The following is a 55994-nucleotide window of genomic DNA, read 5'->3' as shown; positions in this document are numbered from 1 at the left end:
TTTCGCTTCCAGCAACGTGGACTCCGCGCTCATGAATGACCTTCCGCTTCGGTGCCTAGATAGACGGCCTGCACATCCGGGTGTCCGCGCACCTCGTCCGCCGTGCCGCTCATCAGCACGCGCCCCTGCACCAGCACCGTGAGGCGGTCGGCCAGGCGGAACACCGCGTCCATGTCGTGCTCGATCAGCAGGATGGCCATCGATGCGCGCAGCGATTCGATCAGCGCCACCATGCGCGCCGATTCGTCCGGGCCCATGCCGGCCATCGGCTCGTCGAGCAGCAGCAGCTTGGGTTCGGCGGCGAGCGCCAGCGCCACGTCGAGCGCGCGCTGCGCACCGTGCGGCAAGGTGCCCGCGATGCGCTCGCGTTCGCCGCCCAGGCCCACGCGGTCGGCCAGCGCCACCGCGCGGTCGACGAGGTCGCGCTCCTTCGCGCGCGGCGCCATGAAGCGCAGGCTGCTGCCCGCATGGGCCTGCGCGGCGAGCATCAGGTTGTCGTGCACCGTTTCCTTGGGGAACACGCGCGTCACCTGGAAGCAGCGCGACATGCCCGCGGCCACGCGCTGGTGGTCCTTGAGCGCGGTGATGTCCCGCTCGTCGAGCAGCAGGCGGCCGGCGTCGGCCTTCAGCAGCCCGGTGATCAGGTTCACCAGCGTGGTCTTGCCCGCGCCGTTCGGTCCGATGAGCGCATGCACTTCGCCGCGCTCCACCGTGAGGTTCACATGGTCGGTCGCCAGCAGGCCGCCGAAGCGCTTGACCAACCCTTCGATTCTGAAAAGGCTCATGACTGGCTCCCTCGTCCCTCTGGGGAGAGGGGCCGGCGGCGCTTGTAGACGGCAGCCAGTCCCTTGGGCGCCCACAGCGCGACAGCGATCAGCAGCAAGCCCAGCGGCATGTGCCAGTGCTCGGTCTGCTGTTTCAGGAATTCCTCGAGCACCAGCCACACGACCGCGCCCACCGGCCCGCCCCAGCTGCGCCCCAGCCCGCCGATGACCACCATCACCAGCAGCGTGGCCGACTGCGTCCAGTGCATGGTCGCCGGGCTCACGAAGCCGTTGCCGCCCGCGAGCAGCGCGCCGGCCAGGCCCGCGATGGCACCCGCGATGGCAAAGGCCACCAGCTGCAGGCGAAACACCGGATAACCCAGCGCGCGCATGCGCGTCTCGTTGTCGCGGATGCCCATGATCGCGTGGCCGAAGCGAGACTGCGTCGCGCGGTGCAGCCACCACAGTGCCAGCGCCACGATGGCCAGCACCACCCAGTAGAAGTTCGACTCGTTGCCCAGGTCCAGCCCCGGCAGCAGCACGGGCCGGCTCATGAGCGTGTAGCCGTCGTCGCCGCCATAGCGGCGCAGCGACACCACCACGAAGTACAGCATCTGCGCGAAGGCCAGCGTGGTCATGATGAAGTACACGCCGCGCGTGCGCAGCGCCACCGTGCCGATCAGCGCGGCCACCAGCCCCGCGACCAGCGCGGCGGCCGGCCACAGGATCCAGCCCGACAGCACGCCCGCATCGCTGAGCGCCACCACCGTGTACGCACCCACGCCGATGAAACCCGCATGCCCCAGCGCCACCATGCCGCCGAAGCCGAGGATGAAGTTGAGGCTCGCGGCGGCGAGCGCCACGATGAGCACGCGACGCACGAAGCCGATGTAGAACTCGAGCCCGAACAGCGGTGCCACCAGCGGAAACGCCGCCAGCAGCACGAAGAGCAGCCCGAGGCCGATGTAGCGTGAGGATGAGAGAGAGGACTTCATGCGCGCGCCGAGAACAGGCCCGAGGGCCGGAAGATCAAGACCACCACCATCAGCGCGTACATCGCGACTTCGGCGAACAGCGGTCCGAGGTCGGCCGCCGTGGCCGGGGGCAGCGTGGCGCGCAGCAGCATCGGCACGAAGGCGCGCCCCACGGTGTCGACCACGCCCACGAGCAGTGCGGCCACGAAGGCCCCGCGCACCGAACCGATGCCGCCGATCACCAGCACCACCAGCGCCGGAATCAGGATGGCCTCGCCCATGCCGACCTGCACCGCGACGATGGGCCCCATCAGCGCGCCGGCCAGCGCGGCCAGTGCCGCACCGAGCAGGAACACGCCGTTGAAGATGCGGCCCACGCGCACGCCCATCAGCTCGGCCATCGGCCGGTCGGACGCGCCCGCGCGCACCCGCATGCCGATGCGCGTGTGATTCACCAGCAGGTAGAGCGCCAGCGCCACCAGCAGCCCGCCCACGAGGATGACCAGGCGGTACGAGGGGTAGGGCAGGCCGTCCATGAGTTCGATGGGGCCGGAGAGCGCGGCAGGCGTCGGCGCCATCACCGGCGAGGGGCCCCACACCATCTTGACGATGTCGTCGGCCACCAGGATCACGCCGAAGGTGGCGAGCACCTGTGCGAGATGGTCGCGCGTGTAGAGCCGGCGCATCAGCAGCACTTCGAGCAGCAGCGCCACCACCACCGTGACCGCCACCGCGATGACGATGGCCGCGGTGAACGAGCCGGTGCGCGTGTGCGCCTCGGCAGCCACATACGCGCCCGCCATGAACAGCGAGCCGTGCGCGAGGTTCAGCACGTCCATGATGCCGAACACCAGCGTGAGGCCCGCGGCCAGCAGGAACAGCATCAGCCCATAGCCAAGGCCATTGAGCAGCTGCTCGAGAACAAGAATTCCACTCATAGAAGAACCAACAGGTTTGCCCGCGTTTTCATTCAAGGAACACCGAGGAACCGGCTTCGCCGGGCCTCAGGTGTTGCCCCCGGTAGGGGGAAGGAGTAGCGGACACGAAGTGCCGCGAAGCCTGGGGGCGAGCTTTACTTCAGCGGGCACTTGTCGGCGTAGGAGTCGCCGTAGTTGGTCAGCACCGTGTTGATCAGCTTGTTCGTGACCTTGCCCTGCGCGTCCTTGCCGATCACGCGAAGGTAGAAGTTCTCGATGGGGTAGTGGTTGTTCGCGTACTTGAAGCTGCCGCGCGTGGAGGCGTAGTTGGCCTTCTTCAGTGCCGCCACCACGGCTTCGCGGTTCTGCGCGTTGCCGCCCGATTGCTTCACGGCCGCGTCCATGGCCAGGATGGCGTCATAGGCCTGCGCCGCGTACACCGACGGGTAGCGGCCGTTGTATTCCTTGCGGAAGGCGGCCACGAACTGCTTGTTGGCCGCGTTGTCCAGGTCGTGCGCCCAGTGCGAGGTGTTGAACAGGCCGAGCATCGGCTCGCCCACGGCACCGATTACGTCCTCGTCGGCCGAGAAGCCGCTGGTGACCAGCGTGATGTCCTTCGACAGGCCCGCGCCCACGAACTGCTTGATGAAGTTGATGCCCATCGCGCCGGGCAGGAAGAAGTAGATGGAGTCGGGCTTGGCCGCGCGCAGCTGCGCGAGTTCGGCGGCGTAGTCGATCTGGCCGAGCTTGGTGTAGAGCTCGTCGGCCACCTGGCCCTTGAACTGGCGCTTGAAGCCGCCCAGCGCGTCCTTGCCGGCGGGGTAGTTGGGGGCGATGAGCACGGTCTTCTTGAAGCCGCGGTCCTGTGCGAACTTGCCGGCGGCCTCGTGGAACTGGTCGTTCTGGTAGGCGGTGCCGAAGAAGAAGGCATTGCACTGCGCGCCCGCGAACTGGCTGGGGCCGGCGTTGGCCGAGAGGTACGGCACCTTGGCGGCGAACAGCGTCGGGCCCACGGCCAGCGCCACGTTGGAGCCGATGGGGCCGCTGAAGATGTCGATCTTGTCGCGCTGGATCATGCGGTCGACCAGCTGCTTGGCCTGGTCGGGGCTGCCGGCCATGTCGGCCTGCACGAACTCCACGTCCTGCCCGCCGAGCTTGCCGCCCAGCTGCTTGATGCCGAGCGCGAAGCCGTCGCGCGCCTCGGCGCCGAGTGCCGCGAATGGCCCTGAGATATCAAGGGCCAAGCCCACCTTGACCGGCGCGGCCATGGCCGAGATCGAGGTGCCGAGGGCTGCGCCGCACAGCAGCAGCGAGAGCAGGGTGCGCGGCAGCGCGGGCGACTTCGGGGACAGATGGCTCATGGATTCTCCGGCGAGGAAGGGGTGAAACGACGCATCGGCACCGCTCCCTGCGGCACCGTCAACATCGAACCGTTGATAGCTAAATACTTTAACCATAAACAATTCGGTGTCAACGGTGCTAGCACGAATGGTGCCAGTGGTTCATGTCACTTCCTGGTGCGCGGGCCCTGTTTTGCGGGGCCTCGCGGGGCGCCTCACCGGGTCAGCCGAACGGGTTGGCGGTGGCGAACCACAGGCCGATGCCCGTGGCGATGATGAAGGCGCCGTCGGTCACGCCCGCCACCAGGAAGAACTTGGTCTGCAGCGTGTCGACCAGCTCGGGCTGGCGCGCGGTGCTCTCCAAGAACTTCTGTCCGACCAGCCCGATGCCCAGGCACGAGCCGAGCGCCGCGATGCCGATCAGCAAGGCGACGGCGAGGGGAAGGATGTTGAAGCCGGTCATGGTGTTTTCTCCTGGGGGTTGGTGAATCGATGGAGGTACTTTTCCAGAGAGGGTGCGCACGGTCCATGACGTGAGAGGTCATGCGCAGGGCGCCGCGCGAACGAAAAAAGCCGGCCGTTTCAACGGCCGGCCTGTCGTGGAACACCGCGGAACCGGCTTCGCCGGGCCGCAGGTGTTGCCCCCGGTAGGGGGAAGGAGCAGCGACACGAAGTGCGCGAAGCCTGGGGGCGAGCCCAAGCTCGGCCTGGGGGCGAGCCCAAGCTCGGCCTGGGGGCGAGCCCAAGCTCGGCCTGGGGGCGAGCCCGGTCTACTGAATCTGCGCCCAGTTCTGGTTGTTGCCGCCGTTGCAGGTCCAGGTGATCAGCGCCGTGTCCTGCGTGGTCGAACTGTTCGGCACGTCGAGGCACGAACCCGAGGCCCGGTTCTTCAACGCGCCGCCGACCACGCTCCACTGCGCCGTGTTGCCCGCCGAGCAGGCCACCTGCACCACCGGTGCGTTGGTGGTGGCCGTGCCGTTCTGCGCCAGGCACAGCCCGCTGTGCTCGGCCACGAACTGCACGTAGCCGCCGATGAGCGGTGTCACCGTGAACTTCTCATGGCTCGCGTTGCCGCAGGGCCATTGCACCGCGGTGGTACCGCTGGCCGCCGCGCCGCCCTTGATGTTCACGCACATGCCGCTGAGCTCCGAACGCAGCTGCGCGACGAACGGCGGGGCCGTGTCCAGCGAGCGCACGTACTCGCGCAACGCCACCACGTCTGATGGCGGCAGGCTAGACGCATTGCCGTGCCCGCCGGCCAGCACGTCCTGCAGCGTGGCCGCCTGCCCGTTGTGGAAGAACGATGCGGCGTTCCAGGTGCCCGACAGCGTCGGTGTGTCGAAGCCCACGCCCGCCAGCGGCTGGTTGATGCCCTTGCCCGACGAGAGCTGGATGGTGCCCACGTCGTGCCGCAACCCGTCGCGCAGCGTGCCGCCGGTGTGGCAGGTGGCGCACTGCGCGGTGTTGAACACGGTCTGGCCGCGCACCGCCTCCACGCTCAGGCTGCCGTCCGACATGCGCGCGGGGCTGCGCAGGTACTTGTTCAGCGAGCCCAGGTAGGCCGCCAGGTCGTCCAGCTGCGCGTTCTTGCCGGCCTTGGGTGCGCCCAGCGGGTCGGAGGTGGCCGTGAAGTCGGCGTTGCTCAGGAAGCCGGTGCCGCCGAACTCGTTGCGGATGTCGTGCTCGAAGTCCTGCACCTCGTCGAAGTTGGCCGTCCAGTGCAGCTTGCCGTGGCTGGTGCCGCGCTTGCCCTGCAGGCTGATGGTGCGGCGCAGGCCCTCTCCGCGCTGGGTGAAGTCCCACACCATGCCGTCGTCGCCGCCGTCCGCGTGGCAGCTCGCGCAGGAGATGTAGTTGTCCTTGCTCATGCGCCGGTCGGAGGCGTTGTAGAACACCTGCTTGCCGCGCAGGGCCGCCGCGGCCATCGGCTCCGTGGCCACCGTCTGCACCGTCTGCAGGAAGGTCGGGGCATTGCTTTCGGACGTCAGCACCGTCGCCACGTCGTGCACCGTGACCGAGCGCGCGAGGAAGTTGTTGACGAACAGCCGCTTGCGCACCGCGTCCAGGTACAGCCCGTGCGGCGCGCTGCTCGCGTTGATCTCGCCGCGCACCGAGCGCGTGTAGCTGTCGACGATGGCCACGCGGTTGCCCTCCATCTGCGCCACGAACAGGTAGTCGCCCGCCGGGGAGAACAGCGCGGCGCGCGCGGGAGCGCGGTCGTCGAAGTCGATCTGCTCGTCGAACTTTTCCGTCGCCTGCTGCAGGTCGACCTGCGACAGGATGGAGCGCACCGTCTGGTCGTGCACGAGGTTCGTGCCGTCGCGGAATTTGCCGCGCACGATGTTGTCCTTCTTCGATGGCAGCACGGCGCGCGTGCCGTCGGGCGAAATGACCACCTGGCTCAGGTAGTTGGCCACGCCGCGCGCGCGGCTCTCGGTGTCCACCGTGGTGGTGTCCACCGGCAGCGCGATGGTGCCTATCGCGCTCAGGCTCTGCAGGTTCACCTTGTGCAGCTGGCCGCCGGTGAGCTTCGACTTGAAGCGCGTCACGTAGGCCACCTGCGAGTCGGCGCTCACCGCGATGCCGCGCACCTCGCCCTGCAGCGGCACGGTGCCGGTGGCGTTGCCGTTGGCGGGGTCGAAGCTCATCAGCGCCGACTTGCTCTCCAGCGTGAGCAGGCCCTTGGTACCGTCAGGCGTGAAGATCACGCCGTAAGGTCCGCTGCCGTAGCCCAGCGACACCGTGGCGGAAACGGCGCCGTCGGCCGCGTTCAGCGCCACCAGCTTGTCTTCGCCGTGCACCGACACCCAGATGCGGCCGTCGGGCCCCACGGCCAGCGTCTTCGGCTCGTCGCCCACGCGCGTCTCCCAGCGCTTGGCCAGGGTCTGCGCGTCGATGGCGGCGACCGTGCCGCTGTCGGGGTTGACCGAATACACCGAGTTGGCGTCGCCCGCGATGTTGGTGGTGTGCGTGGGCGCGCGCGCGGTGACCGGTGCGATCACCGTCACGTTGTACGTGTAGTAGCTTTCGCGGCCCGCCGTGTCGCGCACCGTCAGCGTCACCGTGTAGTGACCGGGGCTCGTGTAGGTGTAGGTGTAGCCCGGCTGGCTCGCAAAGGCCGTCTGCGTGCCGTTGCCGAAGTTCCAGCGGTACTGCGCGCCGTTGGCGCCCAGCGTGGCGGGGGCGAACACCAGCTGCCCGTTGACCACCTTCGGCCCGCCGCCGATGCCGGGGTCGCCGATGATGGCCTGGCTGCGCAGCGTGGCGACCTCGGCGTCGTTCAGCACGCGCCCGTACACGCGCACTTCCGCCAGCGTGCCCTTGAAGAGGGCCGCGTTGCCCTGGATCTGGCCCAGCACCTGGAACTTGTTCGACAGGCCCTTGTTGCCGGTGAGGCCTGCAGACGAGGTCTTCACGCCGTCGACGTACACCGTCTGCGCGCCCGAGGCCGCGTCGCGCGTCAGCACCACGTGGTGCCAGGCGCCGTCGTTCACCGCCGCGGCGGAGGTGGTGCCCGCCTCGTTGCCGACCGACAGCTTGATGCGCCCGCCGGTGTCCAGCCAGCCCCAGAACACGTCGTCCGTGCCGCTGACCTGGTCGCGCCCGAAGAGGCCGGGTGCGGTCCACGAATTCGCGGCGCCGGCCTGCGTGGTCTTCATGTAGAAGCTCAGCGAGGCGGTGCCGCCCAGCACGGTGGCCACCGTGTCGTTCTTCAGCGGCACGCCCGCGGTGCGGTTGGCGAAGTTCAGGCCGATGCTCTCGAAGGCGTCCCCCGAGACCGGCGTGCCGTTGTTGGCGCCGATCTGATCCGAGAGGTTGCCCGCCAGCGTCCAGTGGTGCATGAGGCTGATGTCGGTCGCGTTGCCGGTGTGGAACACCGAGGTGTAGTCCGCACCGATGGCGTTGCCCGCATAGTCCTTCACGCCGTTGGCCGGCAGGAACACCTCGTAGCTGGTGCCCGGCTGCAGCGGCTGCTCGGGGTGGAAGTTCACGATGCCCAGCTGCACGCTGTAGGTGCCCGCCAGCGTGTTGCCGCCCACCGGCCGCACGATGAAGGTGTTGGCGTTCACGCTCTCGGGGCGGATGTTGTCGGTCATGCCCAGGCCGATGCGCGAGGTCAGCGCCTGCTGCTTCGCGCCGTTGGCGGGCGAGACCTGTTTGACTTCAGGCTTGGTGGTGTCGGGATCGACCTGGTGCACGATGAAGCCGCTGCCCGAGCCGTGGTCGTTGCCCACGAAGACGAGGTTGCCGAACATCGCGACCTGTCCGTTGTCAGAGTGCGAGAAGTTCGGGTCGTCCTCGCGCAGGATGCTGCCGCGGCCCACCTCGACGTGGTTCAACGGATTGCTCACGTCCACCTTGTGGATGCGGGTCTGCGCGCCTTGAATGACGTAGTTGTCCTGCGTGGCGCAGTACAGCTGTTCGTCGATGACGAGCCGGTTGTCCTCGGGCACGAAGCGCGAGCGGTCGCTCAGGTCGTAGCTGTACATCTTGGCGCCGCTGTTGCGCGCGGAGGTGTGCAGGTTCCTGCCGTCGAAGCAGGTCGCGTAGTAGAACGGCGTGGTGCCCACGATGGCATCGAGCACCTTGGGGTTGAGCGGGTCGGAGATGTCCAGGCTGGCGAAACCGCCGTTGCTTTCCATCGCGGTCAGCACCATGTGGTTGCCCATCGTGAAGATCGGGCCGATGCGAAAGCCGCCGAGCTCGCCGGTGGGTACGGGGTTGGGCTTGCCCGTGCCGCGGTTCGCGACCACGGCATTCGCGGGGTCGCTCGCATCGACGATGAAGATGCCGCGGCCCGCCGAGGCCACGTACAGGTAGGGCGCCTGCCACCACAGTTGCCAGGCCACGTCTTCGTAGTCGCCGCCGTTGACGCCGGGCAGTGCCAGCTTCTTCACCTGCTTGATGTCGTTGATGTCGGTGAAGTCCCAGAACTCCACGCCGTTGATGCTGGGCAGCACCACGTACGTCTTGCCGCCGATCTTCGCGGTGCCGAAGGAATGGGTCTCGCGAAACTCCTTGGTGCGGGCCTCGGGCTCGTAGATCTTCTTGACGAGCTGGATCTGGCGCGGGTTCGACACGTCGTACAGCAGGAAGCCGCCCGGGCCGAGGCCGCTGTCCGGCGCGAAGGAGGTGAGGAAGTAGCCGTTGATCATGATGCCCGCGTTCATGCCGTAGTCCTTGCGGCCCGGGTACGTGGCCGGCACCTCGCGCGACTCGTAGGCGGCGCTGTGCGCGGGATCGAGCGGATGCGCGGCGCTCGTGATCATCGACACCGGCTTGAACAGTTCGGCCGAGGTGTAGGTGAGGTTGCCCAGGCCGGGCCCCTGCACCGGGAGCGGGTCGGCCACGGCCTGGGCCACCGCCGTGGCCATGTTGTTCAGGGTCGTCATCGGACTGACCCCGGTGATTGCCGCGTGCGTCAGCAGCGTGACGAATGGCAGCAGGAACGCCATCAAGTAATACCGGATTTTCATCGTCGCCTCCAGGTTGTTGGGTCACTCGCAAAAGTGCGCGCGCAGGGGCGCACCCGGCCGGCGGCGAGTCCGCCGCCGGCCGTCCAGCCTCTCCCTCTCCTCGTTGTCGACGGCGCTACGTCGTCACTTCACATTGCTTTTTTCTGCGCGCCGCCCGATTCGTAGATGTCCCATGCCTCCTTGGCGCTCGCGCCGCGGTGGATCATGGCCATCAATGCGTCCACCACCGCCGACGGGTTGGCATGCTGGTACACGTTGCGTCCGTACACCATGCCGACCGCGCCCTGGTCCATCAGCACGCGCGAGCGTGCGAACACCTGCTGCAGGTCTTCGCGTCCGCCGCCGCGCACGAGCACGGGGCAGCGCGCGGCCTGCACCACGCGGTGGAAATCGGCGGGGTCGGTGGTGGGGTCGGCCTTGACGATGTCGGCACCCATCTCGCGCGCCAGGCGCACGAGCGTGACGATCTTCTCGGCGTCGCCGTCGACCATGTAGCCGCCTTGCTCGCTGTGCGGGCGCATCACCAGCGGCTCGATCATCAGCGGCATGCCGTAGCGGTCGCAGTCGGCGCGCACGCGCGAAATGTTCTGCACGCACTGGCGGAACAGGTCGGGCTCGTTCGGCAGCATGAACAGGTTCACCACCACGCAGGCCGCGTCGCGCTGCACCGCGGGCAGCACCGGGTCGTGCTCGTTCTGCAGCAGCGCCCACATCACGCGGTGCGCGGTGGCGTTGTAGGGGTTGCCCATGTCGATGCGCTGCACCAGCGCGGGCTTGTCACGGCCCGGGCGGTCCTGCAGCAGGTCGGCCTGGCCGTGGTTGAGCTGCAGCGCGTCGGGGCGCGCGGCCACCAGCTTGTCGACGACGGCGGGCATGTCTTCCAGGCCGTTGAGGAACGAGGGCTCGTTGCACACGCCGTGGTCGAGCGCGATGTCCAGGCAGCGCCCGTTGGTCAGCAGCCGGTTCAGGCGTGCGGTCTTGTCCTTCGACATACGAAAAGGTCCTTGTGTGGGGGGTGTGAAGAAGATCAGGCCAGCGTGTGCAGGTACTTGCCCGCCGCCGCATCGATGAGTTGCAGCGCGTCGTCGCGCAGCGCGAGCGAGCCGGCGGCCGCGTTCTCCACGGCCTGCTTGCTCACGCGCGCGCCGCACAGCGCCACCTGCACGCTGCCGCGCGCCAGCGTCCACGCGATCATCAGTTGGCCGAACGAGCATTCGAGGTGCTTGCGCAGCGGCTCCAGCTCGTCGAAGAAGGCCTTGAGCCTGGCGCGGTTGTCCGCGCTGAAGCGCGGGTTGGTGGCGCGCTGGTCGTCGCCGGTGAACTGGCGCGCGGGGTCGATGGGGCCGGCGAGCAGGCCCAGCGCCAGCGACGAGTAGCCCAGCACCGCGACGTTGTGCTCGCTGCACAGCGGCACCAGCGTCTGCTCGATCTCGCGGTCGATCAGGCTGTAGCGCTCCTGCGCCGCATCGACCGGGCCGTAGCGCAGGTACTCGGCGAGCGTTTCGGGGCTCACGTTGCTCACGCCGATGGCGCGGATCTTTCCCTGCTTCTTGAGTTCGAGCAGCGCGTCCATGGTCTCGGCCACGGGCGTGGTGCTGTCCTGCCAGTGCGTGATGTACAGGTCGATGTAGTCGGTCTGCAGGCGCTTCAAGCTCTGCTCGCATTCGTGGAAGACCGATTCGCGCCCCAGGTAGCGGTACACCGGATGCCCGTCTTCTTCGAAGAAGTGCGTTCCCTTCTGCGTGTGCCACACCAGCCCGCACTTGGTGGCGATCACGGCCTCCTGGCGGCGGCCTTTCAAGGCCGTGCCGACGATGCTTTCCGAACGACCGAGCCCGTAGGCCGGTGCGGTGTCGATCAGCGTCACGCCCGCGTCCAGCGAGGCCTGGATGGCCAGCACGGCGGCCGCGTTGTCCCCGCCGCCCCACATCCAGCCGCCCATGGCCCAGGTGCCCAGGCCGATGGCCGAGCATTCGATGCCCGAGGGGCCCAGGGTGGTCTTCTTCATCGCTGCGTTGTTCATCGCTTGGTCTTTCTCGTGTTCATGAGGTGGTCGATGGTCACGGCCGCGAGCAGGATCAGGCCCTTGATCACGTCCTGCCAGTAAGGCGACACGTCCAGCAGGATGAGCGAGCTGGTCACCACCGACAGCAGCGCCAGGCCCAGCACGGCGCCCAGCACCGTGCCCGAGCCGCCCTTCAGGCTGGCCCCGCCGATGACGGCGGCGGCGATCACGTTGAGCTCCATGCCCACGCCGAAGGTGGGGGTGGCGGCGCCGAAGCGCGCCGTGTAGATCACGCCGGCCAGGCCCGCGCAGGCCGAGCACAGCACCGTGACCCAGAACTTCACATGGCCCACGCGAATGCCCGAGTACAGCGCCGCCTTCTCGTTGCTGCCCGTGTAGAACACGCGGCGCAACAGCGAGGCGCGGCGCAGCACGAAGTCGCTCACCACCACGATCGCCAGGAAGATCAGGATCACGGCCGGAATGCCGAACAGCGTGCCCTGGCCGATGAACTTGAACTCCGCCGGCAGCGAGAACAGCGACTGCGGCGTGCCCTGCGTGAGCGCCAGGCACAGGCCGCGCACGATCACCATGAACGCCAGCGAGGCGATGAAGTGGTTCAGCCCGATGCGCGTGACGCAGCCGCCGATCATCGCGCCGATGCCCGCGCTGGCCGCAATGGCGATCAGCCCCGCCGTCCACGGGTCGAACCCCATGAGGAAGAGCTTGCCCGTGACCACCATCGCGAAGCACACCACCGAGCCCACCGACAGGTCGATGCCGCCGACGATCAGCAGGATGGTCATGCCCACCACCACGATGCCCTCGATGGAGAAGGACAGCAGCATCGCGCGCACGTTGTCCCAGGTCAGGAAGTAGGGCGACGCGAAGCTCATGGCCACGCACAGCACCGCGATGATGAGCAGCAGGCCCATCTCGCGCATGCTGGTGAGCTTGTTGGCGGGCTTCAGGGGGTCGCCGCCTTGCTGTCGTGGCGCGAGGCCCGCGGGCGCCCCCGCGTCGAGTTGTGCCGGGTAGTTCATGCTGTTTCCTGTTCGCAAAGTCCGGAGGCCAGCCGCAGCAGCGCCTCTTCCGTCATGTCGTTGTCTTGCACCTCGCCGGCCAGCCGGCCGTCGCGGATCACCAGCGCGCGGTCGCACAGCCCGATGATCTCGGGCAGCTCCGAAGAGATCACCACCACGCCCACGCCCTGGTTCGCCAGCTCGCGCAGGATGTGATGGATCTCCGACTTGGCCCCCACGTCCACGCCGCGCGTGGGCTCGTCCATCAGCAGGACCGAGGGGTGCGTGGCCAGCAGCTTGGCGATGGCCACCTTCTGCTGGTTGCCGCCCGACAAGCTGGCCACGTCGATGTCCACGCCGTCGCTCTTGAGCTTGAGCTTGGCGCCCAGTTCCAGCGCCAGCTTGTGCTCGGCCGGGCGCTGCAGCAGGCCGAAGCGCGAGCTCACGCGCTTGAGCGCCATCGAGGCGATGTTCTGCGCAATGGGCAGGTCGAGGTACACGCCCGCCGCCTTGCGGTCTTCGCTGAGGTAGGCGATGCCTTCGCGCAGCGCGTCGCTGTACTTGCGGATCGTCAATGCCTTGCCGCGCAGGCGCACCGTGCCGCGCGTGGCCGTGCGCAGGCCGCACACGGTTTCGGCGAGTTCGCTGCGGCCCGCGCCCATGAGGCCCGCGATGCCGAGGATCTCGCCGCGCTTCAACGTGAACGAGATGCCGTGCACGCGCTCGCCGTCGGCGATGTCGCGCACTTCGAGCACCGGCTCGCCGTGGGTTGCATCGTCCTGCTTCGGCGGGTAGTAGTTGCCCAGGTCGCGCCCGACCATGCGGCGCACCAGGCCGTCCGCGTTCAGTTCGGCCAGCGGCCCGCTGTGCACGTTGCGCCCGTCGCGCAGCACCGTCACGCGCGAGCAGTGCGCAAAGATCTCGGCCATGCGGTGGCTGATGTAGATGATGCCGATGCCCTGGTCCTTCAGGTCGTGCAGCACCTTGAAGAGCGCGGCCGATTCGTTGTCGGTGAGCGCGGCGGTCGGCTCGTCGAGGATGAGCACCTTGCAGTCGAGCGTGAGCGCCTTGGCGATCTCGATGAGCTGCTGCGTGGAGATGCTCAGGTCCTTCACCAGGCAGGCGGGGTCCACGTCCTGGCCCAGCCGCTGCAGCACCCTGGCGGCGCGCTCGTTCAGGCTGGCGTAGTTCATCCACGCGTGCTTGCCGGCGTTGATTTCAGGCATGAAGATGTTCTCGGCCACGGTGGCGTCGGCGCACAGGGCGATCTCCTGGTGCACCAGGCCGATGCCCAGGCGCATGGCGTGCGCCGGGCCGTCGATGACCACCTGTTGCCCGTCGAGCGAGATCTCGCCTTCGTCGGGCCGGTGGATGCCGTCGATGATGTTCATCAGCGTGGACTTGCCCGCGCCGTTCTCGCCGCACAGCGCGTGGATCTCGCCGCGCTGCAGCGAGAAGTCCACCCCCGTGAGCGCGCGCGAAGCGCCGAAGCGCTTGCTGATGCCGCGCAGTTCGAGCAAGGCGCCCGTGGCGCTCATTGCGGTCTCCTGGCTCACTCGCCGATTCCCTTGGTGCCGCGGCGCGCGAGGTACTTGTCCCAGTAGAAGTCGTCGGCGTTGGCCTTGCTGACCACCGCCAGGCCGTTGTCCAGGAAGGGCACGGCCATCGGGTTGGTGCCGTTGCGCTTGGCGTCGTTCATCGGGTCGATGAGGCCCGGGTTCTTCGCCAGGAACAGCATCATCATGCCCATGTAGCCCTGCATGCCCTGGTTCGGGTTGATGGAGCCGAACACGTCGCCCGACTTGATCATGTCCAGGATCTTGGCGTTCACGTCGCAGCACATCACCTTGATGTTCTTCTTGCTCTCGACCTTGGCCTGCGCCGCGCCCAGCGCCGAGTTGGCTTCGGGCATGAACAGCGCGCCCAGGTTCGGGTTGGCCTGCGCCAGGCTCAGCACCGCCTGGTAGGCCTTGTTCGGGTCCTGGTTGCTGGCGGCGCGGCCGACCAGCTTCATGCCCGGGTGCTTGGTCTTCATGCGGTTCACGAAGGCGGCGATGCGGCGGTCGTGGTTGTCCTGGCCCGGGTTCTCCAGCACGGCGTATTCGCCCTTGCCGCCCATCGACGCGGCAATCGCGTCGGCGGCCTGCGTGCCTTCACGGTCGTTGTCCGAGGTGATGAACGAGGTGCGCTTGGAGTTGGGCGAGTCGGCCGCGAAGGTGACCACCGGAATGCCCATCGCCGCCGCGCGGTTGATGGGCTCGATGAACGGGTCGGGGTTCATCGGGTGCAGCAGGATGCCCGCGGGCTTGCGCGCCAGCTCCTGCTCGAAGGACGCGAGCTGCTTGTTCACGTCGTACTCGGGCGTGCCGGTGTAGCGGGTGCGAACGCCCAGCGTGCGGCCGAGCTGCTTCATCATTTCGTAGACCGGAAACCAGTACTCCACGCCCGACACCATCACGTTCATCACGTAGACGTCGCTGGCGTTGCCGCGCAAACCGGCGCCTGCCGCACCGGCTGCCGGGGCGGCGGCTTGCTGCTGCGCGAATGCGCTCGCACCGGCCAGGCCGATGCCGGCGGCCGCTGCGGACTTCAGGAAATTTCGCCTCATTTTTTGTCTCCTCGCGTTGGGTGGCTCAACTTGCGGTGCTGCCCTTTCGGGGCAGCGCTTTGATCCTCTGTGTCACGACAGTTGTTATGACAGGTAGAATGTAAGCGCAGCGAGTTTGAAGCGATAACTAGGGGAAACGCTACTGGCAACCCGCTTTTATTCCGCCGAAGCTGTTATGACATGAAGCCCAACATACTCATCGGCATCGACATGGGGTCGAGCAGCCTGAAAGCCCTGGCCCTCGAAGCCGGGAGCGGCCGGGCCGTCGCCCTGTCCCGAATGCAATTGCCGCACGACCGGCTGCCTGGCGGGGGATGCGAGGTGGCCGCCACGGCCATCCGCGCGGCCCTGACCCACGTGCTGCGCGACGTCGCCCACCAGCTCGGCGCCCGCGTGGCCGAGGTCCGCGCCATCGGCTGCACGGGCCACGGCGCGGGGCTCTACGCGCTCGACGCGAAGAACGAACTGGTGGGCGGCAGGGCGGTCGCCTCGACCGACCAGCGCGCCGACGCGCGTGCGCGTTCCCTGGCGGCGAGCCATGGCAAGGCGCTCTTCGCGGACGTCGGCTGCCAGCCGTGGCCGGGGCAACCGACCGTGATCGCGGCGGAGCTGCTCGGCACCGACGCCGTGCAGCGCGGCGCGGTGCGCCGGCTGCTGTTCGCCAAGGACTACCTCGGTTTTCTGCTGACAGGCGAAATTGCCACCGACGCGAGCGACGCGAGCACCGCGGGGCTGGTGGCCATCGCCACGGGCGGCTGGTCGCAGGCGGCCTTCGACGCATCCGGCATCGCCGACCTCGGGCCGCGTGCCTTCGGCCCGCTGGTGACCAGCGGCGAGGTCGTCGGCACGCTGCGGCCGGCCGAAGCCGCGCTGTGCGGCCTGCCGGCCGGCATTCCTGTCGCGATGGGCGCCATCGACCTGCTGGCCTCCATGACGGCCATCTGCGCCGAGGGAAGAGGGCGCGCGGTGTCGGTCTTCGGCACATGGTGCGTCAACGCGGTGATCGGGCCGGTGATCGAGCCCAAGCCCGATGTCGCGGCGGTCGTGAACTTCGGCCGCGCCGACAGGCGGCTCTACATGGAGAACAGCCCGTCCTCCATGGCCAACATCGCATGGCTGGCCGGCGTGCTGGGCCTGCCCGATGCGCGCGCGGTGGTCGACCTGGCGATGTCGGTGCCGCTGGGCGCCGGCGGCCTGCGCTTCCTGCCGTTCGTGAACGGCGGCGGGGGTGTGACGGCGGGCTTCGTGGGCCTCAAGAGCCATCACACGCGCGGCGACATGGCGCGTGCGGTGGTCGATGCGGTCGCCGCGCTGCATGCGCGCCACACCGCGCGCCTTGCGGCCTGCGGCCTGCCGGTGTCCGCATCGACCGTGCTCGGCGGCGGTGCGAGCGACACGCGGCTCGTGCGGCTGCTGGCCTCGTTCCTCGGCCGTCCGGTCGAACGCTGCGCCGACGACGAGACCGGCGCGCGCGGCGCGGCGCTCTACGCCGCCATGTCGCAAGGCATCGACCGCGCCGCGCAAGGCAGCGCCTTGCTCGCGCCCTGCGACACGGTCGAACCCGACGCCGCCCAGGCGCGCGCCCATGCCGACTTCAACGCCGGCTTCAACGAACTGATCGACACCATGTCCCCTGTGTTTTCCCACCTGGCCGGAGCCGCGCAATGAGCGCCTGGCAACTGCCCTTCGTGCGTCCGGCTGCCCTGGCCGACCGCCATTTCTCCACCGTGATCGTCGGCGCCGGCATCAACGGCGTGGGTGTGTTCCGCGACCTCTGCCTGCAGCGCGTGGACTGCCTCATCGTCGACAAGGGCGACTTCAGCGCGGGCGCCAGCAGCGCGCCGTCGCGCATGATCCACGGCGGCCTGCGCTACCTGGAGAACGGCAGCTTCTCGCTGGTGGCCGAGGCCACGCGCGAGCGCAACCTGCTGCTGCGCAACGCGCCGCACCTGGTGCAGCCGCTGAAGACGGTGGTGCCGCTGTCGAGCTTCTTCGGCGGCCTCATGAGCAGCGCGCTCAAGTTCTTCGGCCGCACGCCGCCGCAGCGCACGCGCGGCCTGCTGGCCGTGGCCGCGGGCCTGCGGCTGTACGACCTGCTGGGCCGCCGCCAGCGCGTGATGCCCAACCACCGCATCGCCCGCGTGCCGCCGGCCGACCGCAACCTGTTCCGCGCGGCGGTGCGCTGGACCGCCACCTTCTTCGATGCGTGGATCAGCCACCCCGAGTGGCTGGTGCTCGAACTCATCGGCGACGCCTGCCGCGACCAGCCGCGCTCGGCCGCCGCCAACTACTGCCGCGTGATGGGCTGCGCGGGCAACATCCTCACGCTGCGCGACGAGATCACCGGCGCACTGGTGCGCGTGACGGCCGACACGGTGGTGAACGCCAGCGGCGCGTGGCTGGACCGCAGCACCGCGGTGCTGGGTGGCGCGGGCTCGCGCATCAAGTCCCGGGTGATGGGCACCAAGGGTTCGCACCTGGTGCTCGACCACCCCGCGCTGCGCGACGCGCTCGAAGGCCGCATGGCGTACTTCGAGGCGGTGGACGGGCGCGTGTGCATCGTCTATCCGTTCCTGGACCGCGTGCTGGTGGGCTCCACCGACATTCCGGTGGACGACCCCGACCAGATCGGCACCGAGCCGGCCGAGGTCGACTACCTGCTCGACGTGCTGGCGGAGGTGTTCCCGAACCTGGCTTTCGGGCGCGGCAATGTGGTCTACACCTACGTCGGCGTGCGCCCGCTCGCGCGCTCCGACGCCGACAAGCCCGGCCAGATCTCGCGCGACCATTCGGTGGTGGTCGACCTGCCGAACGCGTCGCGCGACATTCCGATCGTCGGCCTCGTCGGCGGCAAGTGGACGACCTTCCGCGCGCTCGCGGAAGAAGCCACCGACGAAGTGCTGCGGCAGCTGGGCCGCCCGCGCACGGCGTCCACGGAGCTGATTCCCATCGGCGGCGGCGCGGAGCTGCCGGGCGATGCCCACGCGACGGCGCGCTTTCTCGACCGCATGGTGGCGTCGTCGGGCGTGGGCCGCGCGCGGGCGCAGGCACTGCTGCACCGCTACGGCTCGAAGGCGCTGCCGCTGGCGCAGCGCCTCGGGGCCTCGGGCGACGTGCCGCTGCAGCATGCGCCCGACTACACGGTCGCCGAACTCTCCTACCTGTGCCTGGAAACCGGCGTGGTCCACCTGGACGACCTGGTGATCCGCCGCACGCTGCTGGCGATTCGCGGCCTCGTCACCGACGCCGTGCTGGCCGAGATGGCAGGCATCGCCGCCGAAGCGCTCGGCTGGGACGCACGGCAGGCCCACGACGAGCTTCAGGCCTGCGCCACCGCGTTGCGCGATCGGCACGGCGTGGGCCTTTCGCCGGTGGCGGCGCGGGCGCACACCGCTTTCGATGCATCATTGACGACACCTCAGGCCGCAGGCCAGCCCTCCACGTGAACTCTTCGACCGATACTTCGACCGTGCTCGACCGCGGCTCCGAATCTCCCCTGTGGGCCCAGTTCCGCGACGCGCTTCGCCTGCAGATCCTGCAGGGCGTGCTGCCCATCGGCGCCAAGCTGCCGTCGGAAGCCGAGCTCGGCGAGCAGTTCGGCATCTCGCGCATCGTGGTGCGCGAGGCCCTGGCCGACCTGGTGCGCAACAACCTCATCTACAAGATCAAGGGCCGCGGCGCCTTCGTGTCGGCGCGCGAGCGCGACGAAGACTTCGTCTCCACCGTGCTCGGCTTCTCCGACGAAATGGAGCGCAAGGGCCGCTCGGTGCGCACGCAGATCCTCACGCAGGAGCTGCGCGCGCCCACCGAGCAGGAAGCCGCCTCGCTCGGCCTGACCGACGACACGCAGGTGGTGGCGCTCAAGCGCCTGCGCAGCGTGGACGGCGAGCTGCGCCTGCTGGTGGAAACCGTGGTGCCCGCCGACCTGGCGCCGGGGCTGCACCGCACGCGGCTGGACGACCGCTCGCTCTACGACGTGCTGCGCCGCCAGTACGGGCTGCGCCTGGTGCGCGCCGAACGCTGGATCGACGCGGTGCTGCCCGATGCGGCCACCTGCGAACTGCTGAACCTGCCCACACCCGAGCCGCTGTTGCGCATCGAGTCGATCGCCTACGGCGCCAACGGAAGGCCGCTGGAGCACTACCGCGCGCTGCACCGCTGCAAGACCAGCCGCCTGCACGTGCAGACGACGACCTGAATCCGCCCGCTCAGGCCTTCGCGGCGGCGCGCGAGGGCAGCAGCACCGAGGCGATGGCCACCACCATCAGCACCATCGCCACCCCGTCCTGCCAGTGCACGGCCTCGCCGAGCCACACCGCGCCGCTGAACACGCCGAGCACGGGGATGAACATCACGCTCAGCGTCGAGGCAATGGGCGGCAGGCCGCGCGCCAGGTAGAACCATGCGGCGTGCGCAAAGCCGAAGATCAGCACCGCGTTGTAGCCGATCGATCCCCACGTCACGCTCCCCGGCCAGGCCAGCCGGTTCCGCTCGAACAGCAGCGAGAGCACGGTCATCACCACCGCGGTCATCGCCGTCATCCAGAAGGAGATCGTGAGCGTCGGCAGCCCGATGCGCGTGTGGCGCAGCTGCTGCGTGCCCAGCGCCCACGTGGCGGCGGCCGCCAGCGCCAGCGCCACATAGCCGGGCCGCCCCGACAGGTCGGTGAGCTCGTGCCACAGCAGCAGCCCCACGCCGACCGCGCAGGCGCCCACGCCCAGCCACGCACGGCGCGTGAGCACGGCCGAGAACAGCAGCGCGCCGATGACGGCGGAGAACACCGGCATCGTGTAGCCCAGGATCGCCGCGCGCCCGCCCGAGAGCGCCTTCACCGCGAGGATGATGCAGGCGTGCCAGATGAACATGTTGGTCGCGCCCAGCCACACCAGCTCGGCCCACGCGCTGCGCGGCACGCGGAACGGCACCTTCATCCATAGCAGCGCGAGGCCCAGCACGGGCAGGCCGAGCCAGATCGAGATGGCGCGAAAGCCGAGCGGCGGGTAGTCGGCCACGCCGAGCTTCATCACCGGCCAGTTGAAGCCCCACACGAGGGTCAGGAGAACGAGAAGGACGAGCTGGCGCGGGGTGAAGGAAGGCACGGTCACAGCAGGCGCTTGAGGTACCGCCCGGTATGGCTCGCTTCGTTCGCCGCAATGTCTTCCGGCGTGCCTTCGCCCACCACCGTGCCTCCGCCCGCGCCGCCTTCGGGGCCCATGTCGATGAGCCAGTCGGCCGTCTTGATGACGTCCAGGTTGTGCTCGATCACCACGATGGTGTTGCCCGCGTCGCGCAGCTGGTGCAGCACCTTCAGCAGCAGCTCGATGTCGGCGAAGTGCAGGCCGGTGGTCGGCTCGTCCAGGATGTACAGCGTGCGGCCGGTGTCGCGCTTGCTGAGCTCCAGCGCGAGCTTCACGCGCTGCGCCTCGCCGCCCGACAGCGTGGTGGCCGACTGGCCCAGCTTGATGTAGCTCAGGCCCACGTCCAGCAGCGTGCGCAGCTTGCGCTCGATGGTGGGCACGGCCTTCAGGAACTCGTGCGCGGTCTCCACCGTCATCTCGAGGATCTGCGCGATGTTCTTGCCCTTGTAGAGCACCTCGAGCGTCTCGCGGTTGTAGCGCTGGCCGTGGCACACCTCGCAGGGCACGTACACGTCGGGCAGGAAGTGCATCTCGACCTTCACCACGCCGTCGCCCTGGCAGGCCTCGCAGCGCCCGCCGGCCACGTTGAAGCTGAAGCGGCCCGGGCCGTAGCCGCGCTCGCGCGCGGTGTTGGTCTCGGCCATCAGCTCGCGGATGGGCGTGAACAGGCCGGTGTAGGTGGCCGGGTTGCTGCGCGGCGTGCGCCCGATGGGGCTCTGGTCGACGTTGATGACCTTGTCGAAGTACTCGATGCCTTCGATGGCCTCGTGCGCGGCCGGCTCCTCGTGCGCACGGTACAGCGTGCGCGCCACGGCGGTGTAGAGGGTGTCGTTCACCAGCGTCGACTTGCCCGAGCCCGACACGCCCGTCACGCAGGTCAGCAGGCCGACCGGGAAGGCCACGCTCACGTTCTTCAGGTTGTTGCCGGTGGCGTTGACCACGCGAATTTCCTGCAGGTCGCTTTGCGAGGCCAGGTGCGCCGCTTCGCGCGCGGCGCGCCGTTCGGCCGCGGGGCTGGGCGCGAAGCGCGAGGCCTTCTTGCCTTCATTGAAGGCGGCCTTCTTCACGACCGGCAGCCAGGCGGTGCGGTGTTTCGGCACCTCGATCCTGCGCACGCCCGAGAGGTACTGGCCGGTGAGCGATTCGGGGTTGGCCGACACCTCGGCATAGGTGCCCTGCGCCATCACGCGCCCGCCGTGCACGCCCGCGCCGGGGCCCATGTCGATCACGTGGTCGGCGGCGTGGATCATGTCCTCGTCGTGCTCGACCACGATCACGCTGTTGCCGATGTCGCGCAGATGCTTCAGTGTGCCGATGAGCCGGTCGTTGTCGCGCTGGTGCAGTCCGATGCTGGGCTCGTCGAGCACGTACATCACGCCGGTGAGGCCCGAGCCGATCTGCGAGGCCAGGCGAATGCGCTGCGCCTCGCCGCCCGAGAGCGTCTCGGCGCTGCGGTCCAGGCTCAGGTAGTTCAGGCCCACGTCGTTCAGGAACTTCAGGCGCAGGCCGATCTCGCGCACCACCTTGTCGGCGATGTCGGCCTTGGAGCCGCGCAGCTTGAGGTTCTGGAACCAGGCCAGCGAGTCGCGCAGGGTCAGGTGACTCAGCTCGAAGATCGCCATGCGGGGTGGTTCGCCACCCTCTGCCGGACGCGCCGATTCGTCCACCAGGAACACGTTGCGCGCCTCGCGCCGCAGGCGGGAACCGCCGCAATCGGGGCAGGGCTGCAGGTTGCGAAAGCGCGCGAGGTCTTCGCGCACCATCACCGAGTCGGTCTCGCGGTAGCGCCGTGCCATGTTCGGGATGATCCCCTCGAAGGGGTGCTTCTTCGTGAGCTTCTTGCCCACGAAGTTGCCCGACTCCATGGTGTAGTTGAACTTGATCTCCTCGGCGGCAGAGCCGTTCAGCAGCACCTGCTGCACCGAGGCCGGCAATGACTCGAAGGGCGCGTCGACGTCGAACTTGTAGTGCTTCGCGACGCTCTCGATCATGCTGAAGTAGTAGCCGTTGCGCCGGTCCCAGCCCTTGATGGCGCCGCTGGCGATCGACAGCGACGGAAACGCCACCACCCGTGCCGGGTCGAACACCTCGCGGTGGCCCAGGCCGTCGCAGCTGGGGCAGGCGCCCACGGGCGAGTTGAACGAGAACAGGCGCGGCTCCAGCTCCGACAGCGAGTAGTGGCAGATCGGGCAGGCGAACTTGGCGTTGAACAGGTGCTCCTTGTCGGCCGCGCCCGCAGCGCCATCGGCGCTGCCTTCCGGCCTTGCACCCAGCTCCAGCGCGATCGCCCGGCCCTCGGCCAGGCGCAGCGCGGCCTCGAAGCTCTCGGCCAGGCGCTGCTGCATGTCTGGGCGCGCGCGCAGGCGGTCGATGACCACGTCGATGTCGTGCTTCTCGGTCTTCTTGAGCTTGGGCAGGTCGTTGTATTCGTAGGTTTGCCCGTCGACGCGAAAGCGCACGTAGCCCGCGGCCTGCATCTCGGTGAACAGCTCGAGGAACTCGCCCTTCTTCTCGCGCGCCACGGGCGCCAGGATCATCAGGCGCGGCTCGCCGGGCAGGGCCAGCGTGGCGTCGACCATCTGCGACACCGTCTGCGCCTGCAGCGGCAGGTGGTGGTCGGGGCAGTAGGGCGTGCCGGCGCGCGCATACAGCAGGCGCAGGTAGTCGTGAATTTCGGTCACCGTGCCCACGGTGGAGCGCGGGTTGTGGCTGGTGGCCTTCTGCTCGATGCTGATGGCGGGCGACAGCCCCTCGATCACGTCGACGTCGGGCTTGTCCATGAGCTGCAGGAACTGCCGCGCATAGGCCGACAGGCTCTCCACATAGCGCCGCTGCCCTTCGGCATACAGCGTGTCGAACGCCAGGCTCGACTTGCCCGAGCCCGACAGCCCGGTGATGACCACCAGCTTGTTGCGCGGAATGTCGAGGTCGACGTTCTTCAGGTTGTGGGTGCGCGCACCGCGGATGCTGATGCGCTGCTGCGCGAGCACGGCGCCGAGGTAGGTGTCGCGTTCGCGCTGGGCGTCACGTTCGCGCTCCTCGCGTTCGGCGTGTTCAGCGCGATGTTCGGCTTGTTCAGTGGCTTTGGAATTCAAAGGGGGCGATCGTCCGAGGGCAACCGGACATGATAGTCCGCCGGGCATTTCATGGCGAGCGGGCGGCTTCTGTCGGGCTGGGGGCGGGGCTGTCCGGCGGGGGCGGGTGCACCGGCGCCGCGCTACCGATGGCCCGGTCGACCATGTGCTCGGCCAGCGTGTCGTACAGCGGGCGGCTGATCATGCGCGACACCAGGCTGGCCAGCATGGCCGCGGCCATCAGGCTCAGCACCATCGAATGGCCGTCCACCATTTCCATCACGATGATGAAGGCGGTGAGCGGCGCCTGCGTCACCGCGGCCAGGAAGCCGGCCATGCCCATGGCGATGAGCGCCGGCCCCAGGTCGCCGGCGGCCAGCCGGGCCACCGCGTCGCCGATGCCTGCGCCTATCGACAGCGACGGCGCGAAGATGCCGCCCGGCACGCCGCACCAGGCGGTGAGCCAGGTGGCGACGAACTTCAGCACGGTATAGAGCGGCGTCAGCTCGTCGTGGCCCTGCAGCATCTGCTTGACCGCCTCGGAGCCCGCGCCGAAGGTGACGCCGCCCGTCACCAGCCCGATGACCGCCACCGCCAGCCCGCCGGCGGCCGCGAAGCGCACCGGAAAACGCGCCCGCCAGCGGTGCAAGCGCCCCGGTGCGCCGTGGGCCGCCCCGGTCAGCGAGGCGATCAGAAGCCGCGCGAACAGCCCGCCGGCCGCGCCGCTCAGCAGGGTGACCAGCAGGCCGGGGCCGAGCGCGTCCCAGCCCAGCCGCTGCACGCGGATCACGCCGAAGTAGCTGGCGTTGCCGAAGGCCGACACCGCCACCAGGCCCGCCAGCACGATGGCCGTGATGATCAGCCCGCTGGAGCGGGCCTCGAGCCGGCCCGACAGCTCCTCGATGGCGAACACCACGCCCGCCAGCGGCGCGTTGAACGCCGCCGCGATGCCGGCGGCCCCGCCGGCCACCAGCAGCGCGCGGCCGTCGATGGCGGTGTGGGGCGACAGCCAGCGCCGCGCGTGCTGCATGACCCCGGCCGCCACCTGCACCGACGGGCCCTCGCGCCCGATCGACAGGCCGGCCGCGAAGCCGGCCACGCCCAGGCCGATCTTGGCGACCGTGAGCCGCAGCGAGGCGAACATGGAGCGCCGTTCCTCGGGCAGGTCCGGGTGCAGCGCCGCCTTGATCTGCGGAATGCCGGAGCCGCCCGCGCCGGGAAAGAACCGCAGCGTGGCCCAGACGATGCCGGCGGTGATGAGCGGCGTGGTCAGCAGCACCGCCCAGGGCCAGGCGCGGTAGAAGCGGTGGAACTGGCCGAAGACCCAGTCGCTGGCGAAGGTGAAGCCCACCACGAAGAGCCCGGCCGCAATGGCGTAGCCCAGCACGATGGCCCGGTCGAGCCAGATGCGGCCGCCGCGCAACTCGGTGCGCAGGTGCTCGAAAAAGTCAGGTTCGCGGTTCATCGGTGTGGTCCATTCTGGCAGTCGGGCGCATTGGGGTGCATTCGGGCCGGGTCTGGCGGCCTGCGGCCGATGGCCTTGGGGCACAATCTCCGGTTCTTTTTCCTTCTCCTTCATCTACTTATCAGGGGCAGTGCATATGGCATCGGTCAACAAGGTCATCGTCGTCGGCAACCTGGGGCGCGACCCCGAAATGCGGACTTTCCCGAGCGGCGACCAGGTCGCGAACGTCACAGTGGCCACCACCGATCGCTGGAAAGACAAGCAAAGCGGCGAAATGCGCGAAGCCACCGAGTGGCACCGCATCGTCTTCAACGGCCGCCTGGCCGAAATTGCCGGCCAGTACCTGCGCAAGGGCTCGCAGGTGTACGTCGAAGGCAGCCTGCGCACGCGCAAGTGGACCGACAAGGACGGCATCGAAAAGTACACCACCGAAATCCGCGCCGACCAGATGCAGATGCTCGGCAGCCGTCAAGGCATGGGCGGCCCGGCGGGCGGCCCCGAGGACGACGGCGGCTACTCGCAAGGTGGCGGCGGTGGTGGTGGCTATTCGCAAGGCGGCAACGGCGGCGGTGCGAGTGGTGGCGGCAATGGTGGTGGCGGAGGCTATGCCCCGCGTGCGCCTGCAGCCGCACCGCGCGCTCCGGCGCCGGCACCACGCCAGGCCCCTGCCAAGTCGTCGTCGGGCTTCGACGACATGGACGACGACATTCCGTTCTGAGCTTCTGGCCCCGGGTTTTCCGGTTCCGAACGCAAGGCCGGCCTCGAAAGAGGCCGGCTTTTTGCATTCTGGTGGGCGCGTTCAGCCCTCGCCGACGTGCCCCTGGTGCTGCGGCAGGTCGTCCGTGATGGGGAACCACGGCGCCTTCGAGCCCACGAAGATGTGCGCCGTCGGCCGGATCGCGGGCGCGTCGACCAGCGTGCCCAGCGTCACGTGCACGAACTGCCCGTCGCGCACCACCGAATAGAGCAGCGAGCCGCAAGCCGCGCAATGGATGTCGCCCGCGTCCTTCTCGCCGTAGACCATGACCCGGTCTTCGCCCTGCGTGATCGTCAGCTTGCCGCGCTCGATGCCCGCGAAGGGCTTGAACGCCGAGCCGGTGGCGCGCCGGCAGTTCGCGCAGTGGCAGTTCAGCGCGTAGGCGAACTCGTCCGCCACGGCGTAGCGGACGGCACCGCACAGGCACTTTCCCGTGAGCATGCGGCGCAAGCCGGTGTCTCAGCCCGCCAGGCCCACGAACACGTTCTGCACGTCGTCGTTCGCGTCGATTGCCGCCAGGAAGGTCTCGACCTCTTCCAGGTCTTCCGCGCTCAGGCTGGCCGGATCGACCGGGTTCTTGGGCTTGTAGCCCAGCTTGGCCGACAGCACGGTGAAGCCCTGGGCCGGGAGCGCGCGGCTCACCAGGTCGAGGTCGGTGGGGTCCGTGAGGAACACCGCGGGGTGGTCCTCGCCGGCCGGCTCGAAGTCCTGCGCGCCGGCTTCGATGGCGGCCACTTCGGGGTCGGCGTCGGGCCTGGCCGGTTCGGCCTCGATCATGCCGACGTGGTCGAAGTCCCACGACACCGAGCCCGAGGTGCCCAGCTGGCCCTTGCGGAACAGCACGCGCATTTCAGGCGCGGTGCGGTTCACGTTGTCGGTCAGGCACTCGACCATCAGCGGCACGCGATGCGGCGCAAAGCCCTCGTAGATCACGTGCTCGAAATGCACCGCTTCGCCGGTAAGGCCCGCACCCTTCTTGATGGCGCGGTCCAGCGTGTCCTTGGGCATCGACACCTTGCGGGCCTGCTCCACCACCAGCCGAAGGCGAGAGTTGGAGGCCGGATCGGCGCCGTTGCGCGCGGCGATCATGATTTCCTTGGCGAGCTTGCCGAACAGCCGGCCCTTGGCATTGGCCGCCAGATCCTTGTGTTTTGCTTTCCATTGGGCGCCCATGACTCTGTTTCCTTGAATGTGTGTTGTGCGGCCTGGTCTGGCACTTGTACGGCTCGCGTGAGCGCTTGGCAGAAGGGCTGGATGACCGGATTGGGGCGACTACTGTAGCTGGAGCGCGCGCCGGCGTGAACCGCGGCGCCCGGCCGGCGCGCCGCCGGGTGCCGATGACATGGGCGCGACTGCGGCGACCGTGGTCTTCCAGGGGCCGAACGCCTACGTCTCTCCGCGCTGGTACGTCAACGGGCAACGCAGCGGGCGGCTCGCGCCGAGCTGGAACTACGTGGCGGTGCAGGCGCAGGGCACGCTGCGCTTCATCGACGACCCGTCGTGGGTGCTGTCGCACCTGGCCTCGCTCACGGCGTCGCAGGAAGAAACTCGAGAAGTTCGCGGCGATGCATGGTCGCTGGGCGATGCTTCGCCCGAGTTCGTCGACAACGCAGTGCAGCGGCTGGGCGGCTTCGAGATCGAGATCCATGCGCTGACCGGCAAGCGCTTCCTGTCGCAGCAGCGCACCGAGGCCGACCGGCGCAGCGTGATCGCGCACCTGCAGCGCGAAGCCTCGCCGCTGGCGCACGCCCTGGCCGCGTTGATCCAGCCCTGAGCCTCGAGCGGCACATGCCTCATGCGTCGCACTTGCACGGTGCGTCGCGCACTAAAAAGAACCACTGAAAAAGTAAAATAGTTTTACTGAAGCTGCTAGACTTTTTCATCAGCATGAAAAAAAAGCAGTCACCCAAAGAGCCGCCGACGACGCACGCCGCACCTGCGGGCCGCGAAACCGGGGTGCTTGCCGACATCGGGGAAGCCCTGCGGGCGCGCCGTCGGCTGCTGCACCTGAGCCTGGCGGAAGTGGCCGAGCGCAGCGAGCTCAGCATCGGCTACATCTCGCTGCTGGAGCGCAACCTGGCATCGCCTTCGCTCACTGCCCTGATGCGCATCGGCCAGGTGCTGGGCCTGGAGCTGGATTACTTCTTCCAGGCGCGCAATGCCGGCGGGCATCACTTTCCGCAGAGTGCTCGCTCCCCGTTCCAGCTGCAGTCGCGCGGCATGACCTTTGATCGGATCAGCGGGCAGTTCCCCGGCAGCGTGGTCAACGCCCTGGTGGTGACGATTCCTGCCAGACACAAGTCCACGCCCATCACGCATCCCGGCGAAGAGCTGGTCTACATCCTCGGCGGCAGCCTGCGCTACACGCTCGGCGGGCGCACGGTGCAGCTGGACGAAGGCGACTCGGTGCACCTGCCGTCCACCACGCCGCATTGCTGGGAGAACCCCTTTGCCCAGCCCGCCAAGGCGCTGTGGGTCGGCACCGCGCCTCTGTTCAAGGCCGACGGGGACGACCCCCATGCCTCGCATGACCTGCAGAGCCATGGTTCCCCGACGCGGGTGACCAGTCCATCCCCCAAGGCCAAGGCCGCTCCCTCCAGGAAGAAAGTCGCGTGAACATGAACGCCCGTCGTACACCTGAATACGAAGTCGCCTTCGCCGCTGTGAGCGACCTGCTCCAGCAGCGCGTCGGCCACAAGCTGCTCACCGTCAGCCGCGTGCTGCCCGACGAAGCCAGCGTCGAGCGCATCTACACCACCCAGCCCGAGGCCTACCCGGTGCATGGCAGGAAGCCGCGCGACCGCACGGAGTGGACCGCGCTGATGGAGCGCGGCGAGTGCTTCGTGGCCAGCCATCCCGGCGACTTCGGTCCGCACTTCTCCGACCTGCCCACCATCGTGCGGCACGGGCTCGGCGCGGTCATCAACATCCCCGTGTTCGACGGCGCGCGCATGCTGGGCACGCTCAACCTGCTGGACGCCGCAGGCGCCTACACAGGCCCCGTGCTCGACGCCTGCCTCGAAGCCCGCGGCCCGGCCGCCGAGGGGTTCGCGCTGTACGAGCAATGGGTTGCGCAGCGCGCCGCCTGAGTTTTCATCTTTCTCATCCCTTGCCCCTTTTTCATCCTCACCAGGAGCGAACCTTGAACCCTCGAATTTGCGCGGCAGTTGCAGGCCTCTTTCTGTCGTTGTCCGCGTGGGCCGCCACGCCCAAGGACACGCTGGTGGTGGTCAAGAACATCGATGACATCGTCAGCCTCGATCCGGCCGAGGCTTTCGAGTTCTCCAGCGGCGAGGTGGTGACCAACATCTACGAGCGACTGGTGCAGTACGACGCCAAGGACCCGACGCAGCTCAAGCCGGGCCTGGCGGCGAGCTGGAAGCCGGCGGCCGACGGCAAGAGCATCGAGTTCACGCTGCGCAAGGGCGCCGCCTTCGAAAGCGGCAACCCGGTGCGCCCGGAGGACGTGGTGTTCTCCTTCAAGCGCGTGCTGAAGCTGAACAAGGCACCGGCCTTCATCCTGAGCCAGTTGGGCTGGACCGCCGACAACGTCGAGCAGATGGTGCGCAAGGGCGCTGCCGACACGCTGGTGCTGGGCTGGAGCGGGGAGTTCGGCCCGGCCTACGTGCTGAGCGTGCTGGCCGCGCGGCCAGGCGCCATCGTCGACGAGAAGCTGGTGATGTCCAACGAGAAGGCGGGCGACCTGGGCAACCAGTGGCTCAATCGCAATTCCGCCGGTAGCGGCCCGTACAAGCTGAAGCTGTACAAGCCCAAGGAAGTGCTGCTGCTCGAGGCGAACAAGAAAGCCGCCACCCCGCCCAGGACAGCCAACGTGCTCATCAAGAGCGTGGCCGAGTCCGCTACGCAGCGCCTGCTGATCGAGTCCGGCGACGCCGACATCGCGCGCGACCTCGCCGCCGACCAGCTCGACGCTCTGAAGGCACGCACCGACGTGCGCATCGAGGACTTCCCCGCGGCCGCCGTGCACTTCATTGCGCTCAACCTCAAGAACGAGAAGCTGCGCAACCCCGCGCTGTGGGAGGCGATGCGCTACCTGGTGGACTACGACGGCATATCGAACCAGTTGCTCAAGGGCCAGATGCGCACGCACCAGGCCTTCCTGCCGGTGGGCTTTGCCGGTGCACTCACCACCAACCCCTACAAGGCCGACCCGGAGCGCGCCAAGGCCATCCTCGCCAAGGCCGGCATCAACGGCCTGGAGATCGACATGGACCTGATCAACACGCAGCGCTTCATGGACATGGCGCAGTCGATGCAGGCCACCATGGCCAAGGCGGGCATCAAGCTCAACCTGCTGCCCGGCACCGGCGCCCAGGTGCTCACGCGCTACCGCGCCCGCAAGCACGAGGCCATCCTGCTCTACTGGGGCCCCGACTTCTTCGATCCGCATTCCAATGCGAAGTCCTTCGCGTACAACGTGGACAACAGCGACACCGCCTACCAGAGCACCACCACGTGGCGCAACTCGTGGCTCGTTCCCGAGCTCTCGGCCAAGACGATGGCGGCACTGAAAGAAGTCGACCCGGCCAAGCGCGTCGCGGCCTACCAGGCGCTGCAGCGCGAGGTGCAGGCGAAGTCGCCGTTCATCATCACCTTCCAGGAACAGAACCGCGTTGCCCTGCGCAGCAACGTCAAGGGCTACGTGCAGGGCACCGTGGCCGACCTGATCAAGTACGACGGCGTCAGCAAATAGCACGGCCATGCGCAAGCTCGTCGCTCCGGCCGCCTTGCTGCGGTCTGGCTTGTCCTTCGCCCTGATGCTGCTGGTGCTGCTGCTGGTCACCTTCCTGATCGGCAAGGCGGCGCCCATCGACCCGGTCCTGCAGGTCGTTGGCGACCGCGCGTCGCCCGAGGCCTACCAGGAGGCCAGGCACCGCATGGGGCTCGACCAGCCGATCGCCACGCAGTTCTTGCGCTACGTGACGGATGCGGTGCAGGGCGACCTGGGGCGCTCGACCACGACAGGGCGCGCGGTGATGGAAGACCTGCGCCAGTACTTCCCGGCCACGCTGGAGCTGGCCACGCTGGGCATCGTGCTGGGCGTGGCGTTCGGCGTGCCGCTGGGCATGCTCGCGGCGCACCAGCACAACCGCTGGATCGACCAGGTGCTGCGCCTGGTCGGGCTGCTGGGGTATTCGGTGCCGGTGTTCTGGCTCGGGCTGGTCGGCCTGCTGGTCTTCTACGCCAAGCTGGGCTGGGTCGGCGGCCCGGGGCGACTGGACGACGTGTACCAGTACACGGTCGACGCCTGGAGCAACCTGGTGCTGGTGGACACGCTGCGCGCCGGCAATGCGCAGGCCTTTCGCAACGGGCTGTCGCACCTGGTGCTGCCTGCCGCGCTGCTGGGTTACTTCTCGCTGGCCTACATCTCGCGCATGACGCGCGCCTTCTTTCTGGAAGAGCTGGGCAAGGAATACGTGCTCACGGCGCGCGTCAAGGGCGCGTCGGAGCTGCAGGTGCTGGCGCGCCATGTGCTGCCCAACGTGGCCGCGCCGCTGGTCACGGTGATCGCGCTGTCGTATGCGGTGCTGCTCGAAGGCGCGGTGCTGACCGAGACGGTGTTCTCCTGGCCCGGCATCGGCCTGTACGTGACCAACGCGCTGTTCAGCGCCGACGTGTCGGCCGTGCTCGGCGGCACGTTGCTGGTGGGGCTGTGCTTCGTGGTGCTCAACACCGCGTCCGATGTGTTCGGCTACCTGATGGACCCGAGGGCCAGGTCATGATGCTTCGACAGGATTGGTGGCTGAGCGAAACGCCCGCATCGGCCTTCCAGGCGCGCTGCGGGCGCTGGTACCGCATGGGGCTGCGCACGGTGCGCAGCCCGGCCATGGTGTTCGGCCTGGCGATCCTGGCGGCGATGGTGCTGTCGGCCGTGTTCGCGCCCTGGCTCGCGCCCTTCGACCCCAATGCACAGGACGTGCAGCAGCGGCTGCTGCCACCGGGCGCCGCGCACTGGCTCGGCACCGACCAGCTCGGGCGCGACCTGCTCAGCCGGGTCATCTACGGCACGCGGCCCACGCTGCTCATCGTGTCGCTGGTGGCGTTGTTGTCGGCGCCGCTGGGGCTGCTGCTGGGCATGTGCGCAGGCTACTTCGGCGGCTGGATCGACACTGTGCTGATGCGCGTCACCGACATCTTCATGGCATTTCCGCGGCTGGTGCTGGCGCTGGCGCTCGTGGCCGTGCTGGGGCCGGGCATCGTGAATGCGGTGATCGCCATTGCCATCACCGCGTGGCCGGCCTATGCGCGCATTGCGCGCACCGAGACCCGCACCGTGCGCGGCAGCGACTTCATCCAGGCCGCCAGGGTGCAGGGACTGCGCACCTCGCGCATCTTGTTCGGCCACCTGCTGCCGATCTGCCTGCCTTCGACGGTGGTGCGCGTCACGCTGGACATGGCGGGCATCATCCTGACGGCCGCCGGCCTGGGCTTCCTGGGGCTGGGCGCGCAGCCGCCGATGTCGGAGTGGGGCGCCATGATCTCCACCGGCCGTCAGTACATCTTCGACCAGTGGTGGGTGGCGGCCGTGCCGGGCGTGGCGATCCTGCTGGGCAGCCTGGCCTTCAACCTCGTGGGCGACGGCCTGCGCGACGTCCTGGACCCGAAGAATGGCTGAGCTTCTCATCGAAGACCTCACGGTGAGCTACCCGACGCCAAGCGGCCCGGTCGACGTGGTGAAGTCGCTGTCGCTGCGCATGGGCGCCGAGCGCATCGGCATCGTGGGCGAGTCGGGATCGGGCAAGTCGATGACGGCGCGCGCCATCCTGGGCCTGGTGCGTTCGCCCGGCCAGGCGACGGCGCGCCGCATGACGTACGACGGTGTGGACCTGGTGCGGAAGACGCCTTCGGGCTGGCGCGCCATTCGCGGGCGCCGCATCGGCATGGTGCTGCAGGACCCGAAGTTCTCGCTGAACCCGGTGCTGCGCGTGGGCAAACAGATCGCCGAGGCCGGCCTGCTGCACGGCGTGTTCAAGCCGGCCCAGGCGCGCGCCCGCGTGCTCGAGATGCTGCAGACCGTGGGTGTGGACCACCCCGAGCGGGTGTGCGACGCCTATCCGCACCAGCTCTCGGGCGGCATCGGCCAGCGCGTGATGATCGCCGCGATGATGATCGCCGAGCCCGGCCTGCTCATCGCCGACGAACCCACGTCCGCGCTCGACGTGATGGTGCGCGGCCAGGTGCTGGAGATGATGGACCGCGAGATCCGCAAGCGCGGCATGGGCCTGCTCATGATCAGCCACGACCTGAAGATGGTGGCGCACTTCTGCGACCGCGTGCTGGTGATGTACCGCGGGCAGGTGGTGGAGTCGTGCGCCGCGAAAGACCTGTTCCAGTCGCAGCATCCGTACACGCGCGGCCTGCTCAACTGCATGCCCACGGGCCGGAACCCCGGGCAGCCGTTGCCCACCATCGACCGGCAACTCATCCAGGAAACGGTGGCCCGCCATGCACAGTGAAACCGCCATCCGCTGCCAGGGGCTGGACGTGTTCTACGGCCATGGCGCCGAGCGCCATCAGGCGGTGAAGCAGGCCTCGTTCGAGGTGTTCAAGGGCGAGTCCTTCGGCGTGGTCGGTGGCTCCGGCAGCGGCAAGTCGACCATCCTGCGCGTGCTCGCGGGGCTCGACGGCGACTGGCAGGGCGATGTCGAAGTGCTGGGCCACCGGCGCGCGGCCGGCGTGGCGCCGCAGCGCGAATACCGGTTGAAGGTGCAGATGATCTTCCAGGACCCGTTCGGCTCCCTGCATCCGCGCCACACCATCGACCGTTGCCTGACGGAAGCCATGCGCTTTCACGGCTTCGACCGTATCGAGCAGCGCGTGGTGTCTGCGCTCGAGCGGGTCGGCCTGGGCAAGAGCTTTCGCTTCAGGTTTCCGCATCAGTTGAGCGGCGGGCAGCGCCAGCGCGTGGCCATTGCGCGCGCCCTGGTGCTGGAGCCCGACGTGCTGCTGCTCGACGAGCCGACCTCAGCGCTGGACGCCTCCATCCAGGCCGAGGTGCTGAACCTGTTGATGGAGGTGCGCCGCGACCTGGGCACCACCTTTCTGTTCGTGAGCCACGACCTGGGCGTGATCGCCCACATGTGCGACCGCGTTGCCGTGATGCGCCAGGGCGCGATCGTGGAGACACTGGCCGCGGCGCAGATCACTGCGGGCCAGGTGGCGCACCCGTACACCCGCGAGCTGCTGACGAACTGCTATGCCGCGCAGCCGCTGGACCTTGTTGTTGCTTGAACGGAGCTTTGCCATGACGGCTGCATCCTCGTACCCCACGCCCTTCGAAATCGGCAACGGCAACCAGACCGCCACCTGGGCCGAGTGCATCGCCTTCTACGAACAGCTGGCCGGGCGCTTTCCCGGCGTGCTGCAGTGGCGCCAGATCGGCGTGTCGGACACCGGCGTGCCGATGCATGCCGGCGTGGTCACGGCCGACGGCGTGTTCGAGCGCGAGGCACTCCGGCAGCAGGGCCGGCCCGTGTTCTTCAACAACAACGGCATCCATCCCGGCGAGCCCGAGGGCATCGACGCCTGCATGGCGCTGGTGCGCGACTTCTGCACGCAGCCCGAGCGGTTGGCGGCGCTGGGCGACACGGTGTTCCTGTTCATCCCGGTCTACAACGTGGACGGCTGCGTGAACCGCCAGCGCACCTCGCGCGTGAACCAGCTCGGGCCGGAGTCCTTCGGCTTTCGCGGCAACGGCCTGCACCTGGACCTGAACCGCGACTTCATCAAGTGCGACAGCCTGGCCGCCCAGGTCTTCAACCGCTTCTTCACCGCGTGGGACCCGGACGTGATGGTCGACACCCACACCTCGAACGGCGCCGACTACGCCTGCACCATGACGCTGATCCCGACCCAGCCCGACAAGCTGGGCGGTGCACTGGGCGGCTTCCTGCGCGAGCGCATGCTGCCTGCGATCTACGGCGACATGGACCGGCGCGGCTGGCCCACCTGCCCGTACGTGAACCTGCTGGGCGAGACGCCGGACGACGGCATCGAGGATTTTCTCGACCTGCCGCGCTTTTCCACCGGCTACGCCGCGCTGCACCACACGATCGGCTTCATGCCCGAGACCCACATGCTCAAGCCCTACGCCGACCGCGTGGCGGCCATGCGCACGCTGGTGGAGGTGGTGCTGGCGTTCACTGTGGCGCATGCGGCGCGCATCCAGGCGCTGCGCCGCGATGCCCGGGCCGCCGCCGCGCGGCAGGTGCGCTGGCCGCTGACATGGCGCAACGACCACAGCCGCCCGGCCAGCCTGCGCTTCAAGGGCTACCAGGCGGTTCGCACGCCCAGCAGGCTCGGCAGCTACCAGCGCCTGGCATACGACCGCAACCAGCCGTGGGAGAAAGACATCGTGCATTTCGACCGCTGCGTGGAAGACGTGGTGGTCGCCGCACCCAGGGCCTACCTGATACCTCAGGCCTGGCGCGAAGTGATCGAGCGCCTGCAGTGGAACGGCGTCGCGCTGCGGCGCCTCGATGCCGACCAGCTGTTCGACGCGGTCCGGGTCTATCGCGTGCAGGACGTGACCGCCCGCGCGAACGCCTACGAAGGCCACATGTTCCATGACCGGGTGGTGCTGGCCACGCACACCGAGGCCTTCCAGGCGCACGCGGGCGACGTGTGGGTGTCGCTGGACCAGCCCAACGCCCGCTACGTGGTGGAGACGCTGGAGCCCGAAGCCCACGACAGCTTCTTTCGCTGGGGCTTCTTCAACAGCGTGCTGGAGAAGAAGGAGGCCTTCTCCGCCTACGTCTTCGAAGACACCGCGCTGCAGATGCTGGAGGACGAACCGGCGTTGAAGCAGCAGTTCGAGCAGTGGAAGGCGGACCACCCCGAACAGCTGTCCGATCCGCAAGCGGTGCTGGGCTTTCTGTTCGCGCACGGGCAGCGCCACGCGGAGCTCGGGTGGCGGCGCTACCCGGTGGTCGCGCTGACTTAGGTCGCTTCGGTCACGCGGGCCGGAACCCCGGCAGCGCGTGCATGCGCAAGCGCAGCGCCTCGATGAACGCCGTGACGCGCGCCGGCCGGTACAGCCCCGGCGGCAGCGCCACGTAAACGCCGATCGGCTCCAGCCACCAGTTCGGCAGCACGCGCTTCAGGCGGCCGGCCTGCATGTCGTCGTGGCACATCCAGGGTGCCGCCGCGCCGATGCCCGCGCCGTTGAGCACCGCGCGGTAGCTCGCGAGCAGGCTGTCGGTGCGCATGGGCGTGTCCAGCGCCACCATGCGCGAGCGCCCGCCGCGATCGATCAGGCGCACGTTGCCCGTCACATACGGCACCAGGCCCACGCAGGGCAGCTGCGGCAGCCGGGCCAGCGTGACGGGGCCGATGCGCTTGAGCAGCGCGGGCGTGGCGATCAGCACGCGCTCCATGCGGCCCAGCGGCCGGCTCACCAGCCCGGGGTCGCGGACCTCGCCCACGCACACCCAGCATTCGGCGCCGGAGGCCGCGAGGTCGACCACGCGGTCGGTCAGCGTGAGCTCCACGCGCACCTGCGGATGCGCGGCGCGCAGGTCGGTCACCGCGTCGGTCAGGAAGCCGGTGCCGTAGCCCGACGGGCCGATCACGCGCAGCGTGCCCTCGGGCCGGCTCTGCCCGCCCTGCAGCCGCTGGGAGAGGCCGGACCAGCGGTCGGTCAGGTCGTGCGCCTCGGCCAGCAGCGAGCGGCCCTCGTCGGTGAGCGAGAAGTTGGCGGTGTTGCGAATGGCCAGCTTGCAGCCCAGCAGGCGCTCCAGCTCCAGCAGGCGGCGGCTCACCGTGGGCTGCGTGGTGCCGAGCAGGCGCGCCGCCCCGCTGAGCGATCCGCTTTCGCCGATCTTGATGAAGGTGTCGAGCAGGTCGAGCCGGTCGTGGGTGTTCTTCATGCGCCAGACGTATAGCACTTCATCGCTCCATACGTCTACCCATTCGGGCGTGCCTTGCCTATCGTCGGGCCCTTCAAGACACGCGAATGGAATTTCATCGATGAACGCCACGATCGAAGACGCCGCCCGCACTGTGGGCGACACGCCCAAGGGCGGCTCCGTGCTCGGCTTCTACGCCGCCAAGGGCACGCCCCGGCCGCCGCGCATTGCGCGCGGCGAAGGCATCTACCTGTGGGACGCGGGCGGGCGCCGCTTCCTCGACGCGACGGCCGGCGCGGTGGTCGCCAACATCGGCCATGGCAACCCGCGCGTGCTGGCGGCGATGCAGGCGCAGGCGGCGCAGGTGACGTTCGCCTACCCGCGCTTCTTCGAGAGCGAGCACAGCATCGAGCTGGCGGACCGCGTGTGCAAGCTGGCCGGCGAGGGCTTCGACCGCGCCTTCTTCGTCTCGGGCGGCTCGGAGGCCAACGAGTCGGCCCTCAAGCTGGCGCGGCAGTACGCGGTGGTCACGGGCCAGCCGCGCCGCGCCAAGGTCATTTCGCGCAACCCGAGCTACCACGGCTCCACGCTGGGCGCGCTGGCCGTCACGGGCGACGCGCACACGCAATCCCTCTACGGGCCGATGGTGCGCGAGATGCCGAAGGTGGCCGCGCCGCTGTCGTACCGTGTGCCAGAGGGCCACACCGTCGAGTCGCATGCCATGGCCTGCGCCGACGAACTCGAGGCCGCCATCGTGCGCGAAGGGCCCGACACCGTGCTGGCCTTCATCCTGGAGCCCATCGGCGGGCTGTCGACCGGCGCGGTGGTGTCGGGCGCGGCCTACTTCCAGCGTGTGCGGCAGATCTGCGACCGCCACGGCGTGCTGCTGATCTACGACGAGATCATGAGCGGTGCCGGGCGCACTGGCGCCTTCCTGGCGGCGCACCACTGGGCCGGCGCGCGGCCCGACCTCGTCACGCTGGCCAAGGGGCTGGCCGCGGGCTACACCCCGCTGGGCGCCATGCTCGCACCCAACCGCATCGTCGACGCCATCGCCGCCAGCGGCGGCTTCGTGCACGGACACACCTACTTCACCAACCCGCTGTCGTGCGCGGTGGCCAATGCGGTGGTGGGCGAGGTGATCGGGCAGGACTTGGTGAACCGCGCGCGCGACATGGGCGAGCTGCTGATGGCCCGCCTGCGCGAGGTTGCCGAGCGCTCGCCCATCGTGGGCGACGTGCGCGGCAAGGGGCTCTTCACCGCCATCGAGATCGTGGCCGACAAGGCCACGAAGCGGCAACTGCCGGCCAGCTTCAACGCGCCGGCGCGGCTGACCGAGCACGGGCTGAAGCACGGCATCGCGCTGTACAACCGGCGCGCCAACCTGGGCGCCTTCGGCGACTTCCAGATGATCACGCCGCCGCTGACCATCACACCCGCCGAGATCGACGAGCTGGCCGACCTGCTGGAGCGCTCGCTGCGCGACCTGGCGAACGAGATCGCGGCCAAGGGCCTGGCCACCTCCGCATGATGGCGTCCGCCCCGATGCCGCAGGTCCTGCCGCCCCACCGCAGCCTGCACGTGCCCGGCGTGCATGGCTACACCGACCGCAAGAGCGTGGCCGCCGGCGAGACAGTGCGCTTTCACCTCAGCAGCGACGTGCCCTACACGCTGTCGGTGTGCCAGCTCGGCCCCGACGTCGAAGGCCGCTCGGCCGACACGGTGCTGCACGCCTTCGCACCTTCGCCTGCGCGTGCCCATCCGATTCACCCTGGCTCCTACGTGCGGGTGGCGCGCGGACTGGACCAGCCGCTGCGCGCGCTCACGCTGGAGTGCTGGGTGCAGGTGTGGAGCACCGGCACGCGCCAGAGCGTCATCGGCCAGTACGACTTTCCGGGCGCCTGCGGCTACGGACTTTTCATCGACGAGGCCGGCTCCGCGGTGTTCTATCTGGGCGACGGCGGTGCGTTCCGCGCGCAAGGCCAGCTCGCGGGCGGCGCGTTGCGGCCCAAGCGCTGGCACCATCTTGTTGCCTCATGGGACGGCGAGCAGACGGTGCTGTGGATCGACGGCGAAGCGGTCGCGCGAGGCCGGTGGACCGGCCCGATGCAGCCAGGCCATGCACCGCTACGCCTGGGAAGCAGCGGCATCGACGGCCTGGCGGATGCGTTCCTCGAGGGCGACATCGTCATGCCCGCGATCTATTCGCACGCATTGCGGCCCGACGAGGTGCGCGCGCGTTTCGCCGGCCGCGGCCTGCACACGCCGCGCGGGCGCACGGTGCTGGCGTGCTGGCCGCTGCGCGAGGAGCGCGGCGATACGGTGGCCGACGCCAGCGGGCACCAGCGCACCGGTCGTATCGTCAACCACGGCACCTGGATGATCGTCGGCCCGGCCTTCGAACCGCAGTGCGTGAACGAGTTTTCGGACGACGGCTACGACCCGCTGGCCGACCCCACCCGCGGCCACGGCCTGCGCCTGGCGAGCGACGACCTCTACGACTGCCGCTGGCCCGAGAGCCACGCCTTTCGCATCCCGGCGGATGCGAAGTCCGGCGTGTACGTGGGCCGCGTGCATTTCCTGCTCGACGGCCGGCCCGCCGACTACGACATCACCTTCATCGTGCGCCGCGCCGCCCACCGGGCCCCCGCGCCGGTGCTGGTGCTGTGTGCCACCAACAGCTGGCTGGCCTATGCGAGCACGCCCTTCGCGAAGAACGTGGCGAGCGACCCGGTCTGGCCGCGGCGCTCGGTCGGGCTGGAGAACAGCCACCCCGACGCGCCGGCCTACAGCAGCTACACCTACCACCGCGGCGGCCAGCCGAGCTACCAGGTCGGCCTGCGCATGCCGTGGCCCAACGCCAGCCCCAACGCGCTGTACGACCCGGCCGACGCGGGCTTCAGCCAGTGGACCCGGCTGGAACGCCGCCTGCACGTGTGGCTCGAGCAGGCCGGCTACGACTACGACGTGGTGAGCGACCTCGACCTGCACCGCGATCCGGGCCTGCTGAAGGCCTACAAGACCGTGATGATCAACGGCCACAGCGAGTACTGGTCGCTGCCGGCGTGCGACGGGCTCGACGACTACCTGGTTGGCGGCGGCACGGCCATCGTGCTCTCGGGCAACACCATGTACCTGCGCGTGAGCTACGACGAAGAGGGCATGGTGATGGAGCAGCGCAAGGTGCTCGGCGCGAACGACCAAGACAGCGAGGAGGCGGCCAAGGTGCGCCCGCCCGCCGGCCCCTACGGCGAGCAGTACCACTCGCAGGACTGGGCGCGCGGCGGCCAGTTCCGCCAAGCGGGACGCTCCTGCGCGGAACTCATCGGACTGGAGACCGCAGGCTGGGCCTTTGCCGACGGCAGCGACTTCGGCGTGTACCACGCGACGCAGCCCGGGCACTTCCTGTTCACGCAGCCGCATGCGCTGGGGCTGACCGACGGCGCGACCTTCGGCCATGCGCCGGGCGGCGGCCTGCCGCGCGCCATCGGCCACGAGTGGGACCTGAGCGTGGCCACGCTGCGCCGCATGACGCATGTGCTGCCGGCCGGCGAGCAGCTGCCCGAGGCGCAGCGCGGCATCGAGGTCATCGCACAGGGGCGCCGGCTGCACGCCGGCCGCCTCGATGCGTACCTCGACTACTTCTCCAACGTGACCGAGTCGCTCGACGGGCTCTCGGCCGAAATGATCTATTGGGAGCGCCCGCAGGGCGGCCGCGTGTTCAACGCCGGTGCCGTCGGTGCGAGCTGGGTGCTCGGTGTCGATCCCTGTTTCGAAGGGGTGCTGCGCAACGTGCTGCATCACTTCGGCGTCCGGCCCGCCGCGGGCACGGACCGTCCGGTTCAACCATCCCTGGAGCACGCAGCACCATGAGCACCCTCGCCCCGCGCAACGCCGCCCTGTCCGAATCCGCCGACCCCGCCGACCCCGCCGAGCCTGCCGTCCGGCAGAGCACGCTGAAGGTCATCACCGCCATCTCCATCGGCAATGCGCTGGAGTGGTTCGAGATCGTGATCTACGGCTTCCTGGCCGTGACCATCTCCAAGCTGTTCTTTCCGGCGGAGAACGAGAGCGTGTCGCTGCTCATCACGCTGGGCACCTTCGGCGTGACCTTCGTGATGCGTCCGGTCGGCTCGCTGGTGCTCGGCGCCTACGCCGATGCGCGGGGCCGCAAGAACGCGCTGACGCTGTCGATGGCGCTCATGCTGTGCGGCACGCTGCTGATCGCGGTGTCGCCGACCTTCGCGCAGATCGGGCTGTGGGCGCCGGGGCTCGTGATCGCGGCGCGGCTGCTGCAGGGCTTTGCCGCGGGCGGCGAGTTCGGCAGCGCCACCGCCCTGCTGGCCGAGCAGGACCCGCGCCGGCGCGGCTTCTTTGCCAGCTGGCAGTTCGCGAGCCAGGGCATCACCACCTTCCTGGCGGCGGGCTTCGGCATGGCGCTCAACACGCTGCTCACGCCCGAGCAGCTGCTGTCGTGGGGCTGGCGCATTCCGTTCTTCTTCGGCCTGCTGATCGGGCCGGCCGGCCTCTACATCCGCCGCCATCTGGACGAAGGCCTGGAGTTCAAGCGTGCGGCGCAGGAAGCCACCCCGGTGCGCACCACGCTGGTCGACCAGCGCGGGCGCACGCTGACGGCCATGGGGCTCATCATCCTGGCCACCATCGTGGCGTACACGGGGCTGTTCATGCCCACCTTCGCGGTGCGCCAGCTGGGCCTGCCGGCGACCATGGCCTTCGCGGGCACTTTCTGGTTCGGTGTGCTGCAGTTCGCGCTGGTGCCCCTGTTCGGCAGCCTGTCGGACCGGGTCGGGCGCGTGGCGATCATGCGCGGCGCGGCGCTGGTCATGGGGGTGATGATCGTGCCGCTGTTCTACCTGCTGGTGAACCATCCGTCGGTGCCGGCGCTGATGCTGGCGCTCACCGCCATGGGCGTGGTGGCCTCGGCGTACTGGGGGCCGATCTCGGCGGCGATGTCCGAGCTGTTTCCGGCGGCCACGCGCGGCACCGGGCTGTCGGTGAGCTACAGCTTCGGGGTGGCGATCTTCGGCGGCTTTGCGCCGTTCATCAGCGCCTGGCTCATCACGGCCACGGGCAGCAAGATCGCACCGTCGTTCTACGTGGCATTCGGCGTGCTGGTGAGCCTGGCGGCGCTGCGCGCGGCGCGGCGCTACGGCGTCAAATGACCGCGAGGCACGGCTAGCCGCGTTGTCCGTCGAACGCCCCTGCCGGCCTGCGGCAGTGCTTCGGGTACAGTGGGCGCCCCTTGCCGCAGCCCACCCCGCCCGAACCCCGCTCTGTGCACAGCATCCGCCTCGAGGCGGTCACGCTGGTGCGCGGCAGCCAGCACGTCTTCGAGGGGCTGACGCTCAGCCTGCACGAGGCGCGCATCGGCCTGGTCGGCGACAACGGCGCGGGCAAGAGCAGCCTGTTCCGGCTGATCAGCGGGCTCGACCAGCCGCAGCAGGGGCGCGTGGTCGTGCACGGCTGCGACACGCAGACCGACCGCAAGCAACTGTCGAAGCACGTCGGCCTGATGTTCCAGAACCCCGACGACCAGATCATCTTTCCCACCGTGGCCGAGGAACTGGCCTTCAGCCTCACGGCGCGCGGTGAAACGCGGCAGGCCGCTCGGCAGCAGGCACGCGACTTTCTTGCACGGCGCGGGCTGCAGGACTGGGCCGGCCGCGCGATCGGCGAGTTGAGCCAGGGGCAGCGCCAGCAGGTGTGCCTGCTGGCCTTGCAGATCAGCCAGCCCGCCACGCTGCTGCTCGACGAGCCCTTCGCCAGCCTCGACCTGCTGAGCCAGGCGCGGCTCTCGGCGCAACTCGAGGCCACGGACCAGCAGATCGTGTTGTCCACGCACCTGCTCGATCACGTGCACGACTTCGAGCGCGTGCTGTGGCTGGAGCAGGGCAGGGTGCGCGCCGACGGGCCGGGCCGGGACGTGTGCGAGGCCTATGCCGAGAACGTGCGCGAGCGCGCCGCACTGGAGCGGGCCTGCCGTGCGTAGCCTCTACTCGGACCAGCCGACCTGGATGCACGCGATGGCGGCGTGGGTCAAGCTGGCGGTGCTGTCGGCGTGCGGCACGCTGCTGGTGCTGGTGGAGCGGCCCGTGGTGCTGGCCATGGCCTGCGCGGCGGTGCTGGTCCTCTTCGCGTCGCTCGGGCGGCCCGCCTGGCGCCGCGTGCGCATGCTGCTGGGCGTGGCCATCGCCGGGGCGATGATCGTCGGCTTCCACTGGGCCATGGGCACCACGCCGCTCGGCGTGGCCAGCGCGCTGCGCCTGGCCAGCGCGGCCACGCTGGCGCTGATGCTGACGCTCACCACCCGCTTCGAAGACCTGCTGGCGGTGCTCGAGGCCGTGCTGCATCCGATGCAGCGGCTGGGTGTGCCGACCGAGCGCATCGCGCTGGGCCTTGGCCTGATGCTGCGCTTCGCCGAGAATTTCTACGTGCAGTGGCAGCGCCTGGACGACGCCTACCGCGCGCGCACCGGCCACGGCGGTGGCCTGCGGCTGCTGGCGCCGCTGACCATCCGCACGCTGCAGACGGCCGAACGCGTGGCCGATGCGCTGGCCGCGCGGCTCGGGCGCTGAACTTTCTTCCTTTCACCGATTGCGACCGTCATGACCACCACCACCGGCTCCCTCACTTCGTCCCGTTCGCTCTCGTACATCGCGCTGTTCGCCGCGCTGATGGCGGTGTTCGGCCTCATCCCGAAGATCGACCTGCCGTTCGGCGTGCCGATCACGCTGCAGTCGCTGGGCGTGATGCTGGCGGGCTGCTTGCTCGGGCCGCGCCGCGGGTTCCTGGCCATTGCGCTGTTCCTGCTGGCGGTGGCGCTCGGCCTGCCGCTGCTGCCGGGCGGACGCGGCGGGCTGTCTGTTTTCGTGGGCCCGACCTCGGGCTTCCTGTTCGGCTGGATGTTCGGTGCGTTCACCTGCGGCCTGCTGATGCGCCTGGCCATGCGCCGCATGGCGGGCGCAACGGGCCTGCCGTTGCTGGCGGCGGCTTTCCTGTCGTCGGTGGTCGGCGGGATCTTGGTGGTCTACGCCGTCGGCATCGCCGGGCTCTCCTGGGTCGCGCACATGTCGCTGTCGCAGGCCGCGCTGGCCATGCTGGTCTTCATTCCGGGCGACCTGATCAAGTGCGGCATCTGCGCCATGCTCGTGCAGACCGTGATGCGCGGCATGCCGGGCTGGCGGCTCGACCGCGACTGATCGTCCGGGCTGCTACCCGTTGCGCCGCCTGAAGACGGTGGCCGACAGATAGTCCTTGCGCGGGCCGCGCACCGTGTGGCGGATGCCGAAGCTGCCGTCCGCCAGGAAGCGGTAGCTGCTGTCGTAGGTGTCGGGCGTGCACAGGTGCACGGCCGACCCCGCGAGCGCATCGCCGTCGCGCACCACCGCGATGGCGTGGAACAGGCGCGGCGGGTTCTCGGCAAAGTGAACCAGGAAGCCGCCAGGAGCGCGCTCGAACAGGTATTCGCGGTGCCCGTCGAACTCCTTGCCGTCGGCCAGGCGGATGCGGCCCTCTTCGCGGTACTTCAGCAGCCCTGCCTGCGAGGGGCTGAACACGGCCGTGCCCGTCATCGAGGCCTGGCCTTCGATGGTTCGTTCCAGATGCCATGTGCCCGCGAGACCATCGAAGACGGTGTCGGGCGTGCCCCACAAGGAAAAGCAGGGGTTGGAAGTCAGGGAAGCGGGGGCCTGGGCGTTCATCCGGTCACTCTACGGCAAGGCCGGCGTGGCCCGCTGTGGCTGACGATTGTTTCGATAGTGTGAACACCGCGGTTCTGTTTCATAAGGGTTTTTACTTAGATGCGAGCGCACAATTCATTCACAGACCGGCCCACCAGCTGATCTGGATGAACAGGGCCCCGAGCGAGGTGGCCGCCCCCCGGAGGGACGGTGACCCACCCAAGACCGGTTCGACATCATCCAAGTGCAAGCAAGAACAAACGAATTGAAGGAAATCCAAATGACCGCCTCGAAGCTCCTCTCCGCCGTCTCCCTCGCCCTGCTGGCCGTTGCCGGTGGCGCCCACGCTGAAACGTACAACGGCGTGCACCCCCTGACCTCGGCCGCCAGCCGCGCCGACGTCGCCAGCCAGGCCGTGGTTGCCGCCCACAGCGCCAACCCGTATGCCACCGGTGCCAACGCCGGCCCGGCCCCGGTGGTCGTGTCGGTGGCCAACCGCGCCGTCGTTCGCGCCGAAGCCGTTGCCGCTGCTCATAGCGCCGACCCGTACGCCGAAGGCGCTTCCGCCGGTGTCGCGCCGATCGTCGCCAGCTCGGTGGACCGCGCTGCAGTGCGTGCCGCAGCCCGCGCTGCCGCCCACGGCGACGCGCTGCCGCTGTAATCGTCGGCCACAGGCCCGCTTCGGCGGGCGCCGATCCGGACAAGAAAGGCCGGGCCTCGCAAATGCGGGGCCCGGCCTTTTTTTGCGCGTGGCATGCCGCTCATGAAGGGCTCACAGGGGCCCGCTACGATGGTCCGGATGCAACCTCTCGACCTGAATCCCCGCCAGACAGCCCTCATTTCCATCGACCTGCAGCGCAGCAACGTGGGCCGCGAACTCGCACCGCACAGCGCCGCCGACGTGGTGCAGCGCAGCAGGCGCATCGCCGACGAACTGCGTGCCGCGGGCGGTACGGTGGTGTGGGTGCGTGTGGACGTGACGGCGCTGCTGAGCCTGCCGGCGGACGCCTCGATCGGCCGCCCGCCAGGCTCGCCCGTGCCGCCGCCCGAGTTCTCGGAGCTGGTGCCCGAACTGCAGGTGCAGGACGCCGACGTGCGCATCACCAAGCGCCAGTGGGGCGCCTTCTACGGCACCGACCTCGACCAGCAACTGCGTCGCCGAGGCATCCGCACGCTGGTGATGAGCGGCATCGCGACCAACTTCGGCGTCGAGTCGACCGCGCGTGCGGCCTTCGACCGCGGCTATGAACTGGTGTTCGTGGAAGACGCGATGACTTCGCTGGCCGCCGAGCCGCACGAGTTCGCGAACCGGCACGTGTTCCCGCGCATGGGCCGCGTGCGCTCGACCGACGTGCTGCTGGCCGCCCTCGCCTCGGGCACGCAGCGCTGAGTCAGCGCGCCGGCAGCCGCCGCAGCGCCGCGACGACGAAGGGCGCGCCGCCCTCCACGGCGGGGTCGTGCAGTTCGACCGACCATTGCACGGCATCGGCCGCGCCGGCAGCATCGGCTTCATCGGCGGCTGGCGCCGGGCTCGCGCACAGTTCGCAGGCATAGAGCAGCCGACCCTCGCGCGCATCCTCCCGATGCGCGACGGCTTCGTCGCAACATTCGTCCACCAGCGCCCCGCCGCCTTCGGCTTCGCCGCGGAGGGACCGCCGCATCAGGCGCATCACGATGCGCTGCGGCGCCACCGTGCGCTCGCCGTCGTGGGCAGCGGCGGCCACCGTCGCACGCAGGCGCAGGGTGAGCGGCTCGCCGACGCGAAAGCCTTCGCCCCGCTCCAGCGACATGTTCGCGAGCGCCACGCGAATCTGCCGGCGCTCGCGCAGCCGCCCCACGACCATCGTCACGCTCGTCACCGAGAAAATGCCGAACACCGGCAGCCCGACGGCCATCCAGAGCCAATGCCAGCCACCGCGCAGGGCCCATGTCATCGCCTGGAAGCCGAACGTCGCCAGGAACAGCAGCACCGCGAGCGCGACCAGCCAGGCGACCCAGTCGGAGACTGGCTTCTTCGCGCGCTCCGTGGCCTGCGGCGCAGCGGAAGTCCATTCGGTGGGCAGTTGCTCTTGCAGCGGCGGCAGGCCGACTTCGCGCGGAGGCTCGCCGGGCGCGCGGCGCATGTGCCGCTCGTGCGGGTGGGCGACCAGGTCGATGGAAGGATGGCGCTGCGGCATGAAGAGCCGCCGAGCATAGCCAGTCGCGCGGCGCCGGTGTCGTTCGCTCGGCCTTCGCCAAAGGGCGCATTGCCTTGCCGAGGCGCATCCTTCATGATCGCGACGCACAAGGGAGGGGCACAGGCCTTCATGCTTTTGCATTACTGCGCCATCCTGGGGCGGTAGGCGAAAATACAAAGGCGTTCCCGCCCGCAAACATGAAAGCATGATCCGTTGCCGCCGAGGCGGCAACCCCACACGCATGGCCCTCACTCTCGCCCCCGAAGACACGCGCGGACGCATCCACGACCTGGTGTGGAGCGGCTTCCATCCCGACGCCGATGTCGAATGGATGATCACCGACGAGTACCTCGACCCGGACGACCTCACGACTGAAGATCGGGCCTGGGTGAAGGCCGAGGTCGCGCGTGCCTGCGCCGCCAAGCGCACCGACGAAGCCGGCTGGCCCGCGCACACCGAGTACGACCGGCTCGAAGCGGTGTTCGCGCAGCTGCGCGGCGAAAAGATCATTGCGCTGCACCGCGCGGGCAACACGCTCGCCGACGGCCATGACGACGTGCGCGAACAGTGGCGCGCCGCGGGCCGGCAAGACTCGGGCATTCGCGGCTGCTGCTTCTATCACTCGCAGGACCTGGACACCGCGGTGCGCACCGGCCGCCTGCACCTGGCGTTCAGCGGCGGGATGATTCCCGAGATCGAGCAGCGCGAAGCCAACACCGTGGCGCTCGGCCACCGCATCGTGGCGCTGCTGCGCGCGGCCGGCTTCGGCGCGCACTGGAGCGGCAACATCGACGAGCGCATCGAAGCCGACCTCGGCCAATGGCGCAAGCGCGGCCCGTCCGCGTGAGCGTGCGGCCATTGCCGACGCCGCGCCGCGAGAGCGCGCGGCCATTGCCGACACCGCGCCGCGCGAGCGCGCGGCTATGGCATGTACCGCGCCCCCTCGAACACACAGCGTGTGCGCGCCGGCGCGCCGCCCGCATTCCCTGAACGGAGAACACACCTTGGCATCGATCGAACAGGCCCGCGCGGCCCTGGCCCCCCACGGGGCGTTGGCACCGCAGACGGCCGCGGAACATTGGCGCGGCGACATCGAACTGCCGCCGGCCGTCGCCACCTTCTACGAGCAGATCGGCCCGCTCGGCGAGTGGATCAACGAGCGCGTGGGGCACGCGGGCCTCACGGTGCCGACCAGCGGCAACCCCTTCAGCATTCCGCCGCTCGCGCGCCTGTGGCAACTGCAGGCCGGCTATCGCTGGCAGGGCATCACCGGCGAGCGACTGGCCGACTGGCCCGACCACTGGCTGGTGGTGGCCGACCAGGGCGCCGACCCGTTCATCTTCGACCTGCGCACGGGCGCGATCCAGTTCGCGATGCACGGCGCGGGCGCCTGGGAAGACAACGGGCCGATGTTTGCCGACATCTTCGAGATGGCCGCGTGCCTGGGCGTCATCGGCCAGGTGTGGGACGAGGCGGGCGACGACATCTTCACGGACGAGGACGACTGCGAGGTCGACCCCGTGCATCGTGCGCGCCTGATCGAGCGGCTCACGCCGCTGCTCGGCAGCGCCGGCGCGGCCGAGGACATCGCCGACACCTTCGGCTGGTGAGAAGCGCCGCATGACCATCGACCTCCAGACGCTCAAGTGCGGCGAGTGCGGCAGCAGCTTGCTCCAGCGCACGGGCCTGAACGAATACACCTGCTCGCATTGCGGCTCGGTCACGCTGGTGGAGGACAAGGTGTCCGACCGGCTCGAGCGCGTGCTCGACCAGGTGAAGAACGAGGCCGGCCGCCGGCTCGCGGCCGAAGGGGCGCTGCGGCAGAAGCTGCTGCTGCGCAAGGCCGGCATCACGGTGGCCATCGTGCTGGGCGCGGTGCTGCTGTTCCAGGTTGCGGGCTTGCTCTTCTTCGGTTCGCGCAACGCGCCGGATGACCGGCGGCCAGCCGTCGCGGCCCTGGTCGATCGCACCATTCCGACCGACGGCCTGAAGCTCGACGAACCGCGCCAGGTGCTCGTGGGCAGCGGCAGCTCCGCGCAGCCCAAGCTGCTGGTGGTGGCGCGCAACGACACCGGCAAGCCGCTGTCGCGCGCCAGCGTGCGCGCCGTGTACTACGACGGCGACAGCCGCCTGGACGAGCGCAGCGAGACCCTGCCGATCGCCGTGCTGGAGCCCGGCGAGAGCGCGCCTGCGCTCATCGACATGCCCAGCGGCAAGAACGTCACGCGGCAGGAGTTGCGCGTGCAGAAGCTGAGCGAGCCCTACGACGCGGTGCACGGGCCGCGCCTGACCTTCGCGCGGGCGCGGCTCGTCCAGCAGGGCGAGCGCGTGCGGCTGGTGGGCCGCGTGGTCAACGACCGCAAGGACGCCACCGCCATCGGCGGCATCGAGGTGCTGGCCACGCTGTACGACGACGCGGGCCAGGTCATCGGCTTCGGCCACGGCTACGGGCAGGCCAACGAGCTGGCGCCCGGCGCGCGAACCTCGGTGGACGTGAGCATCGCGCGCTTCGGCCGCGCGGCGGCCATCGCGGCGTGGGACTACCGCATCGGCTACAGCACGCTCGAGGCCTCCGGGTCGCGCAGGCCGGTGCTGAGCACCGACCGCGTGATTCGCACGGCCGGCGGCCCCGAGGGCTTCAACCCCGACCTGCGCCTGGGCACCGACGACCTGCTGGCCGACGACAGCGAGCGCTTCGACGACAAGCAGCTCGAGCTGCTGCCGCTGGTCGACGGGCGCAACAACATCCAGCAGCGGCTGTTCCTGGGGGAGCTGGTCAACCGCAGCGCCGACGCCGTGGTGCTCGCGCCCGGGGGCGTGATCTCGCGCTTCAGCGGCAACAAGTTCCACGGCACCACGAACATCACGGGGCTGGCGTACCTGTACCCGGGCGAGCGCTTTCCGATCTTCCTGGAGCCGGAGGACATGGAGCGCATCACGCAGACGCGCATCGAATGGAAGCCCATGCGCCGCGCCGCGCTACCGGGCCCGCGCAAGCCCATGGAGGTGAAGGTGACGGGCACCAAGGCCGAGACCGGCAGCGTGCTGCTCAACTTCAGCCAGCGTTTCAGCTACAAGAGCGTGCAGGTGACAGGCAGCGTGAGGAACCCGGGCACGTCCATCGTCGGCAAGGTGCGCCTGTGGGTGAGCCTGCGCGACCGCAACGGGCAGCTCACCGGCTTCAAGCTGGTGGACAACCTGCCGGCCATCGCACCGGGCGAGAGCGTGCCGTTCCAGGTGAACGTGGAGCAGAACGGGCGCGACTTCGCGACGGTGACCACGCTATACCAAACCGAATAGCCCCTGCGGTGACGCCGTCGGGCGGTTCGCGCCATGATCGCCCCATGATTCCGTTATCGATCCTCGACCTTTCCCCGATCACCGAGGGCAGCGACGCCGCGCAGTCGTTCCGCAACTCGCTCTCGCTGGCGCAGCACGGCGAGAAGCTCGGCTACACGCGCTACTGGCTGGCCGAACACCACGGCATGCCGGGCATTGCGAGCGCGGCCACGGCCGTGCTGCTGTCCTACGTGGGGGCGGGCACCTCCACCATCCGCATCGGCGCGGGCGGCGTGATGCTGCCGAACCATTCGCCGCTGGTGATTGCCGAGCAGTTCGGCACCCTGGAGTCGCTGTACCCGGGGCGTGTCGACCTGGGGCTGGGCCGCGCCCCAGGCTCCGACCAGCGCACCGCACGCGCCCTGCGCCGCAACCTCGAGTCGGACTCCGACCAGTTCCCGCAGGACGTGGTCGAGCTGATGGACTTCATGTCGAAGAACCCGCAGCAGGCCGTGAAGGCCGTGCCGGGCGCGGGGCTCGAAGTGCCGGTGTGGATCCTGGGCTCCAGCACCTTCGGCGCGCAACTGGCGGCGCACCTGGGCCTGCCCTATGCCTTCGCCTCGCATTTCGCGCCGCAGCAGCTCATGCAGGCCATCCAGATCTACCGCGAGACCTTCAAGCCCTCGGCGCAGCTGAGCAAGCCGCACGTGATGCTGGGCTTCAACGTGTTCGCGGCCGACACCGATGCCGAGGCCGAGTTCCGCGCCACCTCGTGGCAGCAGGCCTTCGTGAACCTGCGCAGCGGCCGACCGGGGCGCCTGCCGCCACCGGTGGAAAACTACCGCCAGAAGGTCGGGCCGTCGGAGAACGCGCTGCTCGACTCGGTGCTGTCGTGCTCTGCGGTGGGCTCGGTCGAGACGGTGAAGCAGGGCGTGGAAGCGTTCGTCGCGCGCACCGGCGCCGACGAACTCATGATCACCTCGCAGGTGTTCGACCATGCCGCCCGGCTGCGCTCCTACGAGCTGCTGGCCAAGGCGTTCGGGCAGGCGAAGTAAAGGCTACGCCCGCTTGCGGGCTTCCTCGTCCACGAGGTCCTTCTTCGAGAGCTTGCCCACGGCCGTCTTGGGCAGCTCGGCGCGAATCTCGAGTGCGCCGATCATCTCGTGCTTGCCCAGGCGGTCCTTCAGGAAGCTCTTGAGCGCATCGAGCGTCAGCTCGGGTGCGCCTTCCTTCAGCTTCACGAAGGCCTTGGGCGACTGGCCGCGGTACGCGTCGGGAATGCCGATCACGCAGACCTCGGCCACCGCCGGGTGCTCGTACACCGCTTCTTCGAGCACGCGCGGGTACACGTTGTAGCCGCCGCACAGCAGCATGTCCTTGGTGCGGTCGACGATGTAGAGGTAGCCGTCGGCGTCCATCCGGGCGACGTCGCCGCTGCGGAAGTAGCCGTCGGGGGTCATCGACTCGGCCGTGGCCTTGGGGTTGTTCCAGTAGCCCTTCATCACGTTCGGGCCCTGGATGCACAGCTCGCCCGGCTCGCCGAAGCTGGCGACGTCTTTCGCCGGATCGTCCAGGCTCACGAGCTTGATGCGCACCCGCGGCAGCGGCATGCCGCACGAGCCCGCCTTGCGCAGGCCGCGCGCGGGCGTGAAGGTGCCCACGGGCGAGGTCTCGGTCATGCCCCAGCCTTCGTTGAGGTGGCAGCCGGTCAGTTCGAAGAAGCGCTGCTCCACTTCCACCGGCAGCGGCGCGCCGCCCGAGCCGCAGAACTTGAGCGAGCGCAGGTCCATTTCCTTGGCCTTGGGGTGCGACAGGATGGCGGTGTACATCGTCGGCACGCCGGGGAACACGCTGATCCTGCTGGCGGCGAGCTCGTTCATCACCGCGTCGACGTCGAAGCGCGTGTGCAGCACCAGCGCCGCGCCCAGGCGCACGCCCAGCAGCATCGCGGCGCTCAGCGCAAAGATGTGGAACAGCGGCAGCACGACCAGGAAGCGCTCCTTGCCTTCGTCGAGGATGGGCGGGTCGCCCTTGGTCGACTCGAAGTACTGCGCGCAGGCCGACGTCAGGTTGGCGTGCGTGAGCATCGCGCCCTTGGGCAGGCCGGTGGTGCCGCCGGTGTACTGCAGCACCACGATTTCTTCAGTCAGGTCGCCGAGCGGGTACGTCCGGTGCGCGCCTTCGCTTTTCAGCAGGTCGGTGAAGCGCACTTGGCGGTCGTCCACCGGCACGGTCGCGACCTGGCCGGCGGCCTGCAACTGGGCCTGCACCTTGTCGCCGGCCGCGCCGTAGTCGCCGAGGCTGCCGACCACCAGCGTCTTCAGGCGCGAATGGTCGAGCAGCCGCGCCATCAGCGGATACAGGTTGACCAGGTCCAGCGTGACCAGGATGTCGGTGCGGCTGTCCTCGATCTTGTGGGCCAGCACGCGCTCGGCGTCGAGCGGCGAGTAGTTCACCACCGTGCCGCCGGCCTTGAGCACGGCGAAGAAGGCAATCGGGTAGTGCGGTGTGTTGGGCAGGTAGAGGCCCACGTGCACGCCGGGCTTCACACCCAGGTCCTGCAGGCCCTTGGCGGCGCGGTCGACCGCCGCGCCGAGCTCGCGGTAGCTGAGGGACTGGCCCATGAACTCGACCGCGGAATGGTCGGGCCAGCGCGCGACGGCCTCGTCGAGCATCTGCTGCACGGGCATGACGGGCAGATCTGCGTCCCAGCGCATGCCGGGTGGGTAGGCGTGTATCCAGGGAGTGTCGCCGCCGGGGGAAGCAGACGAAGCTGGTGAAACTGGTGAAACCGGGACGGGGGTGGCCATGCGTGATGTCTCCGCGATGCTGTTGCAAAGTGCGCGGGCGGATCTGTGCCGCCCTTCGAGGGCACTGTAGCGCCGGGTCTTTGTGCGGTGGCAGCCGGCCTGACAAGCCGGCGACACGGGTTTTCCCGATTTCCCACACGCGGGGGGCCACTACCGCGAGGCTGGGACAATGGCGCCCTTATGGCAAAGCAACGGATCGTGGTGGGACTGAGCGGCGGAGTGGACTCCGCGGTCACGGCGCACCTGCTCAAGCAGCAGGGGCACGAGGTGATCGGCATCTTCATGAAGAACTGGGAAGACGACGACGACAGCGAATACTGCTCGTCGAACATCGACTTCGTGGACGCCGCCAGCGTGGCCGACGTGCTGGGCATCGAGATCGAACACGTCAACTTCGCCGCCGACTACAAGGACCGCGTCTTTGCCGAGTTCCTGCGCGAGTACAAGGCCGGCCGCACGCCCAACCCCGACGTGCTGTGCAACGCCGAGATCAAGTTCAAGGCCTTCCTCGACCACGCCATGCGCCTGGGCGCCGAGAAGATCGCCACCGGGCACTACGCGCGTGTGCGCCAGAACGGCGCCACGGGCCGGCACGAGCTGCTCAAGGGGCTGGACCCGTCGAAGGACCAGAGCTACTTCCTGCATCGCCTGAACCAGGCGCAGCTGTCGAAGACGCTGTTTCCGGTGGGCGAGTTGCACAAGACCGAGGTGCGCCGCATCGCCGAAGACATCGGCCTGCCCAATGCGAAGAAGAAGGACTCGACCGGCATCTGCTTCATCGGCGAGCGGCCGTTCCGCGACTTCCTGAACCGCTACATCTCCAAGGAACCGGGCCCGATCCGGGACGACCGGGGCCGCAAGCTGGGCGAGCACCAGGGGCTGAGCTTCTACACGCTGGGCCAGCGCCAGGGGCTGGGCATCGGCGGCGTCAAGGAAAAGGGCGCGCAGCGCGGCTCGGGCGACCATTCGCCATGGTTCGTGGCGCGCAAGGACGTCGAGAAAAATACGCTGTGGGTGGTGCAGGGGCACGACCATCCGTGGCTGCTGTCGTCGTCGCTGAAAGCGGACGATGCGAGCTGGGTGGCGGGCGAGGCGCCCGCGCCCGGCGAGTACGGATCGAAGGCGCGTTACCGGCAGGCGGATGCAGCCTGCGAGATGGGGGCGGGGGAGGCGGGCGGTGCGGGGCCCGCATTCAGCCTGCGTTTCGGCGCCCCGCAATGGGCGGTGACGCCAGGGCAGTCCGCCGTGCTCTATGACGGCGAACGCTGCCTCGGCGGCGGCGTCATCGTTTGAAGGCCGTCTGATTCAGGGCACGGACCGCACCGATGCGTCGAGCTGGACGACGTCGAGCGGATACCGTTTGCCGGCCAGGTAGTCCTCGATGCACTGAAGCAGCAGCGGGCTGCGGTGTCGCGCCGTGCTCGCGCGGATCTCGTCCAGCGTCATCCATAGGGTGCGCACGATGCCGTCGTCGAGCGCACGGCCCTCCTCGAACGCACCCAGCGTGCCGGTGAAGGCGAAGCGCATGTAGGTGATGTCTTCACTGCGCTCGGCCAGCGGCCGTGATCGCGCCATGTAGATGCCGACGAGTGCGGTCGGCGTGAAGTGGTGGGCGGTTTCTTCGAGGGTCTCGCGCGCGCAGCCCTCGGCAGGCGATTCGCCCGGGTCCAGATGTCCGGCGGGCGTGTTGAGCCGGAGGCCGTCGCCTGCGTGCTCCTCGACGAGCAGGAAGCGCCCGTCGCGTTCGATCACCGCAGCCACGGTGACGTTGGGTTTCCAGCGGGGTTTGGCCATGACCCCGGTTTTATCTCAACGCGTAGCCGCTGAAGCGCCAGATGCGGTCGCTGTCGAGGTGAAAGCTCACGAGCTCGCGCACCGAGCCCTCTGGTTTGTTGGCGAAGCGGGTTTCGTATTCGATGCTGACGTATTGGCCCGCCAGGTCGACATCGGGGTCCGTGAGGACCTGCCGGTTGATCGTGACCCAGGTGCGCATCCGGGGGGCGCCGAGCGCGGCACGGCTTTTGGCGGTCTGGCTCAGGAAGTCGGCGCGGGTACCGCGTTTGCGGGCGGCGGGCGTGGCGCCGTCCCACAGTTCACCGGCCTTGCCCTGGTCGATCATCTGGATGGCCTGCATGCCACCACGCACCATGTCGCTGGCCTCGACATCCTGGGCGGCTGCGGGGCCGAACAGGCTCCAGAGCAGCGTGGCGGCAAGCAGCAGCCGGAACATGGGTTTCATTCGTCTCTTTCCGTTGGGATGGGGCAGGCAGGAGCCCGGGGCCTCGCGAGGCAGACACTGTTGGAGACTGTAGAGCGCGAGAGATTCCCCCGGAAGCGGCGTGGTGCCGCCCTGGGGCTTGAACGGACGCTGTGTCTAGCGCGGTGCGATGCTCGGCAAGGTGTGTTCGTCGACGGCTTCCAGCCGGTATCCGAGGCCGTAGATGGCCAGCAGAAGGAAGCCGTTGGCCGGACGCAGGTCCAGCTTGGTTCGCAGACGCGAGACATGCGTGTCCAGCGAGCGAGACAGCGCCTCGACGCCCAGCCCCCAGACGGCCTCGTGCAGGTGCGCCCGGGAGAGCAGCCGGCCGAGGTTCTGGAACAGGAACAGCGCGAGTTCGTACTCGCGGTTCTTCAGTTCGACCTGCTTGCCCCGGAACTTCAGCACGCGCGAAGGCGGATAGAAGTGATAGGGGCCGAAAACCAGCTCGGCCTCGTGGCGCGCCGGATAGGAGCGGCGCAGCAGCGCATTGATGCGCGCCGCGAGTTCGCCGGCGCGAACGGGCTTGGCCATGAAATCGTCTGCACCGGCATTGAGGCCCTCGACCATGTCGGCCTCGTCGCAGCGGTCGGTCACGAAAAGAATGGGGAGCCGGCTCTTGAGCTCGCGGCGGATGGTTTTCACCACGTCCGGGCCGGGCATGTCCGGCAGGCCCCAGTCGAGTATCAGAAAGTCGTAAGTCTGCCGGCGCAAGGCCTGCAGCAGTTTTCGTCCTTCGGCGAACAGATGGCACTCGTGTCCGAGTGTTGCCATGGTTTGATGAATCAGCGCGAGTTGATCCGGGCCATCGTCGAGTACAGCAATGCGCATTTCATCCCCCTTCTTCCTCCCTTCGCCAGTCTCCATGAACAGGCGATTTTGATTCGAAGTGTATCTATCTGCGACGGAGCCAGATTTTCGGGATTGCAACTACTGCACGCAAATGAAGAATTTAAAAAGTCTGCTCGAAGCATTTGACAACAGTTGAATACAAATGGAGTTTGCAATTGAGGTTCGGATCGGCTCATTCAATCCGGGGCCATACGTTTTGGCGTTCTTCGAATCCGGCGATGCATCGCCGCCGTCACACGGGCTGCCGAACCCCTGAAATTGCTATCAATTAAATAGCATGATTTGCAGCATCCACCGGCGCTGGCAGCGCGATTCGGCACAGCATTTCGGCGACACCGCGCGCCTGTAATCTTGCTGTAAGCTCTGCGCGCGTTCCGTGTGCCCCCTTGCTCCGAGGAGATCTCTATGCTGATAGGCGTGCCTGCCGAGACACTGGCTGGCGAAACCCGAGTGGCCGTTACACCCGAGACCGTGAAGAAGCTGGTCGCCTCGGGGCATGCGGTGCGTGTA

Annotated in this window: 51 protein-coding genes (1 of these 51 running past the window's edge); 27 read left to right on the top strand and 24 right to left on the bottom strand. The window is 68.8% G+C overall.

The features are described from left to right. From ACSFBM_RS26910 to ACSFBM_RS26855, 12 genes are all read right to left on the bottom strand, one after another. Window positions 1-33: the 5' end (the start) of an ABC transporter ATP-binding protein gene (locus ACSFBM_RS26910; protein WP_435487143.1), read on the bottom strand. It extends 687 nt beyond the left edge of the window; only the first 33 of its 720 coding nucleotides appear in the window; the start codon lies at window positions 31-33; its stop codon lies off the left edge, out of view. Beyond that, a complete protein-coding gene (locus ACSFBM_RS26905) occupies window positions 30-785 on the bottom strand; it encodes an ABC transporter ATP-binding protein (protein WP_435487142.1) in 756 nt (251 codons plus the stop codon). Before ACSFBM_RS26905 ends, ACSFBM_RS26910 begins: the two co-directional genes overlap by 4 nt. Continuing rightward, on the bottom strand, window positions 782-1759 hold the full coding sequence (locus ACSFBM_RS26900; RefSeq protein ID WP_435487141.1) for a branched-chain amino acid ABC transporter permease: 978 nt from the start codon (window positions 1757-1759) through the stop codon (window positions 782-784). The genes ACSFBM_RS26905 and ACSFBM_RS26900 overlap by 4 nt, the downstream gene beginning before the upstream one ends. Continuing rightward, window positions 1756-2676 carry a branched-chain amino acid ABC transporter permease gene (locus ACSFBM_RS26895; RefSeq protein WP_435487140.1) on the bottom strand — a complete coding sequence of 307 codons (921 nt, stop codon included), beginning with the start codon at window positions 2674-2676 and terminating at the stop codon, window positions 1756-1758. The genes ACSFBM_RS26900 and ACSFBM_RS26895 overlap by 4 nt, the downstream gene beginning before the upstream one ends. 134 nt (window positions 2677-2810) lie before the next feature. Next, window positions 2811-4016 (bottom strand): ABC transporter substrate-binding protein, encoded by a 1206-nt coding sequence (locus tag ACSFBM_RS26890; RefSeq protein WP_435487139.1) that lies wholly within the window; start codon window positions 4014-4016, stop codon window positions 2811-2813. A gap of 202 nt (window positions 4017-4218) precedes the next feature. Then, window positions 4219-4458 carry a F0F1 ATP synthase subunit C gene (gene atpE, locus ACSFBM_RS26885; RefSeq protein ID WP_435438917.1) on the bottom strand — a complete coding sequence of 80 codons (240 nt, stop codon included), beginning with the start codon at window positions 4456-4458 and terminating at the stop codon, window positions 4219-4221. A gap of 307 nt (window positions 4459-4765) precedes the next feature. Beyond that, complete coding sequence (locus ACSFBM_RS26880) at window positions 4766-9472, bottom strand: RICIN domain-containing protein (RefSeq protein WP_435487138.1); 4707 nt, start codon at window positions 9470-9472, stop codon at window positions 4766-4768. 128 nt (window positions 9473-9600) lie between these two features. Beyond that, complete coding sequence (locus ACSFBM_RS26875) at window positions 9601-10464, bottom strand: class I fructose-bisphosphate aldolase (RefSeq protein WP_435487137.1); 864 nt, start codon at window positions 10462-10464, stop codon at window positions 9601-9603. 35 nt (window positions 10465-10499) lie between these two features. Beyond that, window positions 10500-11480 carry an aldo/keto reductase gene (locus ACSFBM_RS26870; protein WP_435487311.1) on the bottom strand — a complete coding sequence of 327 codons (981 nt, stop codon included), beginning with the start codon at window positions 11478-11480 and terminating at the stop codon, window positions 10500-10502. 11 nt (window positions 11481-11491) lie between these two features. Next, window positions 11492-12520 (bottom strand): ABC transporter permease, encoded by a 1029-nt coding sequence (locus ACSFBM_RS26865; protein ID WP_435487136.1) that lies wholly within the window; start codon window positions 12518-12520, stop codon window positions 11492-11494. After that, on the bottom strand, window positions 12517-14037 hold the full coding sequence (locus ACSFBM_RS26860; RefSeq protein WP_435487135.1) for a sugar ABC transporter ATP-binding protein: 1521 nt from the start codon (window positions 14035-14037) through the stop codon (window positions 12517-12519). Before ACSFBM_RS26860 ends, ACSFBM_RS26865 begins: the two co-directional genes overlap by 4 nt. Before the next feature lie 14 nt (window positions 14038-14051). After that, the gene (locus ACSFBM_RS26855) at window positions 14052-15107 is read right to left on the bottom strand and encodes a substrate-binding domain-containing protein (RefSeq protein ID WP_435487134.1); all 1056 of its coding nucleotides are present in this window, start codon (window positions 15105-15107) and stop codon (window positions 14052-14054) included. Between the two features lie 180 nt (window positions 15108-15287). Between ACSFBM_RS26855 and ACSFBM_RS26850 the strand changes: the two genes are divergently transcribed. From ACSFBM_RS26850 to ACSFBM_RS26840, 3 genes are read left to right on the top strand one after another with little or no spacing between them, the layout of a single operon-like run. Continuing rightward, a complete protein-coding gene (locus ACSFBM_RS26850; protein WP_435487133.1) occupies window positions 15288-16775 on the top strand; it encodes an FGGY family carbohydrate kinase in 1488 nt (495 codons plus the stop codon). After that, on the top strand, window positions 16772-18553 hold the full coding sequence (locus ACSFBM_RS26845; protein WP_435487132.1) for a glycerol-3-phosphate dehydrogenase/oxidase: 1782 nt from the start codon (window positions 16772-16774) through the stop codon (window positions 18551-18553). Before ACSFBM_RS26850 ends, ACSFBM_RS26845 begins: the two co-directional genes overlap by 4 nt. Then, window positions 18550-19305, top strand: coding sequence for a GntR family transcriptional regulator (locus ACSFBM_RS26840; RefSeq protein WP_435438925.1), 756 nt, complete (start codon window positions 18550-18552; stop codon window positions 19303-19305). The genes ACSFBM_RS26845 and ACSFBM_RS26840 overlap by 4 nt, the downstream gene beginning before the upstream one ends. Before the next feature lie 10 nt (window positions 19306-19315). On the opposite strand, the gene ACSFBM_RS26835 is transcribed toward ACSFBM_RS26840, so the two are convergent. Genes ACSFBM_RS26835 through ACSFBM_RS26825 form a run of 3 tightly spaced genes read right to left on the bottom strand, consistent with a single transcriptional unit; the run spans window position 19316 to window position 24784 of the window. Next, a complete protein-coding gene (locus ACSFBM_RS26835) occupies window positions 19316-20206 on the bottom strand; it encodes a DMT family transporter (protein ID WP_435487131.1) in 891 nt (296 codons plus the stop codon). 2 nt (window positions 20207-20208) lie between these two features. Continuing rightward, window positions 20209-23340 (bottom strand): excinuclease ABC subunit UvrA, encoded by a 3132-nt coding sequence (gene uvrA, locus ACSFBM_RS26830; protein ID WP_435487130.1) that lies wholly within the window; start codon window positions 23338-23340, stop codon window positions 20209-20211. A gap of 49 nt (window positions 23341-23389) precedes the next feature. Continuing rightward, complete coding sequence (locus ACSFBM_RS26825) at window positions 23390-24784, bottom strand: chloride channel protein (RefSeq protein ID WP_435487129.1); 1395 nt, start codon at window positions 24782-24784, stop codon at window positions 23390-23392. A gap of 136 nt (window positions 24785-24920) precedes the next feature. Between ACSFBM_RS26825 and ssb the strand changes: the two genes are divergently transcribed. Next, entirely contained in the window at window positions 24921-25502 is a 582-nt protein-coding gene (gene ssb, locus ACSFBM_RS26820; RefSeq protein ID WP_435487128.1) for a single-stranded DNA-binding protein, read from the top strand. Between the two features lie 81 nt (window positions 25503-25583). Here the strand turns inward: ssb and ACSFBM_RS26815 are convergent, their stop codons facing one another. Beyond that, window positions 25584-25982 carry a GFA family protein gene (locus ACSFBM_RS26815; RefSeq protein WP_435487127.1) on the bottom strand — a complete coding sequence of 133 codons (399 nt, stop codon included), beginning with the start codon at window positions 25980-25982 and terminating at the stop codon, window positions 25584-25586. Window positions 25983-26000: 18 nt separating this feature from the next. Continuing rightward, window positions 26001-26714, bottom strand: coding sequence for a YebC/PmpR family DNA-binding transcriptional regulator (locus tag ACSFBM_RS26810; RefSeq protein ID WP_435438929.1), 714 nt, complete (start codon window positions 26712-26714; stop codon window positions 26001-26003). Between the two features lie 169 nt (window positions 26715-26883). Here ACSFBM_RS26810 and ACSFBM_RS26805 point away from each other — a divergent pair, with 169 nt between their 5' ends. From ACSFBM_RS26805 to ACSFBM_RS26765, 9 genes are all read left to right on the top strand, one after another. Beyond that, window positions 26884-27315 (top strand): FMN-binding negative transcriptional regulator, encoded by a 432-nt coding sequence (locus ACSFBM_RS26805; protein WP_435487126.1) that lies wholly within the window; start codon window positions 26884-26886, stop codon window positions 27313-27315. A gap of 113 nt (window positions 27316-27428) precedes the next feature. Then, the gene (locus ACSFBM_RS26800; protein WP_435487125.1) at window positions 27429-28157 is read left to right on the top strand and encodes a helix-turn-helix domain-containing protein; all 729 of its coding nucleotides are present in this window, start codon (window positions 27429-27431) and stop codon (window positions 28155-28157) included. 2 nt (window positions 28158-28159) lie between these two features. Further along, the gene (locus tag ACSFBM_RS26795; RefSeq protein ID WP_435487124.1) at window positions 28160-28630 is read left to right on the top strand and encodes a hypothetical protein; all 471 of its coding nucleotides are present in this window, start codon (window positions 28160-28162) and stop codon (window positions 28628-28630) included. Window positions 28631-28683: 53 nt separating this feature from the next. Next, entirely contained in the window at window positions 28684-30255 is a 1572-nt protein-coding gene (locus ACSFBM_RS26790) for an ABC transporter substrate-binding protein (RefSeq protein ID WP_435487123.1), read from the top strand. Window positions 30256-30262: 7 nt separating this feature from the next. Continuing rightward, window positions 30263-31285, top strand: a complete 1023-nt coding sequence (locus ACSFBM_RS26785; protein ID WP_435487122.1) for an ABC transporter permease — start codon at window positions 30263-30265, stop codon at window positions 31283-31285. Further along, window positions 31282-32178, top strand: a complete 897-nt coding sequence (gene nikC / locus ACSFBM_RS26780) for a nickel transporter permease (protein WP_435487121.1) — start codon at window positions 31282-31284, stop codon at window positions 32176-32178. Before ACSFBM_RS26785 ends, nikC begins: the two co-directional genes overlap by 4 nt. Beyond that, window positions 32171-33019 (top strand): ABC transporter ATP-binding protein, encoded by an 849-nt coding sequence (locus ACSFBM_RS26775; RefSeq protein WP_435487120.1) that lies wholly within the window; start codon window positions 32171-32173, stop codon window positions 33017-33019. Before nikC ends, ACSFBM_RS26775 begins: the two co-directional genes overlap by 8 nt. Further along, window positions 33009-33794, top strand: coding sequence for an ABC transporter ATP-binding protein (locus tag ACSFBM_RS26770; RefSeq protein WP_435487119.1), 786 nt, complete (start codon window positions 33009-33011; stop codon window positions 33792-33794). Before ACSFBM_RS26775 ends, ACSFBM_RS26770 begins: the two co-directional genes overlap by 11 nt. Window positions 33795-33807: 13 nt before the next feature. After that, window positions 33808-35505, top strand: coding sequence for a M14 family zinc carboxypeptidase (locus ACSFBM_RS26765; protein ID WP_435487118.1), 1698 nt, complete (start codon window positions 33808-33810; stop codon window positions 35503-35505). A gap of 10 nt (window positions 35506-35515) precedes the next feature. Here ACSFBM_RS26765 and ACSFBM_RS26760 read toward each other — a convergent pair whose 3' ends face one another. Continuing rightward, on the bottom strand, window positions 35516-36430 hold the full coding sequence (locus tag ACSFBM_RS26760; protein WP_435487117.1) for a LysR family transcriptional regulator: 915 nt from the start codon (window positions 36428-36430) through the stop codon (window positions 35516-35518). 100 nt (window positions 36431-36530) lie between these two features. Between ACSFBM_RS26760 and ACSFBM_RS26755 the strand changes: the two genes are divergently transcribed. The 6 genes from ACSFBM_RS26755 (at window position 36531) to ACSFBM_RS26730 (ending at window position 43629) form a co-directional block, all read left to right on the top strand. Continuing rightward, on the top strand, window positions 36531-37940 hold the full coding sequence (locus tag ACSFBM_RS26755; RefSeq protein WP_435487116.1) for an aminotransferase family protein: 1410 nt from the start codon (window positions 36531-36533) through the stop codon (window positions 37938-37940). Then, window positions 37937-40282: a N,N-dimethylformamidase beta subunit family domain-containing protein gene (locus ACSFBM_RS26750; protein WP_435487115.1), complete on the top strand. Its 2346-nt coding sequence runs from the start codon at window positions 37937-37939 to the stop codon at window positions 40280-40282. Before ACSFBM_RS26755 ends, ACSFBM_RS26750 begins: the two co-directional genes overlap by 4 nt. Further along, complete coding sequence (locus tag ACSFBM_RS26745; RefSeq protein WP_435487114.1) at window positions 40279-41592, top strand: MFS transporter; 1314 nt, start codon at window positions 40279-40281, stop codon at window positions 41590-41592. Before ACSFBM_RS26750 ends, ACSFBM_RS26745 begins: the two co-directional genes overlap by 4 nt. A 113-nt stretch (window positions 41593-41705) precedes the next feature. Beyond that, window positions 41706-42419: an energy-coupling factor ABC transporter ATP-binding protein gene (locus ACSFBM_RS26740; RefSeq protein WP_435487113.1), complete on the top strand. Its 714-nt coding sequence runs from the start codon at window positions 41706-41708 to the stop codon at window positions 42417-42419. Beyond that, window positions 42412-43005 (top strand): energy-coupling factor transporter transmembrane component T family protein, encoded by a 594-nt coding sequence (locus tag ACSFBM_RS26735; RefSeq protein ID WP_435487112.1) that lies wholly within the window; start codon window positions 42412-42414, stop codon window positions 43003-43005. Before ACSFBM_RS26740 ends, ACSFBM_RS26735 begins: the two co-directional genes overlap by 8 nt. A gap of 30 nt (window positions 43006-43035) precedes the next feature. Next, complete coding sequence (locus ACSFBM_RS26730; protein ID WP_435487111.1) at window positions 43036-43629, top strand: biotin transporter BioY; 594 nt, start codon at window positions 43036-43038, stop codon at window positions 43627-43629. A 12-nt stretch (window positions 43630-43641) separates the two neighbouring features. On the opposite strand, the gene ACSFBM_RS26725 is transcribed toward ACSFBM_RS26730, so the two are convergent. Beyond that, window positions 43642-44130: a DUF6314 family protein gene (locus ACSFBM_RS26725; RefSeq protein WP_435487110.1), complete on the bottom strand. Its 489-nt coding sequence runs from the start codon at window positions 44128-44130 to the stop codon at window positions 43642-43644. Between the two features lie 259 nt (window positions 44131-44389). Here ACSFBM_RS26725 and ACSFBM_RS26720 point away from each other — a divergent pair, with 259 nt between their 5' ends. Together ACSFBM_RS26720 and ACSFBM_RS26715 are read left to right on the top strand one after the other, a co-directional pair. Beyond that, window positions 44390-44770 carry a helicase SNF2 gene (locus ACSFBM_RS26720; protein WP_435487310.1) on the top strand — a complete coding sequence of 127 codons (381 nt, stop codon included), beginning with the start codon at window positions 44390-44392 and terminating at the stop codon, window positions 44768-44770. 138 nt (window positions 44771-44908) lie between these two features. Beyond that, window positions 44909-45499, top strand: a complete 591-nt coding sequence (locus ACSFBM_RS26715; protein ID WP_435487109.1) for an isochorismatase family protein — start codon at window positions 44909-44911, stop codon at window positions 45497-45499. A 1-nt stretch (window position 45500) separates the two neighbouring features. Here ACSFBM_RS26715 and ACSFBM_RS26710 read toward each other — a convergent pair whose 3' ends face one another. Further along, window positions 45501-46286 carry a hypothetical protein gene (locus ACSFBM_RS26710; protein WP_435487108.1) on the bottom strand — a complete coding sequence of 262 codons (786 nt, stop codon included), beginning with the start codon at window positions 46284-46286 and terminating at the stop codon, window positions 45501-45503. 241 nt (window positions 46287-46527) lie between these two features. Between ACSFBM_RS26710 and ACSFBM_RS26705 the strand changes: the two genes are divergently transcribed. From ACSFBM_RS26705 to ACSFBM_RS26690, 4 genes are all read left to right on the top strand, one after another. After that, window positions 46528-47133 (top strand): DUF6891 domain-containing protein, encoded by a 606-nt coding sequence (locus tag ACSFBM_RS26705; protein WP_435487107.1) that lies wholly within the window; start codon window positions 46528-46530, stop codon window positions 47131-47133. A gap of 157 nt (window positions 47134-47290) precedes the next feature. After that, window positions 47291-47896, top strand: coding sequence for a hypothetical protein (locus ACSFBM_RS26700; RefSeq protein WP_435487106.1), 606 nt, complete (start codon window positions 47291-47293; stop codon window positions 47894-47896). Between the two features lie 10 nt (window positions 47897-47906). After that, window positions 47907-49586 (top strand): FxLYD domain-containing protein, encoded by a 1680-nt coding sequence (locus tag ACSFBM_RS26695; RefSeq protein WP_435487105.1) that lies wholly within the window; start codon window positions 47907-47909, stop codon window positions 49584-49586. A gap of 44 nt (window positions 49587-49630) precedes the next feature. Further along, window positions 49631-50620, top strand: a complete 990-nt coding sequence (locus ACSFBM_RS26690; protein ID WP_435487104.1) for an LLM class flavin-dependent oxidoreductase — start codon at window positions 49631-49633, stop codon at window positions 50618-50620. A 3-nt stretch (window positions 50621-50623) separates the two neighbouring features. Here the strand turns inward: ACSFBM_RS26690 and ACSFBM_RS26685 are convergent, their stop codons facing one another. After that, the gene (locus ACSFBM_RS26685) at window positions 50624-52282 is read right to left on the bottom strand and encodes a long-chain-fatty-acid--CoA ligase (protein ID WP_435487103.1); all 1659 of its coding nucleotides are present in this window, start codon (window positions 52280-52282) and stop codon (window positions 50624-50626) included. Between the two features lie 273 nt (window positions 52283-52555). Between ACSFBM_RS26685 and mnmA the strand changes: the two genes are divergently transcribed. Beyond that, entirely contained in the window at window positions 52556-53668 is a 1113-nt protein-coding gene (mnmA, locus tag ACSFBM_RS26680; RefSeq protein WP_435487102.1) for a tRNA 2-thiouridine(34) synthase MnmA, read from the top strand. A gap of 12 nt (window positions 53669-53680) precedes the next feature. Here the strand turns inward: mnmA and ACSFBM_RS26675 are convergent, their stop codons facing one another. The 3 genes from ACSFBM_RS26675 to ACSFBM_RS26665 form a co-directional block, all read right to left on the bottom strand. After that, entirely contained in the window at window positions 53681-54169 is a 489-nt protein-coding gene (locus tag ACSFBM_RS26675; RefSeq protein WP_435487101.1) for an NUDIX hydrolase, read from the bottom strand. A 10-nt stretch (window positions 54170-54179) separates the two neighbouring features. After that, window positions 54180-54614 carry a DUF4019 domain-containing protein gene (locus ACSFBM_RS26670; protein ID WP_435487100.1) on the bottom strand — a complete coding sequence of 145 codons (435 nt, stop codon included), beginning with the start codon at window positions 54612-54614 and terminating at the stop codon, window positions 54180-54182. Window positions 54615-54749: 135 nt separating this feature from the next. Further along, the gene (locus ACSFBM_RS26665) at window positions 54750-55463 is read right to left on the bottom strand and encodes a response regulator transcription factor (RefSeq protein ID WP_435487309.1); all 714 of its coding nucleotides are present in this window, start codon (window positions 55461-55463) and stop codon (window positions 54750-54752) included. A gap of 426 nt (window positions 55464-55889) precedes the next feature. On the opposite strand from ACSFBM_RS26665, the gene ACSFBM_RS26660 reads away from it, so the two are divergent. Further along, window positions 55890-55994: hypothetical protein (locus ACSFBM_RS26660; protein ID WP_435487308.1), on the top strand; the 105-nt coding region annotated here is incomplete at its 3' end.

It is taken from the genome of Variovorax pasteuri (genome assembly GCF_051216435.1).
Classification (GTDB): Bacteria; Pseudomonadota; Gammaproteobacteria; order Burkholderiales; family Burkholderiaceae_C; genus Variovorax.
This window is presented reverse-complemented; position numbering and strand designations above follow the sequence as displayed.

Bases quoted from the DNA above. Each gene is read 5' to 3' on its own strand.
- ACSFBM_RS26905 (WP_435487142.1), bottom strand. From the start codon at position 785: ATGAGCCTTTTCAGAATCGAAGGGTTGGTCAAGCGCTTCGGCGGCCTG.
- ACSFBM_RS26900 (WP_435487141.1), bottom strand. From the start codon at position 1,759: ATGAAGTCCTCTCTCTCATCCTCACGCTACATCGGCCTCGGGCTGCTC.
- ACSFBM_RS26895 (WP_435487140.1), bottom strand. From the start codon at position 2,676: ATGAGTGGAATTCTTGTTCTCGAGCAGCTGCTCAATGGCCTTGGCTAT.
- ACSFBM_RS26890 (WP_435487139.1), bottom strand. From the start codon at position 4,016: ATGAGCCATCTGTCCCCGAAGTCGCCCGCGCTGCCGCGCACCCTGCTC.
- atpE (WP_435438917.1), bottom strand. From the start codon at position 4,458: ATGACCGGCTTCAACATCCTTCCCCTCGCCGTCGCCTTGCTGATCGGC.
- ACSFBM_RS26880 (WP_435487138.1), bottom strand. From the start codon at position 9,472: ATGAAAATCCGGTATTACTTGATGGCGTTCCTGCTGCCATTCGTCACG.
- ACSFBM_RS26875 (WP_435487137.1), bottom strand. From the start codon at position 10,464: ATGTCGAAGGACAAGACCGCACGCCTGAACCGGCTGCTGACCAACGGG.
- ACSFBM_RS26870 (WP_435487311.1), bottom strand. From the start codon at position 11,480: ATGAAGAAGACCACCCTGGGCCCCTCGGGCATCGAATGCTCGGCCATC.
- ACSFBM_RS26865 (WP_435487136.1), bottom strand. From the start codon at position 12,520: ATGAACTACCCGGCACAACTCGACGCGGGGGCGCCCGCGGGCCTCGCG.
- ACSFBM_RS26860 (WP_435487135.1), bottom strand. From the start codon at position 14,037: ATGAGCGCCACGGGCGCCTTGCTCGAACTGCGCGGCATCAGCAAGCGC.
- ACSFBM_RS26855 (WP_435487134.1), bottom strand. From the start codon at position 15,107: ATGAGGCGAAATTTCCTGAAGTCCGCAGCGGCCGCCGGCATCGGCCTG.
- ACSFBM_RS26850 (WP_435487133.1), top strand. From the start codon at position 15,288: ATGAAGCCCAACATACTCATCGGCATCGACATGGGGTCGAGCAGCCTG.
- ACSFBM_RS26845 (WP_435487132.1), top strand. From the start codon at position 16,772: ATGAGCGCCTGGCAACTGCCCTTCGTGCGTCCGGCTGCCCTGGCCGAC.
- ACSFBM_RS26825 (WP_435487129.1), bottom strand. From the start codon at position 24,784: ATGAACCGCGAACCTGACTTTTTCGAGCACCTGCGCACCGAGTTGCGC.
- ssb (WP_435487128.1), top strand. From the start codon at position 24,921: ATGGCATCGGTCAACAAGGTCATCGTCGTCGGCAACCTGGGGCGCGAC.
- ACSFBM_RS26815 (WP_435487127.1), bottom strand. From the start codon at position 25,982: ATGCTCACGGGAAAGTGCCTGTGCGGTGCCGTCCGCTACGCCGTGGCG.
- ACSFBM_RS26810 (WP_435438929.1), bottom strand. From the start codon at position 26,714: ATGGGCGCCCAATGGAAAGCAAAACACAAGGATCTGGCGGCCAATGCC.
- ACSFBM_RS26805 (WP_435487126.1), top strand. From the start codon at position 26,884: ATGGGCGCGACTGCGGCGACCGTGGTCTTCCAGGGGCCGAACGCCTAC.
- ACSFBM_RS26800 (WP_435487125.1), top strand. From the start codon at position 27,429: ATGAAAAAAAAGCAGTCACCCAAAGAGCCGCCGACGACGCACGCCGCA.
- ACSFBM_RS26795 (WP_435487124.1), top strand. From the start codon at position 28,160: ATGAACGCCCGTCGTACACCTGAATACGAAGTCGCCTTCGCCGCTGTG.
- ACSFBM_RS26785 (WP_435487122.1), top strand. From the start codon at position 30,263: ATGCGCAAGCTCGTCGCTCCGGCCGCCTTGCTGCGGTCTGGCTTGTCC.
- nikC (WP_435487121.1), top strand. From the start codon at position 31,282: ATGATGCTTCGACAGGATTGGTGGCTGAGCGAAACGCCCGCATCGGCC.
- ACSFBM_RS26775 (WP_435487120.1), top strand. From the start codon at position 32,171: ATGGCTGAGCTTCTCATCGAAGACCTCACGGTGAGCTACCCGACGCCA.
- ACSFBM_RS26770 (WP_435487119.1), top strand. From the start codon at position 33,009: ATGCACAGTGAAACCGCCATCCGCTGCCAGGGGCTGGACGTGTTCTAC.
- ACSFBM_RS26765 (WP_435487118.1), top strand. From the start codon at position 33,808: ATGACGGCTGCATCCTCGTACCCCACGCCCTTCGAAATCGGCAACGGC.
- ACSFBM_RS26760 (WP_435487117.1), bottom strand. From the start codon at position 36,430: ATGAAGAACACCCACGACCGGCTCGACCTGCTCGACACCTTCATCAAG.
- ACSFBM_RS26755 (WP_435487116.1), top strand. From the start codon at position 36,531: ATGAACGCCACGATCGAAGACGCCGCCCGCACTGTGGGCGACACGCCC.
- ACSFBM_RS26750 (WP_435487115.1), top strand. From the start codon at position 37,937: ATGATGGCGTCCGCCCCGATGCCGCAGGTCCTGCCGCCCCACCGCAGC.
- ACSFBM_RS26745 (WP_435487114.1), top strand. From the start codon at position 40,279: ATGAGCACCCTCGCCCCGCGCAACGCCGCCCTGTCCGAATCCGCCGAC.
- ACSFBM_RS26730 (WP_435487111.1), top strand. From the start codon at position 43,036: ATGACCACCACCACCGGCTCCCTCACTTCGTCCCGTTCGCTCTCGTAC.
- ACSFBM_RS26725 (WP_435487110.1), bottom strand. From the start codon at position 44,130: ATGAACGCCCAGGCCCCCGCTTCCCTGACTTCCAACCCCTGCTTTTCC.
- ACSFBM_RS26720 (WP_435487310.1), top strand. From the start codon at position 44,390: ATGACCGCCTCGAAGCTCCTCTCCGCCGTCTCCCTCGCCCTGCTGGCC.
- ACSFBM_RS26715 (WP_435487109.1), top strand. From the start codon at position 44,909: ATGCAACCTCTCGACCTGAATCCCCGCCAGACAGCCCTCATTTCCATC.
- ACSFBM_RS26710 (WP_435487108.1), bottom strand. From the start codon at position 46,286: ATGCCGCAGCGCCATCCTTCCATCGACCTGGTCGCCCACCCGCACGAG.
- ACSFBM_RS26705 (WP_435487107.1), top strand. From the start codon at position 46,528: ATGGCCCTCACTCTCGCCCCCGAAGACACGCGCGGACGCATCCACGAC.
- ACSFBM_RS26695 (WP_435487105.1), top strand. From the start codon at position 47,907: ATGACCATCGACCTCCAGACGCTCAAGTGCGGCGAGTGCGGCAGCAGC.
- ACSFBM_RS26690 (WP_435487104.1), top strand. From the start codon at position 49,631: ATGATTCCGTTATCGATCCTCGACCTTTCCCCGATCACCGAGGGCAGC.
- ACSFBM_RS26685 (WP_435487103.1), bottom strand. From the start codon at position 52,282: ATGCGCTGGGACGCAGATCTGCCCGTCATGCCCGTGCAGCAGATGCTC.
- mnmA (WP_435487102.1), top strand. From the start codon at position 52,556: ATGGCAAAGCAACGGATCGTGGTGGGACTGAGCGGCGGAGTGGACTCC.
- ACSFBM_RS26675 (WP_435487101.1), bottom strand. From the start codon at position 54,169: ATGGCCAAACCCCGCTGGAAACCCAACGTCACCGTGGCTGCGGTGATC.
- ACSFBM_RS26670 (WP_435487100.1), bottom strand. From the start codon at position 54,614: ATGAAACCCATGTTCCGGCTGCTGCTTGCCGCCACGCTGCTCTGGAGC.
- ACSFBM_RS26665 (WP_435487309.1), bottom strand. From the start codon at position 55,463: ATGCGCATTGCTGTACTCGACGATGGCCCGGATCAACTCGCGCTGATT.